General features: G+C 43.9%; 79 protein-coding genes (1 of these 79 only partly in view). 36 read left to right on the forward strand and 43 right to left on the reverse strand.

Annotated features, from left to right (window positions below; all coding sequences use genetic code 11):
* Positions 1–286: hypothetical protein (locus MHM93_RS14270; protein ID WP_239449525.1), on the forward strand; the 286-nt coding region annotated here is incomplete at its 5' end.
* Entirely contained in the window at positions 276–608 is a 333-nt protein-coding gene (locus MHM93_RS14275) for a hypothetical protein (protein ID WP_138590498.1), read from the forward strand. The genes MHM93_RS14270 and MHM93_RS14275, both read left to right, overlap by 11 nt.
* A gap of 49 nt (positions 609–657) precedes the next feature.
* Here the strand turns inward: MHM93_RS14275 and MHM93_RS14280 are convergent, their stop codons facing one another.
* From MHM93_RS14280 to MHM93_RS14325, 10 genes are all read right to left on the reverse strand, one after another.
* On the reverse strand, positions 658–1,446 hold the full coding sequence (locus MHM93_RS14280) for a 3'-5' exonuclease (RefSeq protein ID WP_239449624.1): 789 nt from the start codon (positions 1,444–1,446) through the stop codon (positions 658–660).
* Between the two features lie 2 nt (positions 1,447–1,448).
* On the reverse strand, positions 1,449–1,877 hold the full coding sequence (locus tag MHM93_RS14285; protein ID WP_239449526.1) for a hypothetical protein: 429 nt from the start codon (positions 1,875–1,877) through the stop codon (positions 1,449–1,451).
* 4 nt (positions 1,878–1,881) lie between these two features.
* Positions 1,882–2,874, reverse strand: a complete 993-nt coding sequence (locus MHM93_RS14290; protein WP_138590504.1) for a tyrosine-type recombinase/integrase — start codon at positions 2,872–2,874, stop codon at positions 1,882–1,884.
* 241 nt (positions 2,875–3,115) lie between these two features.
* Positions 3,116–3,436, reverse strand: a complete 321-nt coding sequence (locus MHM93_RS14295; RefSeq protein ID WP_239449527.1) for a hypothetical protein — start codon at positions 3,434–3,436, stop codon at positions 3,116–3,118.
* On the reverse strand, positions 3,433–3,759 hold the full coding sequence (locus MHM93_RS14300) for a hypothetical protein (protein WP_138590508.1): 327 nt from the start codon (positions 3,757–3,759) through the stop codon (positions 3,433–3,435). Before MHM93_RS14300 ends, MHM93_RS14295 begins: the two co-directional genes overlap by 4 nt.
* Position 3,760: 1 nt before the next feature.
* Positions 3,761–4,108, reverse strand: a complete 348-nt coding sequence (locus MHM93_RS14305; protein WP_239449528.1) for a hypothetical protein — start codon at positions 4,106–4,108, stop codon at positions 3,761–3,763.
* Positions 4,105–4,548, reverse strand: coding sequence for a hypothetical protein (locus MHM93_RS14310; protein WP_239449529.1), 444 nt, complete (start codon positions 4,546–4,548; stop codon positions 4,105–4,107). The genes MHM93_RS14305 and MHM93_RS14310 overlap by 4 nt, the downstream gene beginning before the upstream one ends.
* Positions 4,545–5,096, reverse strand: a complete 552-nt coding sequence (locus tag MHM93_RS14315) for a hypothetical protein (protein ID WP_239449530.1) — start codon at positions 5,094–5,096, stop codon at positions 4,545–4,547. The genes MHM93_RS14310 and MHM93_RS14315 overlap by 4 nt, the downstream gene beginning before the upstream one ends.
* A gap of 1 nt (position 5,097) precedes the next feature.
* Entirely contained in the window at positions 5,098–5,748 is a 651-nt protein-coding gene (locus tag MHM93_RS14320; protein ID WP_239449531.1) for a hypothetical protein, read from the reverse strand.
* Positions 5,749–5,776: 28 nt separating this feature from the next.
* Complete coding sequence (locus MHM93_RS14325; protein ID WP_138590518.1) at positions 5,777–6,190, reverse strand: hypothetical protein; 414 nt, start codon at positions 6,188–6,190, stop codon at positions 5,777–5,779.
* Between the two features lie 376 nt (positions 6,191–6,566).
* Here MHM93_RS14325 and MHM93_RS14330 point away from each other — a divergent pair, with 376 nt between their 5' ends.
* From MHM93_RS14330 to MHM93_RS14340, 3 genes are all read left to right on the forward strand, one after another.
* Positions 6,567–6,773 (forward strand): hypothetical protein, encoded by a 207-nt coding sequence (locus MHM93_RS14330; protein WP_239449532.1) that lies wholly within the window; start codon positions 6,567–6,569, stop codon positions 6,771–6,773.
* A 94-nt stretch (positions 6,774–6,867) separates the two neighbouring features.
* The gene (locus tag MHM93_RS14335) at positions 6,868–7,578 is read left to right on the forward strand and encodes a hypothetical protein (RefSeq protein WP_239449533.1); all 711 of its coding nucleotides are present in this window, start codon (positions 6,868–6,870) and stop codon (positions 7,576–7,578) included.
* Positions 7,579–7,676: 98 nt separating this feature from the next.
* Positions 7,677–7,922 (forward strand): hypothetical protein, encoded by a 246-nt coding sequence (locus tag MHM93_RS14340; protein WP_138590524.1) that lies wholly within the window; start codon positions 7,677–7,679, stop codon positions 7,920–7,922.
* 57 nt (positions 7,923–7,979) lie between these two features.
* Here MHM93_RS14340 and MHM93_RS14345 read toward each other — a convergent pair whose 3' ends face one another.
* On the reverse strand, positions 7,980–8,474 hold the full coding sequence (locus MHM93_RS14345; protein ID WP_239449534.1) for a helix-turn-helix domain-containing protein: 495 nt from the start codon (positions 8,472–8,474) through the stop codon (positions 7,980–7,982).
* A 276-nt stretch (positions 8,475–8,750) separates the two neighbouring features.
* Between MHM93_RS14345 and MHM93_RS14350 the strand changes: the two genes are divergently transcribed.
* The 3 genes from MHM93_RS14350 (at position 8,751) to MHM93_RS14360 (ending at position 10,331) form a co-directional block, all read left to right on the forward strand.
* Positions 8,751–8,972: a hypothetical protein gene (locus tag MHM93_RS14350; RefSeq protein WP_239449535.1), complete on the forward strand. Its 222-nt coding sequence runs from the start codon at positions 8,751–8,753 to the stop codon at positions 8,970–8,972.
* A complete protein-coding gene (locus tag MHM93_RS14355) occupies positions 8,959–9,285 on the forward strand; it encodes a hypothetical protein (RefSeq protein ID WP_239449536.1) in 327 nt (108 codons plus the stop codon). Before MHM93_RS14350 ends, MHM93_RS14355 begins: the two co-directional genes overlap by 14 nt.
* A 296-nt stretch (positions 9,286–9,581) precedes the next feature.
* A complete protein-coding gene (locus tag MHM93_RS14360; protein ID WP_239449537.1) occupies positions 9,582–10,331 on the forward strand; it encodes a hypothetical protein in 750 nt (249 codons plus the stop codon).
* Between the two features lie 34 nt (positions 10,332–10,365).
* Here the strand turns inward: MHM93_RS14360 and MHM93_RS14365 are convergent, their stop codons facing one another.
* Positions 10,366–11,898, reverse strand: a complete 1,533-nt coding sequence (locus tag MHM93_RS14365) for a terminase (protein ID WP_239449538.1) — start codon at positions 11,896–11,898, stop codon at positions 10,366–10,368.
* Complete coding sequence (locus MHM93_RS14370; RefSeq protein WP_239449539.1) at positions 11,898–12,569, reverse strand: hypothetical protein; 672 nt, start codon at positions 12,567–12,569, stop codon at positions 11,898–11,900. Before MHM93_RS14370 ends, MHM93_RS14365 begins: the two co-directional genes overlap by 1 nt.
* Before the next feature lie 581 nt (positions 12,570–13,150).
* Between MHM93_RS14370 and MHM93_RS14375 the strand changes: the two genes are divergently transcribed.
* Positions 13,151–13,381, forward strand: coding sequence for a hypothetical protein (locus tag MHM93_RS14375; protein ID WP_239449540.1), 231 nt, complete (start codon positions 13,151–13,153; stop codon positions 13,379–13,381).
* Here MHM93_RS14375 and MHM93_RS14380 read toward each other — a convergent pair.
* From MHM93_RS14380 to MHM93_RS14465, 18 genes are all read right to left on the reverse strand, one after another.
* A complete protein-coding gene (locus MHM93_RS14380; protein WP_239449541.1) occupies positions 13,371–13,922 on the reverse strand; it encodes a hypothetical protein in 552 nt (183 codons plus the stop codon). The genes MHM93_RS14375 and MHM93_RS14380 overlap by 11 nt on opposite strands.
* 181 nt (positions 13,923–14,103) lie before the next feature.
* Positions 14,104–14,520, reverse strand: coding sequence for a hypothetical protein (locus MHM93_RS14385; protein ID WP_239449542.1), 417 nt, complete (start codon positions 14,518–14,520; stop codon positions 14,104–14,106).
* A 105-nt stretch (positions 14,521–14,625) separates the two neighbouring features.
* A complete protein-coding gene (locus MHM93_RS14390; protein ID WP_239449543.1) occupies positions 14,626–14,988 on the reverse strand; it encodes a hypothetical protein in 363 nt (120 codons plus the stop codon).
* Positions 14,989–15,158: 170 nt separating this feature from the next.
* Positions 15,159–15,344, reverse strand: coding sequence for a hypothetical protein (locus MHM93_RS14395; RefSeq protein WP_239449544.1), 186 nt, complete (start codon positions 15,342–15,344; stop codon positions 15,159–15,161).
* A gap of 2 nt (positions 15,345–15,346) precedes the next feature.
* The gene (locus MHM93_RS14400; protein WP_239449545.1) at positions 15,347–15,754 is read right to left on the reverse strand and encodes a hypothetical protein; all 408 of its coding nucleotides are present in this window, start codon (positions 15,752–15,754) and stop codon (positions 15,347–15,349) included.
* A 45-nt stretch (positions 15,755–15,799) separates the two neighbouring features.
* Positions 15,800–16,060, reverse strand: coding sequence for a hypothetical protein (locus tag MHM93_RS14405; protein WP_239449546.1), 261 nt, complete (start codon positions 16,058–16,060; stop codon positions 15,800–15,802).
* Between the two features lie 233 nt (positions 16,061–16,293).
* On the reverse strand, positions 16,294–16,554 hold the full coding sequence (locus tag MHM93_RS14410; RefSeq protein ID WP_239449547.1) for a hypothetical protein: 261 nt from the start codon (positions 16,552–16,554) through the stop codon (positions 16,294–16,296).
* Between the two features lie 235 nt (positions 16,555–16,789).
* Positions 16,790–17,122: a hypothetical protein gene (locus MHM93_RS14415; protein ID WP_239449548.1), complete on the reverse strand. Its 333-nt coding sequence runs from the start codon at positions 17,120–17,122 to the stop codon at positions 16,790–16,792.
* Entirely contained in the window at positions 17,119–17,496 is a 378-nt protein-coding gene (locus MHM93_RS14420; RefSeq protein ID WP_239449549.1) for a hypothetical protein, read from the reverse strand. The genes MHM93_RS14415 and MHM93_RS14420 overlap by 4 nt, the downstream gene beginning before the upstream one ends.
* A gap of 378 nt (positions 17,497–17,874) precedes the next feature.
* Positions 17,875–18,480: a VRR-NUC domain-containing protein gene (locus MHM93_RS14425; RefSeq protein WP_138590559.1), complete on the reverse strand. Its 606-nt coding sequence runs from the start codon at positions 18,478–18,480 to the stop codon at positions 17,875–17,877.
* Positions 18,461–19,372, reverse strand: coding sequence for a recombination-associated protein RdgC (locus tag MHM93_RS14430; RefSeq protein ID WP_239449550.1), 912 nt, complete (start codon positions 19,370–19,372; stop codon positions 18,461–18,463). The genes MHM93_RS14425 and MHM93_RS14430 overlap by 20 nt, the downstream gene beginning before the upstream one ends.
* 16 nt (positions 19,373–19,388) lie before the next feature.
* Positions 19,389–19,616: a hypothetical protein gene (locus MHM93_RS14435; RefSeq protein WP_138590563.1), complete on the reverse strand. Its 228-nt coding sequence runs from the start codon at positions 19,614–19,616 to the stop codon at positions 19,389–19,391.
* Positions 19,617–19,801: 185 nt separating this feature from the next.
* On the reverse strand, positions 19,802–20,212 hold the full coding sequence (locus MHM93_RS14440) for a hypothetical protein (RefSeq protein ID WP_239449551.1): 411 nt from the start codon (positions 20,210–20,212) through the stop codon (positions 19,802–19,804).
* The gene (locus MHM93_RS14445; protein ID WP_138590567.1) at positions 20,181–20,474 is read right to left on the reverse strand and encodes a hypothetical protein; all 294 of its coding nucleotides are present in this window, start codon (positions 20,472–20,474) and stop codon (positions 20,181–20,183) included. Before MHM93_RS14445 ends, MHM93_RS14440 begins: the two co-directional genes overlap by 32 nt.
* Entirely contained in the window at positions 20,467–20,781 is a 315-nt protein-coding gene (locus MHM93_RS14450) for a hypothetical protein (RefSeq protein WP_138590569.1), read from the reverse strand. Before MHM93_RS14450 ends, MHM93_RS14445 begins: the two co-directional genes overlap by 8 nt.
* Positions 20,778–22,124 (reverse strand): hypothetical protein, encoded by a 1,347-nt coding sequence (locus MHM93_RS14455; protein WP_239449552.1) that lies wholly within the window; start codon positions 22,122–22,124, stop codon positions 20,778–20,780. The genes MHM93_RS14450 and MHM93_RS14455 overlap by 4 nt, the downstream gene beginning before the upstream one ends.
* A 20-nt stretch (positions 22,125–22,144) precedes the next feature.
* The gene (locus MHM93_RS14460; RefSeq protein ID WP_138590573.1) at positions 22,145–22,834 is read right to left on the reverse strand and encodes a DNA N-6-adenine-methyltransferase; all 690 of its coding nucleotides are present in this window, start codon (positions 22,832–22,834) and stop codon (positions 22,145–22,147) included.
* Positions 22,834–23,235, reverse strand: a complete 402-nt coding sequence (locus MHM93_RS14465) for a hypothetical protein (RefSeq protein ID WP_239449553.1) — start codon at positions 23,233–23,235, stop codon at positions 22,834–22,836. Before MHM93_RS14465 ends, MHM93_RS14460 begins: the two co-directional genes overlap by 1 nt.
* 866 nt (positions 23,236–24,101) lie before the next feature.
* Here MHM93_RS14465 and MHM93_RS14470 point away from each other — a divergent pair.
* Together MHM93_RS14470 and MHM93_RS14475 are read left to right on the forward strand one after the other, a co-directional pair.
* Positions 24,102–24,938, forward strand: a complete 837-nt coding sequence (locus MHM93_RS14470) for a helix-turn-helix domain-containing protein (protein ID WP_275444267.1) — start codon at positions 24,102–24,104, stop codon at positions 24,936–24,938.
* Positions 24,939–24,994: 56 nt separating this feature from the next.
* Positions 24,995–25,597, forward strand: a complete 603-nt coding sequence (locus MHM93_RS14475) for a hypothetical protein (protein WP_239449555.1) — start codon at positions 24,995–24,997, stop codon at positions 25,595–25,597.
* A gap of 111 nt (positions 25,598–25,708) precedes the next feature.
* Here MHM93_RS14475 and MHM93_RS14480 read toward each other — a convergent pair whose 3' ends face one another.
* Both MHM93_RS14480 and MHM93_RS14485 read right to left on the reverse strand, forming a co-directional pair.
* Complete coding sequence (locus MHM93_RS14480; protein WP_239449556.1) at positions 25,709–26,719, reverse strand: hypothetical protein; 1,011 nt, start codon at positions 26,717–26,719, stop codon at positions 25,709–25,711.
* 2 nt (positions 26,720–26,721) lie between these two features.
* A complete protein-coding gene (locus MHM93_RS14485; RefSeq protein WP_239449557.1) occupies positions 26,722–28,374 on the reverse strand; it encodes a portal protein in 1,653 nt (550 codons plus the stop codon).
* A 67-nt stretch (positions 28,375–28,441) separates the two neighbouring features.
* Between MHM93_RS14485 and MHM93_RS14490 the strand changes: the two genes are divergently transcribed.
* Positions 28,442–35,125, forward strand: a complete 6,684-nt coding sequence (locus MHM93_RS14490; RefSeq protein WP_239449558.1) for an SNF2-related protein — start codon at positions 28,442–28,444, stop codon at positions 35,123–35,125.
* Between the two features lie 6 nt (positions 35,126–35,131).
* Positions 35,132–35,560 (forward strand): hypothetical protein, encoded by a 429-nt coding sequence (locus MHM93_RS14495; RefSeq protein WP_138590587.1) that lies wholly within the window; start codon positions 35,132–35,134, stop codon positions 35,558–35,560.
* A gap of 55 nt (positions 35,561–35,615) precedes the next feature.
* Here MHM93_RS14495 and MHM93_RS14500 read toward each other — a convergent pair whose 3' ends face one another.
* The 3 genes from MHM93_RS14500 to MHM93_RS14510 form a co-directional block, all read right to left on the reverse strand.
* Positions 35,616–35,990: a hypothetical protein gene (locus MHM93_RS14500; RefSeq protein ID WP_138590589.1), complete on the reverse strand. Its 375-nt coding sequence runs from the start codon at positions 35,988–35,990 to the stop codon at positions 35,616–35,618.
* 256 nt (positions 35,991–36,246) lie between these two features.
* Positions 36,247–36,546, reverse strand: coding sequence for a hypothetical protein (locus tag MHM93_RS14505; protein WP_239449559.1), 300 nt, complete (start codon positions 36,544–36,546; stop codon positions 36,247–36,249).
* 87 nt (positions 36,547–36,633) lie between these two features.
* On the reverse strand, positions 36,634–37,185 hold the full coding sequence (locus MHM93_RS14510; RefSeq protein WP_239449560.1) for a pesticin C-terminus-like muramidase: 552 nt from the start codon (positions 37,183–37,185) through the stop codon (positions 36,634–36,636).
* 169 nt (positions 37,186–37,354) lie between these two features.
* On the opposite strand from MHM93_RS14510, the gene MHM93_RS14515 reads away from it, so the two are divergent.
* The 3 genes from MHM93_RS14515 to MHM93_RS14525 are packed head-to-tail and all read left to right on the forward strand — an operon-like array spanning position 37,355 to position 38,580.
* Positions 37,355–37,579, forward strand: coding sequence for a hypothetical protein (locus tag MHM93_RS14515; protein ID WP_239449561.1), 225 nt, complete (start codon positions 37,355–37,357; stop codon positions 37,577–37,579).
* Between the two features lie 10 nt (positions 37,580–37,589).
* Positions 37,590–38,054, forward strand: a complete 465-nt coding sequence (locus tag MHM93_RS14520) for a DGQHR domain-containing protein (protein ID WP_239449562.1) — start codon at positions 37,590–37,592, stop codon at positions 38,052–38,054.
* Complete coding sequence (locus tag MHM93_RS14525) at positions 38,029–38,580, forward strand: DNA sulfur modification protein DndB (RefSeq protein ID WP_239449563.1); 552 nt, start codon at positions 38,029–38,031, stop codon at positions 38,578–38,580. The genes MHM93_RS14520 and MHM93_RS14525 overlap by 26 nt, the downstream gene beginning before the upstream one ends.
* Before the next feature lie 146 nt (positions 38,581–38,726).
* On the opposite strand, the gene MHM93_RS14530 is transcribed toward MHM93_RS14525, so the two are convergent.
* The gene (locus tag MHM93_RS14530) at positions 38,727–38,957 is read right to left on the reverse strand and encodes a helix-turn-helix domain-containing protein (RefSeq protein WP_239449564.1); all 231 of its coding nucleotides are present in this window, start codon (positions 38,955–38,957) and stop codon (positions 38,727–38,729) included.
* 140 nt (positions 38,958–39,097) lie between these two features.
* On the opposite strand from MHM93_RS14530, the gene MHM93_RS14535 reads away from it, so the two are divergent.
* A complete protein-coding gene (locus MHM93_RS14535) occupies positions 39,098–39,253 on the forward strand; it encodes a hypothetical protein (RefSeq protein ID WP_171038906.1) in 156 nt (51 codons plus the stop codon).
* A 142-nt stretch (positions 39,254–39,395) separates the two neighbouring features.
* Positions 39,396–39,608 (forward strand): DUF4236 domain-containing protein, encoded by a 213-nt coding sequence (locus MHM93_RS14540; protein WP_138590598.1) that lies wholly within the window; start codon positions 39,396–39,398, stop codon positions 39,606–39,608.
* A gap of 9 nt (positions 39,609–39,617) precedes the next feature.
* Here the strand turns inward: MHM93_RS14540 and MHM93_RS14545 are convergent, their stop codons facing one another.
* Together MHM93_RS14545 and MHM93_RS14550 are read right to left on the reverse strand one after the other, a co-directional pair.
* Positions 39,618–40,571 (reverse strand): ParB N-terminal domain-containing protein, encoded by a 954-nt coding sequence (locus tag MHM93_RS14545; protein ID WP_239449565.1) that lies wholly within the window; start codon positions 40,569–40,571, stop codon positions 39,618–39,620.
* A gap of 11 nt (positions 40,572–40,582) precedes the next feature.
* Positions 40,583–41,833 carry a ParA family protein gene (locus MHM93_RS14550; protein ID WP_239449566.1) on the reverse strand — a complete coding sequence of 417 codons (1,251 nt, stop codon included), beginning with the start codon at positions 41,831–41,833 and terminating at the stop codon, positions 40,583–40,585.
* 332 nt (positions 41,834–42,165) lie between these two features.
* On the opposite strand from MHM93_RS14550, the gene MHM93_RS14555 reads away from it, so the two are divergent.
* From MHM93_RS14555 to MHM93_RS14640, 18 genes are all read left to right on the forward strand, one after another.
* On the forward strand, positions 42,166–42,375 hold the full coding sequence (locus MHM93_RS14555; RefSeq protein ID WP_239449567.1) for a hypothetical protein: 210 nt from the start codon (positions 42,166–42,168) through the stop codon (positions 42,373–42,375).
* 100 nt (positions 42,376–42,475) lie between these two features.
* A complete protein-coding gene (locus MHM93_RS14560; RefSeq protein WP_239449568.1) occupies positions 42,476–42,718 on the forward strand; it encodes a hypothetical protein in 243 nt (80 codons plus the stop codon).
* 51 nt (positions 42,719–42,769) lie between these two features.
* Complete coding sequence (locus tag MHM93_RS14565) at positions 42,770–43,135, forward strand: hypothetical protein (RefSeq protein ID WP_239449569.1); 366 nt, start codon at positions 42,770–42,772, stop codon at positions 43,133–43,135.
* Between the two features lie 24 nt (positions 43,136–43,159).
* Positions 43,160–43,369, forward strand: coding sequence for a hypothetical protein (locus MHM93_RS14570; RefSeq protein WP_239449570.1), 210 nt, complete (start codon positions 43,160–43,162; stop codon positions 43,367–43,369).
* 84 nt (positions 43,370–43,453) lie between these two features.
* Entirely contained in the window at positions 43,454–43,699 is a 246-nt protein-coding gene (locus MHM93_RS14575; protein WP_239449571.1) for a hypothetical protein, read from the forward strand.
* 14 nt (positions 43,700–43,713) lie between these two features.
* Positions 43,714–44,019, forward strand: coding sequence for a hypothetical protein (locus MHM93_RS14580; protein WP_175079263.1), 306 nt, complete (start codon positions 43,714–43,716; stop codon positions 44,017–44,019).
* Positions 44,020–44,041: 22 nt separating this feature from the next.
* On the forward strand, positions 44,042–44,230 hold the full coding sequence (locus MHM93_RS14585; RefSeq protein WP_239449572.1) for a hypothetical protein: 189 nt from the start codon (positions 44,042–44,044) through the stop codon (positions 44,228–44,230).
* A 26-nt stretch (positions 44,231–44,256) separates the two neighbouring features.
* The gene (locus tag MHM93_RS14590; protein WP_239449573.1) at positions 44,257–44,529 is read left to right on the forward strand and encodes a hypothetical protein; all 273 of its coding nucleotides are present in this window, start codon (positions 44,257–44,259) and stop codon (positions 44,527–44,529) included.
* 11 nt (positions 44,530–44,540) lie between these two features.
* Positions 44,541–44,711, forward strand: coding sequence for a hypothetical protein (locus tag MHM93_RS14595; RefSeq protein WP_239449574.1), 171 nt, complete (start codon positions 44,541–44,543; stop codon positions 44,709–44,711).
* 13 nt (positions 44,712–44,724) lie between these two features.
* Complete coding sequence (locus tag MHM93_RS14600; RefSeq protein ID WP_239449575.1) at positions 44,725–45,009, forward strand: hypothetical protein; 285 nt, start codon at positions 44,725–44,727, stop codon at positions 45,007–45,009.
* Between the two features lie 43 nt (positions 45,010–45,052).
* The gene (locus MHM93_RS14605; RefSeq protein ID WP_239449576.1) at positions 45,053–45,232 is read left to right on the forward strand and encodes a hypothetical protein; all 180 of its coding nucleotides are present in this window, start codon (positions 45,053–45,055) and stop codon (positions 45,230–45,232) included.
* A gap of 11 nt (positions 45,233–45,243) precedes the next feature.
* Positions 45,244–45,546 carry a hypothetical protein gene (locus tag MHM93_RS14610; RefSeq protein ID WP_239449577.1) on the forward strand — a complete coding sequence of 101 codons (303 nt, stop codon included), beginning with the start codon at positions 45,244–45,246 and terminating at the stop codon, positions 45,544–45,546.
* A gap of 22 nt (positions 45,547–45,568) precedes the next feature.
* Complete coding sequence (locus MHM93_RS14615; protein ID WP_239449578.1) at positions 45,569–45,838, forward strand: hypothetical protein; 270 nt, start codon at positions 45,569–45,571, stop codon at positions 45,836–45,838.
* A gap of 32 nt (positions 45,839–45,870) precedes the next feature.
* A complete protein-coding gene (locus MHM93_RS14620) occupies positions 45,871–46,233 on the forward strand; it encodes a hypothetical protein (RefSeq protein WP_239449579.1) in 363 nt (120 codons plus the stop codon).
* Positions 46,234–46,255: 22 nt separating this feature from the next.
* The gene (locus MHM93_RS14625) at positions 46,256–46,480 is read left to right on the forward strand and encodes a hypothetical protein (RefSeq protein WP_239449580.1); all 225 of its coding nucleotides are present in this window, start codon (positions 46,256–46,258) and stop codon (positions 46,478–46,480) included.
* A gap of 17 nt (positions 46,481–46,497) precedes the next feature.
* Positions 46,498–46,704 (forward strand): hypothetical protein, encoded by a 207-nt coding sequence (locus tag MHM93_RS14630; RefSeq protein ID WP_239449581.1) that lies wholly within the window; start codon positions 46,498–46,500, stop codon positions 46,702–46,704.
* A gap of 57 nt (positions 46,705–46,761) precedes the next feature.
* On the forward strand, positions 46,762–47,091 hold the full coding sequence (locus tag MHM93_RS14635; protein ID WP_239449582.1) for a hypothetical protein: 330 nt from the start codon (positions 46,762–46,764) through the stop codon (positions 47,089–47,091).
* A gap of 311 nt (positions 47,092–47,402) precedes the next feature.
* Positions 47,403–47,576, forward strand: a complete 174-nt coding sequence (locus MHM93_RS14640; RefSeq protein WP_239449583.1) for a hypothetical protein — start codon at positions 47,403–47,405, stop codon at positions 47,574–47,576.
* Positions 47,577–47,615: 39 nt separating this feature from the next.
* On the opposite strand, the gene MHM93_RS14645 is transcribed toward MHM93_RS14640, so the two are convergent.
* The 4 genes in view from MHM93_RS14645 to MHM93_RS14660 are tightly spaced (each overlapping or abutting the next) and all read right to left on the reverse strand, a layout consistent with a single transcriptional unit that may run on beyond the window.
* On the reverse strand, positions 47,616–47,897 hold the full coding sequence (locus MHM93_RS14645; RefSeq protein WP_239449584.1) for a hypothetical protein: 282 nt from the start codon (positions 47,895–47,897) through the stop codon (positions 47,616–47,618).
* Positions 47,890–49,044, reverse strand: coding sequence for a hypothetical protein (locus MHM93_RS14650; RefSeq protein ID WP_239449585.1), 1,155 nt, complete (start codon positions 49,042–49,044; stop codon positions 47,890–47,892). The genes MHM93_RS14645 and MHM93_RS14650 overlap by 8 nt, the downstream gene beginning before the upstream one ends.
* A complete protein-coding gene (locus tag MHM93_RS14655; RefSeq protein WP_239449586.1) occupies positions 49,037–49,885 on the reverse strand; it encodes a hypothetical protein in 849 nt (282 codons plus the stop codon). The genes MHM93_RS14650 and MHM93_RS14655 overlap by 8 nt, the downstream gene beginning before the upstream one ends.
* On the reverse strand, positions 49,885–52,239 hold the 3' portion of the coding sequence (locus MHM93_RS14660) for a hypothetical protein (RefSeq protein ID WP_239449587.1). It continues 861 nt past the right edge of the window; only the last 2,355 of its 3,216 coding nucleotides appear in the window; the start codon falls outside the window, past its right edge; the stop codon is at positions 49,885–49,887. The genes MHM93_RS14655 and MHM93_RS14660 overlap by 1 nt, the downstream gene beginning before the upstream one ends.

Genomic DNA, 52,239 nt, shown 5'->3' on the forward strand with positions numbered 1-52,239 from the left:
TCAGCTTTACAGTGCAACTCAATCACCCGAGCCAAGTATTACAAACGACTATATAGAGCTGCGCCGCGAGTTTCTTGCCACAGTTGAAAGCTCAGGCATCGTGAAAAGGGATATTGGCAATTTTTATTATGAGCTTGGTGCGATTGACACACCGTACAAGCATTTCATTACATTTGTTCCCAACAGCAAGCCTGACACCTATTTCGGCATTGGAACAAATAGCAATTCGAGCGTATTCATCAAATTAATGTTTAATAAAAAAGGAGACAAGGCTGATGGCCAGTAAGTACACGGATGTAAGCAACGATGAGGTTAAGCGCATTATAGAAGGTTTTTTCGGTAAGCCTTATGCTATGCGAGTAAACGTTAATGACAAGGTTATAGAGCTTGTATGGGAAATGGTTAGCAAGTCAGAAGAGTGCAGTGATGCGATGGATCTTGTGCCTAGGCCTCACGGTATCGTGGCTGGCCCTAAGTATGTCGCACAACAGCTGCGTGGCATAGCGCGGCGCTTACTAAAAGGGGACGTTCGCATTTACCACATTTGCAAGCGAGCAGCTTCACTCCAATACCGTACACGTATAGATTTGGCTAGTAGAGGCCTTTAAGCACCTGTTGGGGCCAATGGCCCCTTTACTTAATCACTTGTTTTAATGCTCATAGTAACTCGGTCTTTCTCGGGGCGAATAAATAACCCTTCCCACCGAATGTATTGGAGCAGGTACCTATAAACTCGTAGTCATTGAGCTCTGATATTTTGAGTTCACTCATCGTTTTGGCCCCGTCCGGCCTCATCATCCCGTACTCGGGGAAGTCCCGATAGTTTTCCGGCACTAAGGTCATTTTCTTTTGCTTTCGCTTTTCACTAGCTTGGCGGCGCGCTTTATTTGCCTCCCGCCTACGGTTCTCTTCTTCGAAATGCTCATCCACGGCAATATCAAGCTGGCGCGTGAGCTCAGCATCATACTGTGCAGAGTGAGCGTTCCTTTCATCCAACGCTATTTGCTCATAGCTGCATGCGTCCACCAGCTTTACCCACTGGCCACCAGTAAAAGTGTTGGCATAGCGGTGCATAACACAAACAATCGGCGGGAGTTCTTCAACCGGCACGCTTAAACCATATCTAGCGGCAGTCTGTTTGAGTAAGCGCATATCGAAACCTGAGTTGTATATCTTAATAGCCTTGGCGCCGAGTAGAATGCTCACCACTTGATCATGCACCTCCGGCCAAGTAGGGCAATCAACCAAGTCGCTTTTGCTAATACCGTGAATGTCCTGTACTTCAAGCGGTATGTCACCTTGACATTGAATGCGGGTATCGAACAGTACAGTACCGGCCTTATTGATAATGGCCAGCTCTATGATCTCAGCGTGCTCATGTAAATCGGTTGTCTCAGTATCGAGGTAAAGCACCTCTTTTTCGCTGGTGGCTGGGTTAGGGATCATGATCACGCTATTTCCCCTCGTTCCAATTGCGCTAACTCTTCTTTAAGCTCATCAATACATGCCTTTGACTGTTTAATGCTCCGGTGATGCTTCTTAATGCTCTCTTTCTTAAGCTCGATACGCGCTTGAATGAGCTCTTTGAGTGATAACGGGTATCGATGGCGCTTACTCCAACTGACCTTGCTTTTCGCTCGGCCCTCAGCATTTTCATGCTCATAATCACAAACCATATAATGCTCTGTACAGTGCAAGCCTAAACCATCAGCATTGAGCTCTAGCTGCTTAAATTCGGGCGAAATACAGAAAGGGCAATACCATGGGGCATTAAGATCTATTTCTTTAATCTCACCCTCAAACGGCTCGAAGTGCTTAATGCCGCTCACGCGATCACGCATTAGCTGGCGCTCTCTTTCTTGTTGCTCTGGTGTCATGCGCTTACCCCTTCCTGCTTTTGATTAGCTTAGCAATACCGGCGTGCTTCATTTGTGCCTGACGCGAGTAACGCGCAACCATTTTCGGGTCATTCCAGCCGCCGGACATTTGTATTTCGAACCCATCTAAACCTGCCTCTGCCATCGACACCACAGCACCCACACGAAAGCTGTGTGTTGAATATTGGCTGGCATCCATTCCACACCGGATAAGAACGTTGCGCATAGCATTTAAATAGGTCTGATATTGAATGTGCGTATCGAGCACAGCAGAGCCTTTATTCATGGACCGAAAGACATAGCCGACACTCTTGCCGCTTTCTTTTTTCCACTGCCGGTAGAGCTCCAAGCACTCATCAGAAAGATAGCTATAGCCACCTTCACCGTCTTGGTCATTTTTACGCTGAGGAATAAACAACGTGTTATCTCGCTCACTAATGTGTTTGTGCTCGATACTGCACAGTTCCTCGGCGCGAAGTAGGGCGCTGAACGCAATGTTTATAGCTAGCAGGTCACGCAAGTCTTTAAGGCTCGCCACTTCGAAATGCTCGTTTATGTACTCCATATCCTCGATGCGCAAGGGGGAAGCCTGACGTTGCGCCTTTGGTTTATCTCGCAAACAGAGCTTTGTATGATCAGCTACGTACTTAGATACTTTAACTGGGTTCGGTAGCTCACATATCTGCATTAAAACCGACAACGTGGCCAGACGGCGCTCGATGGTAGCCCGAGTTAGATGCGAAGCCACCAGCTCATCTACGTATTTCATGTATGACTGTTTAGCCAACTCAAAATCTGTTGTGATGTAGTCATAGCCGAAACGCTTGCAAAACTCTTGGTAGTCGGCCATATCGGACATATATGCACGCCGAGTATTAGCAGGGTACTTAGCAAAAAGCTCATCCCATTTGGCTAAGTTATTAGCAGCGCGGCGCATCTTATACGCATCATCATTATTTAACTGCTCTTTTTTTATTAGCTGCTGGTGGAGTGTCATTGTTCATCCTATTATAGAAACCGATATAATCACTTTCAGCCCAGTGCGGAATAATAAATTAATCAGTTTAATTTTGCCTTAGCAAGCGCCGTCACTGGGCGCTTTTGCTGCAAGCAACCTTTCAATTATTGCAATAATTCAATTCTTAGGTATCATTCGCCACTTATCAAATTCCACTGTAGTTGGGGAGTTTGGTATTACTTGCAAATACTAAGGCGGCGTAAGCACCCGCCTTATTTCCTTAAGACTTCGTTTTTACTTGAAACTTTGCACCGCAACTCAAACAAACCATGCGTTTAGCGCCTGAGCGGGTCTGTTTAAGCTGACCATTACACTCTGTGCAACTTTTTCCATTCAAGTAGTTAGCCATCATTTTGTTGATACCCTCAACGTTAGACTTGCGCTGAGGTTCTACAGGATAGCCAAGCGCCTTTGCAACTCGGCGGTACTCTTTTGCAATCCACTTACCGTCCGGCTCATGGTGAAGGCCATCGCCCATCATATCGCCTAGGCGCACCAGCTGGCGATGAAGGCGCTCTTTATTTTCGCTCTGGCCACTCATTGCTGATCGCCTTCTGGCAAGAACTCCGCCACCAATGGCACACAAAGAACAACAGCGCCTTGCATGTGGTAGGAAGTAGGTGCTTGAGAAATTCGATTAATCAGCCAAATCCAAGCCTGCATTAATTTAGAGTGCTCGCTATTTTCTTCAAATTCCTCTTTAAATGACTGGTACCGTTCCTGTGAATGCTTAAATAGCTCCGTCCTTTCACAAAGGCGAGCTAAGTCTTTAAATTGATGCGCTAGCGCTATGATGTCGGCCTCGGTAGCCTCATCAGGCAACGTATCAAAGATAGCTATCATTTTCTCTCTAATTATACCCATATCACCCCCTGAGGCTTAAAAGGCTGGCCGAGTGTGATAGGCTCGTCACTTCCGATTCAAGCCTGACTAACTCTTCCCAGCGCTTTTCATCTTTTCCGTTTGTCATATCACCAATGCGCTTAATAATGGCTTTTTGACGCTTCGTGGCACCGTCTAACCACCGCAAAAACTCTGGCGATGTTCGCTCACCAAGCGTTTTATATTCATCCAGCTTTTTCTTGGACTCTAACTGCAAATCAATAAGCTCTTGCGCTGGGTTGCTGTTACACAGCGCCTTTAGCTTGTCTCTCTGCTTGGTAAGGCGTGCGATTTCCTTATTAATGGCATTAATGGCTGGCTGGTGGTTCATTCTGCACTCCCTAACGCAGCAGCCTCGCTCAATAGCTTGGCTAGGCTGTCTTCTAAATCTGAGTATTCAATATCGCAGTTTTCAGACAGCACCACGTTGCCGTGAACCCACTTTTTAGCCTCTTTGCGATGGCTTTGATGTGCACCACCATGAACGATATTAAATAGCTGAGGGATGGTTAAAAGCTTATCTCCGGTTACTGGAAATATTAGCTTCATAAAGCCTTCCGGTTCCCAACCATAAAAAGGTGCCTCATGCTTGTCTTCACTTGGCTCTTTAAACCCTTTATGCCATGGCCAGACGTTACAACCGGCTTTGATGTATAGGCCAGCCACTATGTAATAGTCGGCCAATGTTTCACAGCGCACCGCCGTTTCAAACAGCTTGTTTTTAAGATCTTTCTGCCTTCTCATTATCGTTAGGTTTTGCTGTTCACTCATGCCGGTACCTTTTCTAATTTGTTTTCTTTAATGCCATGATCAAAACCCATAGCTTGGTTATCGATTAAGCTAATCGGTGCGCATTTAGTAACCCGGTCATCAAAATATAACTTGGGCCACATAACCAAACCAGAACCATCAGCCGCAATGCTTAACGCTTGATGCAGGGTGTATGCCTGAGCCTTGCTGTAGTTGTCTGTGTAAAGCTGGCCATCATTTGCCGCATCTTCGCTTATGTAATGAATGTAATTGCCGTTATACATATTCGCTCGCTGAATAATGTACTCATCACCGGCGTAACTAACCGACTCAGCTTTACTGATATGCTGAACATCGATGGCTGGGTAACTAATTGCCTCGGCACAACTCAAAAGGATAGGGATGTCAGTCCTGCGACTATCATGTATGGCCTGCGCTTCTTCCAAGGTAAAGCGGCGCGCTTTATCTATATGCGAGTTGTAGCCGCTACCTTGCGACCAGAACATTGCGTTGTAACCTAAGTCTGAACGAGTATCACGCATGATGAATAGGGGAGTCTCTGCGCTCATGCTATTTCTCCGCCTCAGCCAACTGCCTCACAAAGCTCTTTAGGTATGCAGCTGACGTGTTAACTAGAATCGTTTTATCCACGGTCACACCGTCATCGCATAGCGTTGCAAGGCTAAAGTTACTATGGCCATCAATAAGTATCGCATGGAAAATACCACTATCTTCCTTTAGGTCATCCATAACATCGCACAGGTGTGTGAGCTCTTCTGAGCGCACAAATGACGCATCGTTAACTCGAATATAGCCCTCGGCCAATGCCTCATCTGAGGTGGTCATAAAAGCAGTAAAACCGCCATCTTGGCTTGGCTCTTCGGTGTTGCTCATAATGGCATTCGCCCTTAGCAGCTCGCTAAGGCTGTAAGTCTTGAACTTGTCAAAAAGCTCCGGCTTCAACTCTTCTATGCCATTGATGGCAAACATCACGTTCATAGCAGCTGCGTGGATCTCTTTAGCCCATTCAATGGTCATAGTGGCTGTAGAGAGGGATAGGGCGCTTACTGACACATAACCGGCCTTATCGGTTATATAAGCAGCGGGTTCGCCGCCTGCGTCAGTTGATAGCGATTTGATGGTATGGCCGAAGCTTGTAGGTTGGCCACCAACAATGCTGTGATAGTTGACCTTATCACCGACGTAAAGAGAATTGCTCATAGTGAGCCCCGAAGTGAATACCGACATGCTAAATACCTCCTGCCAAGTCATACTGGGCAAGCTCACGCTCAAGCGCTATACGTTCTCTTTCTTCATCAATGCGCTTTAGTATTCGGGCTCTTTTTCTCTCTGAATCAGAGAGCTCATGTGGTTTTGATGGTGGGGCACCTTCCTTGCGAATAACAATAGGTTTGCCTTGGTGGGGCTTTTTCTTAACTGGCTGCTTGGCTTTTTTAGTAACGGATGGTTGGTGCTTCTTGTATTCTTTTCGCACGCAACCGCAGCCGGTGACAACGCCCAAGTTTGGTGCGCCAACGCTTTTCTTTAAACCGCAAACGCACTGGCATTTATACTGGCGAACTCCACGATTGTTAGTTCCTAGATCTTCTAAAACAGTCCAGTTTTTATATCTTTCACCTATTTTTATATCTGCAACTTTCATGACTCATAATCTCCAAATTACAAAAGCAAGTCCCATTTAACATATACACATCATGTTAGGATGTCGTGTTAGGATGAAACTATAGATCATGGAATCTGAAATAGCTATAGATAATTCCACTTATCTATAGCTATTTATGAAAATGAGCACTTGTATCAATCTCGAACAATTATTTTTATGCGGTGCTGTCGAAATAACCAGTATGTTAAATCTTTGCTAATAGTGTAATAATTACCCGATATAGGACAAAACTATTACCCTGTCAAAAAGCAAAGTGGCACAAACGTTGAATAAGAATACTCCGTCAAAATTAATCGAGTTATGGATAAGCGCTAGCCTGCGCCCCTCTACTCTGTTTACAAAAAGGAGCTACCTTATGAAAACACTTAAATTGGCCGCTTTGGCTATGACTTGTCTATCGGTTAGCGCAATGGCCGCAACCCCCGCTGTAGAGAAAGAAACTGACGTTTCGTGCTTTGCGGAAAGCTCGGCTCAACGTGGTGGCGGCATGCTCCCGCCCGACCTAGATGTTAAGCGTGGCGGCGGCATGCTCCCACCAGACGGTAAAAAGAAAGAAAACTAAAACCTCTCAAAATGTAGAAAAAGTTTCGTTTTTACTGCGAATATGCAGGTTTTATTGATAGAATCCCCTTAACGTTTGTGAGGGGATTTTTTTTATGGATGAGTTGTTAAGCGATATAGCGCTGCTTTTTTCAACTACAGAAACAAGTTTGGGGTGGGATCACTCAATCGCTAGCTACCTCTCAGATCACGGCTTTACCCTGTCCCTAGGTCTGTTCCTTGTCTACACTATCTTCTGCTCTACACTCGAAGTGAAACACTCAAACAACAGTGGCGAGCGCTCAATAAGTGGATACCTGTCATCATTAAGCTCCGACTCATGCTCGACAGTAATTTCAGCAACGATACTCTTTCTGAGCTATTTATTTTCCACGTTAAACTATCGAATTTTCACTTTCCTCCAAGGCAATATAGACAGCGAGAAGACTTGGGGTTCTGATGTTTACCTTTCCTATGTTCTGACAGACTCGCTTACTCTATTTGTAATTATCGGGCTGCATGCAGCATTTAGGGTTAAGTTCTCATTTATATCTCGCCGCATCGCACACATGATGATGTACTGCTCAGCGGCAAACATAGTATTCTATTTAGCCTTATACCTTTATGGCGAGCTAGAGATCATATCGTACTCATTCTACCTGCTCATAGCAGGTGTATACGTTATAGTAATCAACGCCTCTACGTGGGGAACCTTAGCTATAATCGTAAAACCTCAATTAGCACAAAGGCTGTGGTCAAAAGTTAAAGAGGTATTCACAACCAAGCTATTGCCAGCAGTAACGAAACAATCTGCGAGAGTAGGATAATGTCAGCACTCATACTATTTTCATTTCTTTATCTTTTCACGGTGCTAGCTTACATTAAGCGCGACTCACTTATTGTGGGTGTCAAAGCAAAGAGCTCAGTGAGTGAATTGTTAAGTGTGGCCGAAGCGGCCAAGGCCACAAATGATCCAGAAGAGAAGTTCGCGCTACTAAAACGGTATGATGAACTTAGCGCGAAATTAGCAGAAGAGCTCGCCTCTGATCAAACTAAAGCCAAGGTTGACGAAACTGTCTTCCACCAGCCATTTGATGAAATAGATGAAGTTGAAGAACCACCCAATAACGTAACATCTATATCGAGCTTTGCATCCAAGAAAAGAGCGTAACAAAAAGGCCAGCGTCATGCTGGCCTTTACTTATTCTACGGTAGGTAGCTAGATAGCCTAAACGGCTCGCTTATGCTCTTCCTCGCCTTCGCTATCTACTTGCTCACCGACATCGATGTTAAGCTCGCTCTTTATTTCTTCTAAGAATCTGCGTAGTGCCGTTTCCATACCTGCAGCTGATGAGTATAGGTCAAAGCGGTTGCCCTCAAAAATGGCATGCCTTAACTTGCTGGCCATGGTATCCCAGTCTGCCTCGCTAACCCTTAGCTTTGGCTTCTCACCAAATATCAAATAATCCAGCGCCGCCCCTGTGTCTAGGTGGCATTTTACAGCCGGATAAAACGGCAACTTAGGTCTGCTAGACCAGCCATCAATTGTCGATACCTTACCACTCATTCCTAGCTTATCAGCTAAGTCTTGATTCCGTTCGATACCGTATGACTCGCGAATACGCTTCAATACAGCCTTAACCCACTCCCTGCGTTCCTCTTCGGGCAAGCTCTTAAACAGACGCTCATCCGGCAGCATAACTTCTACTGTGTTATCTTCCATTTTAAATAGCCTATCACTTGCAAATTACATACATAATATATCAAAAATTAGACATTATGAATAACAACCTTTCAATTTTTGAGAATATGTAAGACATATCTCACAACGCAAAGGTCTCCATCCTACATACAAACCTGCAAACCTGTTATTTTGCATTGCTGAGTTTATGAAACCCTGCAAAATGCACTTTTTTTCGTGCCATTCAGCCGCACTTCATGATAGATTGTTTCCTGACAATGCAACACAGTTTGCTAAATCGACTTTTGGACAACCGATATGCTGGCAGTACCACAAACACTAGAGATAAATAAAATGAACGCACCACTCTCCGTTCAATACCAGTTTGAGCACCTAATTGCTCAAAGCCAAGAGTTAACAGGTGAAATCTGTATAGACACAATACGTGCGGAACTATCCGCCCAGCACAAGCACATGAGCACCATTGAGCTAAATGAAGTCATGCAGGCAGTAGAGGAATACGTCAGTGAATATATCTAACAGAAACGAATTAGAATCGCTGGTGGCAGGCGCATTAATGAGCCTAGGCGTTATACTTGGCGGCGTGGGCCTTGGGTACCCTCCCCTTATTTTAGCAAACGCTATCCTTTTCATCGTGGCCAGCTACATAATCATCAGCACCACCAGCAAACTAAATAAAGTGTTCTGCTTCTTGCTGGGCAGCTTACCAACCGGCACATGCTTTTACTTCCTCCATGAATTTGCAGGTGACACATATTTGAAAATATCAGCTGTAGTCGTGGCCGGTGCATTGACTTACTTTATCGCTGATCGCCTCGCCAAAATGAGCTAGCCGAACCAATAAGAACACCAACCAACTAACCGGCTCTAGGGCCGGTTTTCATCCTAAAGAGATAATAAAAAGCTAATCCAGCCATACCTTTCAGCAATCAACGCAAAAACTTTTCCTTATCAAACATCGCAATTTATGAAAAAATCCCCAGTTGAAGACGCAAAATTTGTGCGTTATTAACTGGTTAAGGTACAGCGTGCGTTAATTGGCAGATAAGAACGGTATTGACATTTATTACAATAAAACCGTTACTTAGTAACCATGCACTGCCTAACAAATACTTTAGTTGGAAGTTTATGGAAACCCTAAAACTGTACGAGCAATTTAAAGAGCTTAAAAAAGACATCGAAGAGAAAGCACTCGAGCAAGCCGCCTACTATGAGAAAAGGGAAGACACCAAATGCCGGCCTTTGGTCGTTATTAAAGACGATGCCGAATTTGAGGTATGGAAAAACGCCATTGAACGGTTTAAAGAGCTAGCTAAAGCGCTGTGTGAAGGTGATCCAGTTAGATTTAAACCAAACGCCAAGATATTCAATCCTGCCCCGCTACTCTTAGACAACGTGTATAGATGCGAGATTAGAGAGTCCGATGCCATCAGCCAACGCAAAATCAAAAAGGAACTGATGGTGAAGAGAATGAAAAACCTCCTAGAGGCAGAAAAGTTCAAGTCCCACTCTTCCGGTGATCACTCTAAGATAGCCCTAATCCAAGAGCAGCTGGAACAAATGGAAAATGATGATGATGAGTTTTACCTTGTTAGAGCTGGTGGCTATAAAGACATTCGACTATTGATTCACTACAGCGAGAAGTATGAGGAACCGGAAAAATACAACCTTTCTTATACTGGCGCTTTCATTCGCCCCCAAAAGGGCAGAGAAAACAGCGTCCTCTCGCTCCCTCAAGAGTCCAGAATGCTAAATGGTCGAACGCCTAAGCTAGACTGGGCCGGTGTCAAAAGAATCGAGCACAGCATCGTTCAGCGGGGCATTGTATATAGCTACAACAGCTATGAGAACATGAAAAGAAGAGCCACAAAAAAGTAACTGGCCCTAATGGCCACCAGCCGGTGGCCACCCCCTACTCTTTATTCAATATATCCAGTTCTTCTTGCATAACATCCCCCATCATTTCGTCAGCCCATGAGCCGACCTTCCGGCGCTCTGCCTTCACGGATGCACTGATCTCTGTATTATGAGGAATATAGCGGACAAGATGCGCGAAACAGTAAGTATCCCACCTATCAGGTGAAGGAATGCCCATCTTTTCTCGCATGATCTCTTTGCTGTATATCTGGTACTGGCCCTTTTCATTGATTTTGTAAGGTATCTTACTAGCCTGCTCCTTGGTCTTGTCGCTTGGGTCAACCTTCATACGCCCATCTTTGACTGCCCTGTGCGCCATAACCGTAGCGTAGGCCCGTTCGTTGATATAGGTGATCTTATCCATATCACTGAACATAGTATCGCCCCAGTTAATACGCTGGACACGCAAACCCGCCTCTTCCATTATCTTAGCCGAGTCGCTGCCCACACCGCCGTTATCCACTCCCACCACGATATTAGGGTAGTTACTACTGTTTATGTATGCGGACACCTCGCGACCAAAGTCTATGGGGTCTATATCGCCGCCAAACTCCTTTATCGAGGTCGGCTTAAACTTTCGCTCCAAGCCATCACCGACAACCTTACCTATCAGCATAACTGACTTGTCTCGCCCATTACCAACGTCACACAGGGCCACCCAGCCCCAATTATCACCCAACTCTGGATTCGCGCTGGTGGCCTTTTCTATTTGCGTCATAGACGTTAAGAAACCGGCAAGCGTTTTAGGGAACTCCCCCCGCACTTTAATCATGTATTGCGGGGAATTTCGGCCTCCAAACTTATACGCCGCATCGAGCAGGTACTTAACCGTTACCCATGGGGAAAACTCTGAGTTAAATACAAGGGATGTCCACTTGCCTTTAGGGTTCTTCTGCTTACACAGGCGATGATGTGAGTCAAAGAAGCGGCCTACGTTGCGTGTAGGCTGTGACAGCATCAAAAACCGGTTATCTGTCTCTGTGCACGCCCCATCCATGATGTCGATTGCTTTATCAGATAGACCACTGGCCTCATCGACAATATAGAGCATGTGCTTGGCGTGCTCACCGGCAAGCGCTTCTTCATTACCTAAGCGATAACCTTTCGTTAATACACACCATACGCCCTTGCCATTTATTTCATGGAACTCTGTTTCTGTTAGGACAAAGTAAGGGCGAAGCCAAGGGAAGCGTTTGCACACTTCCTTCCAGTTCATTTTGACGTATTTAAATACTGCAGCCCGAACCTGAGCTATTTTGTTCGCAACGAGAATGACACGCGCATTAGGGTGAAAGAACATAAACAGCATCGTGATAATGCTAGACATATCCGACTTACCAGTACCGTGACCTGATGACACGGAAGTAAAAGAGCCTGTTTTCTGCACCTCTTTTAAAAGCTTCTGCTGCTGGCGTGAAGGCATCTTACCGAACAGCTCGACACTCGCCCTTACCCAATTCTTTCTGTAGCGCTTACAAAAGTCTAAATAGCGCGGGTCTTGGTTAATACTTGGTTGTGCAAAGGGCATTATTCAATGACCTCAACAACGTCTTCACCTTCCTGATTATCAAGCTGAGCAATGGCCGCTTGGCGCTCTTCCATGAATGAGGTATCCCATTCCTCATTTTTAGTTTCAAATTCGTCCATCAGCGCATCCAGCTCTTCGGCTGTAATTTCAGGTAAGTCCGGCTTCTCTGGCTCACGCATTGCAATTTCTTTATTTGCCTCGGCCATAACTATGCTGGGTACCGGCAAACCTTGACGCTCAAAAAGATACGCCGCTTCAACGCCACTGAGTTCTTTCTCATCTTTGAATGCGATGAGCTGCTCGGTGAGCTCCATTTGTTCAACTTTTGTGAGCGGGTGAGCCTCGCGCTGCATGTAATAAAGGCGCTCTTCTTCAATCGCTATTTGCTGCTGCTTTTGCTGGAATTTCGCTAAAGCAGACTCTACTTTAGTCATGGGTTCAGAAGCCCCAAAGATGATGCGCGACTTTGCCTGAGATATAGGCATGACATTACCTAGGTCATCTTTCCAAGGCTGCTCATTGGCGTAGTCTTCTTCTAGCTTTTCTAATGCCTGCTGTTGGGTGCGATACATTTGCAGATAGCGAGCTGACATTAATTGCACTATCCCGCCAGTTTCGTTTAACAGGCCTGCCGCTTCTCGTATGTCTTCATCGACTTTGGCCAAGTCCATGTAGCCGCCATGTGTAGCGCCACTAAAGTTCAAACCTCCCACATTGCGCGCAGGCAAGCCCATCGTTTCACGCGAAGGGTAAGAGAGGCCATTTTTGTGATCGGGCTCTTCACTATTTTTTTTCTTTTTGCGACTTGCGCCAGTGAGGGGGTTTGTTTTTTCGCCCCCTCTACTCTTACCCCGCGCCGCTACTGGCCTGTCTGATTTGTTAGGCTTGCGTGATCGATCAGCCTTCTTAGGTGATCGATCACTTTTGGAGTGATCACCCTCGCGCTCTTTTTTAATTTTGTTTAAAGAGCGTCTAGCGCTGTTAACGTTCAAATTTTTGGCGCGTGCGAACTCAGCCATGCTAAGACTGGTGCTGTCTTTACAGGCTTCTACGTACTCATCATAAAGCGCATTCCAATCATTTTTGGACAAAACGACTTCCAATTACATCCTAACAAAACGTTTATATGCTACCGGTAAGAGATAACTCGATCACCAACTTTCAAGTGATCGATCACTAAATGACTTAACAAGCCCTTATAAAACAATTATATTGGGCATCATCAAAGGTGATTTTGTTGTCCTAACAAGAAATGAAAAAAGAGAGTAAAGCGGCTAAATTTAAGCGACTCAGAAGAGAGCAAGGTTTTAAATATCGCGGATACTGGTTATCAAAGGGTGCAATCGATGCGCTGAACCATACGCACAATAATCTGGTTGAAGAGGCGGCTAACTTGGATGGAACAGTCGATACCGCCATTCAGATTGTGGGAAGCTTAAGTAAAGAAGAGTTTGAACACCTTGTTAAGCGCGTTACTCGCTAAATGAGCGGCGCAGCACCTCCGATATTTCATCGTGCCATTGGTTGGGTGTTAAATCACTGTAAGCGGTCACTTTGACACCCCCAAGGCTAACATCGATGTAAGGTGACTCTAAATAAGTGCCGTCTAAGCGCTCTACACTAAATAGCTTAGCTGCCGAATCAAAATTAACCTTGCACCCAAACCGAGCTGCAATTTTAGCTAATTCGGCCTCAGTAACTCGCTCAGCGAGTTTTAACAATAGCGCCTGCCGATTGCTCGAGTTTTCTTTTAACACCGCTGACGGGCAATACAAGGTCGCATTATCTGTGTGCGAACCGGCCTCTTCCACAACGCCTAAGCCTAAAAACTTTTCTAGGTCTGATGGGCGGATTTGAGCAACAGGCTTTTCATCGCCAGTTGGCCACAAGTCCACTATCCAAACACCCTCAATTGCACTCTTGGAGCCTTTGGGACGAATCATGATATAACGATTGCTGGTACCCAATTCAGTCAGCTTGATTGCGAGGCCTTTCTGTCTTGGTGTTAACTTGTGAATATCCACTTATTTCTACCCTATTACTTAAGCTGTATATTTAAACAGTATCGAGCACTTTATAGCGAGTGCCAAACATTAATAGCTACACGCTGCTATGGTTCGCTAATTCTATCGATTATCTGTAGGCTTTTGAACTCCATAGCAACCATCACTTCCACATATAGACCGACACCATAAGAACACCCACTCACCGCTTATCACCTTCAAGCAGTTCAGATAAGAAATTAATACGCATACTACCAGCAAGCCGTAGCTCAGCTGTTTCATGCAAAAAGAACTCGTTGGCCAACTCATCATCTGTAAGCTCACCAGAAGGAAGCGTAGCGCGAATGTGGCATACTTTACTGATTAGCTCATGACTTCCTTCATATTTGCGCAAAACAGCCTGAGAGAGCCACCTGAGGCGCTCTTTAGCAGCGGTATAAACGCCAATACTCATTAGCTCACTTGGCAGCGTTTGCTTAAGTAACTCAGCCAATTCCTTATCACGCCAATGACCACCAGCAAGAGTATCTCTACTTTTTGAATAATCACCGCCGTATGGCTGCTCAAGCCCAGCTTGTTGCCATCGGTTAAAAGGTGTCGGTTTGACTTGTTCACTCATTTTCAGCAACCCACGTAAGAAAAATAAAAAGCCCCACAAAGGCAAGCAAATACAGGCCATCTGCCATACCTTCAACAATTATCAATATTGAATAAGCGCCTTTCATTACCGCTGCAACGCCTTTCGGCACTCGTTTAGATGCTCTTCATCCGCTTCTGACCATGAGCAAGGGTGCGTGGTTCTGTACCACTCCAAACCATTTATTGAGCGTTCTAGCAGCTCCACCAGCTTTGGTTGGTTATTCCAGCGCTTTTCCATTTCATGACCAAGCTTTTTCTTCTGCTCAAACGGTAGAGAGTTATTATTAATATCTGCAATAGCAATGTTTGGCCCAGCATCCCCATTGGCCCTCAGGCACAAATCTACTGCGGCATAATGCGGCTTGCTAGGAACGCAAACAAACTCTGTCTCATCCATATCTATAGAGCCGTTAAATACAGCCCCGCTAAAAATTAATTCATTAGTCATTATTTTTCCTTCGCTGTATTTACTGCCTCATCATAGCGCTGAGCTAATACAGCGATAACAGCTAATGCAATAAGTGATTTTTTGTATCTCATCTAAGCCCTACCCCTTTACTGCTTCTTCAAAGCTACGGTCTGTTTTGGCTATCAATCTATCTATTAGATCCTTCTCGCTCACTTGGCTTCTTCCTTTTCAATGCGGTAAGTGGCTGTTGAAGCTTTTACAGAGTGCTGAATGACAAATTGCTCGCTGCACTTATCACAACTGCGCATAGCCTTGCTGAACGTGTCAAAGGCCTCTTCTATTTTTGATGTGTTTTCTGCCCCGCACTCAGGGCATTTGTAGGTGGTTTCTATCACTTCTAACCCTCCAGTAAGGGTAAGCTGTCTATGTATTTGAGAAGCTTGTGTCTAAAGTCTTGCTCATCGGTGCCGTGAATCTCTATCTCCCATTCGCCAGCCTCGCCATTCTCAAAGTAAACATCGCCGGTACCATCAGGCTTTAAGTGGATAAATGCGTAACCTGCGGGAGTTTCCCACTCTTCTTCTTTGCAGCCGCAATGCTCATCAAAGCTTGATTTAAGTAACCGGCAATCATCAAATCCCGATGGTATGCGTTCAACCTTATGCACGACACAGTACCGGTCTTTATCAAAGTTCGCTGCGGCTGCTTTCTCGCCAGCTGCAAACACCTCGCTCGCCTCTGCAGTTGCATGAAACGCTTGCCACGTTATTCTGAACTTCCCGAACTGGCCGGTGCACTCAGTCATTAAATGGCCCCTTTCACAGGTGCTTTGCTGCGCTTGCTATACCATTTAGCCATTACTTGTTGTTACCTCTTGGCCGTTTTCATCCACATTTATGACGGGAACATCTGACCACTCAGTAACATAGCTACCATCATCGTCTTGGTGCTTTACCTGTCGCGCTGTTTGAAGCTTTATATAGCCATCAGGGTAGCTAACCACTCTCAAGTCAACGATTGGCGGCAGCACCTCTACATACTCCAACTTTGCATTGAACGTCTTACCGTCAAGTTTTCCTAAAATTACTTCTAAGTTATCTTTGTCACTCACTGGTTCTGACTCCTACAAACTCATAATTCCATGGTCGAGATTCGCATTGCCTTAAAAGACCACCAGCAAGCGCCCTTTCTATTAATCTAAAAGCTTGGTTATAGCTAAACCTTAAGAGGCGTTGAATGCGAGAAACACCAAAGACACCATTTAGCTGGCCATCTTCATGCAACTTCTTAAGCTGCTCTAATTCCGTATCTTCTAGTCGTTTATCTAGGGCGCTACTGTGTAAATCACTCATCACTTGTTTTGCTCGCTTTGATTGGCACAAGTATGCGCTTGCAGCTCTCTACTTTATTTGCCTTTTCGCAAGCTGACTTTTGTTGATAATCACCCCACATTGCAAAACCTAAAACAGCCGCAACAGCCAAATTGATTACACCGTTAGTTAACCGACTAAATAACTTATACTTGCGAGTTTCAGTCAAAATACGAACTGCTTGTTCGCAAGCCTCGCAACTCTCATTGGTTTTTGTTTTGTTTTCGTTAGTCATTATTTACCTCATGTGTTGTAAGCCACTTGAAGATAAGCCTTACCTCTTGGGAATGCCTTTCTTACCTTGCGGTCTAAGTGGTGAGTTTTTAAAAGCCTGTGCAATTGATTGTGTCTAATTGCTTCTAGTTGAGCGCGTAGCGTTATGCCTTTGCGCTTTTTGAATAAGTGAGCTTGATGATTGAACTTGGAGCGTATGGCCATCCAATGCTTATCGCACTTATCTAAAGACTCCACTACAAAGAGCCCTTTATTGGTGCTTTACCGCTATCTACCAGCTCTTTAACTTCATGAGCAAGAGGGTGTTCTTTTAGCGGTGTAGGCTCATTGTTTTTATTCTCTAGCGTCAAATAACCCTCTTCGGGGTATTCAGTGACGCAAATAGCCATCCCTTCATAAACGTGACTGTCATCCATTTGGACGCGCACGTTTTCGTGAAGCGTGTACTCAGTGTTTAAAAAGTCTTCCAGTTCAAGTCCTGAAAAGGTCTTGTCTTCATCTACAACTATGCCAGCCATAGAGCACATAGAAAGCAATTGCTTGGTGTCAAAGGTGATTGATTTACTCATCGTAAACATCCTTCCAAAATTGGGTTTAAATTGCCTACCGCTTTACTCGCCTCATCTACGAATGCGATTAACGGCTTCTTACGCTCTACCGGTCTAAAGCAAGGCTCAGATATTGGTTCAGGGTGAGTATCGAAGTTAACGCCGTGCTCTCTTAGTGCCTTAACCCATTGCTCTATTACTGCCGGTGAGCAGTGAGCGATAGCATCAGACCAAGTAGGGTTCCGCTCATGTTCTAACTTAAAGCGAACCTGATAAAACATAGAATCTCGGTTGTGTGGCTGATCACTGTCATGCTTAACCCCGCACTGCTGGCATTTATCCGCTGGTGGCGGTAATAGGTTCGCTGTAGTGAATTTCTTAGTTTCTACGTTCATTTGCTCTATCCTGACAATGCTTCAATACTTTTTCTAAGCTATGGCGAGCTTCATCTACCGCTATCGTTGCTTGAGTTAGCTGGTGGCTGTTGTAAGCCTCCAAATCGCGCTTATCGTCTTCACTGGTACGGGGCTTGCCCCAAACGTCCCATGGAAAAACAAGCAAGGATTTTAGTGGCCACACAGTCGCTCGGTAGCAGCCAACGACTGCCACCCTTGAAAGCTCAATGATCAAGCAAAGCAGATTTAAACTGATGGTAATAACAAGTATTAAAGGTGAGCATAAGACGCATAGAAAGCGGCGAACACAATCATTCTTGATGTAACCTATGTACATTGGCGTTAGCGCTGTGCCGGTGCCTGTCTTTCTTAATTTAATCATTGATTGTTTTCCCCTAGACCTAGCCACTTTTCATCTAGCTTGCTTTGACTTAACTCTTGGCCAGCTTCTAGATTCCAGTAAGCAACAATTGCCTTTACCATTTCCTCGGCACCTTTTATGGCTGTGCAGTAGTAACCCTGATCACTCAACAGCTTGAGTATTTTTTTCTGTGTATCCTGTAGCGTGCCGGTTTCCGTTTTTAGCTCGAAGCGAGCGCCGTGATAAACCCCCTTTGGCGCATCTAAAATGATGTCGGGGTATCCCTTTTTTTGGCCCTCAGCTTGCATCTTGGAAGCAGTCTTTTTAGAGCGCATTCCACCAGCCGGATATGAAGATAGGTAAGGGTAAATTTCAGGGTGAAAGTCATGAATACGATCAAACACTTCTACTTGCAAATAATGCTCTTCTTCACCACTGCGAAGGCTTGGGTCTTTCGCTAACCGAATCAGCGCTGCTCGATGCACCGAAATAGCACCGGCCTTTACAGCCTGGGCTATCTTACTCACCCCCTTCCGCTTTTTTCCGCATAGGCTGCTACTGGATGAGAAGCCCTTACCAGCGCTGTAGTTGGCAAATTGCTGTTCAGTCATTCTGAGGGACATTAGGATCACCCAACTCAGTAAATAAGCTTTGGACTAAGATAGACACCTCGCTAGCCCCTAAATAGAAATCAGCGTCTAGCTTTGCGGCCATATCTTCCTTGGGGATGTCGGCGTTCTCTTCCTTAAGGACATCGGAAAACGTGATACGCTTTATCATGCCATCAGCACTTAACTTGAAGTCTATTCGCTCATCGAAGCTGAGCGACAGCTGATCTACCTCACACCCTTCATCAAATAGCGTTGTAAGGTGCTCTGAATCAGGCTGATAGCCTTTCGATTTAACAACCCCATCATCTACTGGTGATGAAAGGTGAATCTCGCTGCCGAACACAAACTTTTCAGGGGCTTTATCCATGGCCCAATTGCGCATGTACATGGACAAATCATAATTAGAAAAGGCAGGTACCACAGGAAGAGTGCCTAGCGACTTGCGTAGAAGAGCAAGCGCGTTTTCTGCTCTGCTGAATGATGTGGTGTTTACCGCTAAGTATCCTTGTTTTAAATCGATAAATAGGTACGTTAGAGTGCTTTTAGTGAATGCCTGCTGCACCAATTGATGCAGTGTACTTTCTTTAATATCATCGCGTTCCTTTCTGCTAACTCGGCGCGCTTCTTTTTGTTCTACTTCCTCGACCTTTGATTGAACAATCTCGTTTACTGCCGCAGCCGGTAATATTTTTTCTTCGGCTTTTGCACAAAGCAAGATGAAACCATTGGAGAAATGGGAAAGGGTTTGACCATGCTTACCTAGCGCATTTGCCCAGCCGAATGTACGAAAGTCTTGTGGTGCGCACTTTCTAAATAAGTCCTGAGTTAATGCTTCCTCCATTTCCTCTTGTTGATAATCAACGCTTTCTTTGAAGTTATATAAAGCTATGTTATTGAAAAACATTGTATTTCCTTAATCCTCAACTGTTGAGGTTTTTGTTTTCATCAGTAAAAGCGCGGCGAATTAGGTATACAACGAACACGCAACTACATGCCGCGAACGAAATGGCCGCAAAGTTCCCTGCATAGGCATTAATCACAACCAGTGAGGGGAATGCTAGATTTAAGAAAAAGCCGAGCACCACAATCACAACAACACTCTCTTTGAGAGACTTAAGCCGTGACTTGGCTTTAGTTCGAGATTTCATACAGGTTCCCCCTCTTAATGATTAAACCTTTAGACATACCGTGATTAATGATGCGCTTTGCCTGCGACTCTGTAGCTTCCGCCTCGGTAGATGACAGAATCCATTGAACTCTTGCTAGCCCGAATGGGGCGCTTGGTAGTGAGGTCAATAGCTTTTTCAAAGTCTCATCCAAGTAGCACATAGTATTAGCGCCTTGTTGGGATGCGTTTTTTTGGCCGAGCAATACTCAACTCTTTGCATTTTTCTCGAAGGGTTTTTGCGCCAAACTCCATTCGCGTGGCAATTTGCTCTATTGATAAGCCCTCTCCTATTAGGGTTCGCAACAGCTGATCATGAACTTCCGGCTTCCAACGCGCAGCTACGCTACTGGGGTGAGGCGAGCTTTCCTGACGCTCACGGCTTTTTCTGAGTCGGGTCGCATACTTATAAATAGTTCCATCCGGTCTATCCAATTTAATGGCCATCTGTCGGCAACTCATTGAGTCCAAGTTATCCCTGATATACTTTTTCTCTTGCTCGGTTAAGCCTCTGTGCGCCGCTGGCGCGATACCTAATGCCATCATTTCAATCATTGTTACTTGCCTGTTTGTTTTCATAGAAGGCCTGCGTTGAGCGCGGTAAGCCGGTTTCTTGTTTGATCACTTCTCGAGTGAACCCGACTGAGCGAAGCTCCAAAGCAAGCTTGATATTGGCTTTCGAGTGAGTTTCTTTTTTTAGCGAAATATTGTTTTTTGCGCAGTAACGTCTAATCTGGCTGGCGGACTGCCCCCGCTCTAACCTCTTGGCTATTTCTTCTGACGTTAATACGCCGACAAAGCTTTTTATTAGCGCTATTTCGCTTTCAAAGAACTCAGGCACGTTTTAGTCTCTCTCTTTTACCCTTGGCTAATCGTTTACGCTTTTCATGCACACCCCTAAAGCCCTGCGGTATCGATTTGTATTCGATGCCCTGACTTTCGAAATAACGAATTAACCGATACAGCGAACGCTTGCTTAAACCAATGCTTTCGCTAAAGCTATCTAATGAACTCCGAAGGCAAGCATCCATATAGATAAAATCTAATGTCTGCTCTGCCTGAGAGGCGTTAATTGGCGCGCTTTTTTTGACGCTATTAAGCACTTCTAGTGCGCTAACAATTAGTTTCTCTCTGCTTTTTAATGTCATTTTCCACTTTTCATAGACTTTGCCCTTTTTGCTTTTTTTCCTTTGTTCAGTAGTGTGCGCAGTGGGGACTCAAGCGCTTTTAAACGCTTATGTATTTGCTGGATGTTTGTGACCGTAGCGATGATTTTTTCATCTTCGCTAACACCCAGCTTTTTCTCTAAAAAGTCAGCGCGTGCGAATGCGTTACACATAGAGCGTTTGAACTCTTTTGGAGAAAAATTCTTGATGTGATCAATTATTTGGTCGTAAAGGTGCTCTGGTGGGCATACGCGCCCTTCGAGCTCTCGAATTATACGGTCTACATTTTGGTCTTTTTCTCGCTCATCATGCTCAAAAGCAGGCATAACTATTAACCGGTCATTACCAGAGTGGCCAGCGTCACTTAAAGCTACCATGCAACCAAAACCGCATGGTGAGAACCAATAAAACAGCGCCGTATCTTCTTGAATGGGCTCTTTACCTTTACTATTTACGATATTCTTTTGGTCAATCATGCACACTCGAAGTTCACCATGCTCCGTGGCCAACATTGGTGCGGTAGAGTGCGCGTTAACATAAAGAGATAAAATGCGATTTTTTTCATCTAAAGCCTCGATGACATCGACAGCTTGTTTAGAGTCAACACGCATTGATTCGACTGTTTCTAGGGCGTCTTTAACCTGCCCATTCATATCCTTAAGCAGAGCGTTTTTACTTTCAACGTCCGCCTTGTAGGCACTAATCACTCTCTTGGATTCGGCAAGATCTTTTTCTAGCTTGTTTTGCCTGCCCAAGTTTCCAGTTGTAGAACGCTGTGCATTTTCCAATTGTGCGGTTAAGTTCTTGGTCTTCTCTCTGGCCACTCGCAACTGAGCGCTCAACGAGTCGCAATCAACTTTGTATTTACCGATTACCTCTTTAGCAGAATCAAGCTCATGACTTACAGCCACCAGCTTAGAAGCTTCTTGTGTCAAACTATCCACTCGGCGCTTACACTCACTCAGCTCTTTTGTGAGCTCAGTATTTAACGCCTCTAATGACTCAAGCTCAGCCAAGCGAGGTTTTAACTCGGTTAACTCACTGCGTGCTGACGCCACTGAAAGCTTAAGAGTCGTCTGGTCTTGTAGCTCGGCCCGAACCTCACTAATCTCGGGATTTTTATCAACCACCAGCGACTTATAAATTCTCAACTCGCTAGCTAGCTCATTTTTTGTATGCTCAGCCTTGTTAAGTTCTTCTAGGTAGTAAACAGCTGTTTTCTCACACAGAGTTTCCCAGTCTATATGACCTTCATTGAATAGTTTGGCGATGTGTGATGGTGCTTTTAAAACACTATCGGTATTAATTTGCTCTGCTGCTGACATTGTACTTGTCCTACTTCTTGTTACTTAGCGCGTTGTTTGCGTTGCTTGCTTTCCGCTAACACGAACTTTCTCCGTGCCGAGTCTGCTTGCCTATATTCTTCGATTAGGTTGCGAGGTTGGTGTAAAACCCCCTCAGTTCTAAGTCGCATTACTGAAAAATCTATATACATGGTTGGGTGCGTATTATTGGGTTCAATGACAATAAACGCGCTGCCAAAATTAACTTGGTTGAGTATTGTTTTGCCGTCCGGCAGGTAATAGCTATAGCGCCTGTCAGGTATAAATACCTTTGATGCAATACCGTGAATCATGGTTTGCCACCAAATTGTCTGCCGCTCGTAAGGAAGCATCATGACTACTGGTATTTTTGAACTCATAACGGTGTCGTAAGATTTCTGGATGAACTCAAACTTGTTATCAAATGGGGGGTTACACCATATAGCTTCTGAGCGGACACTTTGGCCATATCCATTATTCATCCATGAGGCTTGGCGCTTCTTAATATCACGGACACGCCTGCCCCAATCAATAACCAACGCATTCTCTTGCGGCCCGATGAAGTTTTCACACTTCGTTGTCTCAGGCTCGGCGGCAGCGTCTAGAATAAAGTGATAACCTGTGAGCTTTTTAACGTCCGAGAATGCTTCCCATAACGTAGCAAAGCGATTCTTATCTTTTTCGTGGGTAGAGCTCTTAACTAGAATTGCCATTAGTCTAACTTTCCTTTTGGTTCAAGCCCTCGCACTGTTAGTCCTTCCAAGGTCATGTGGTTGTCATCAGCTAACTTCACCAATTTTTGATAGCGCTTGAACTCCCCTTGCAAAGCCGAATAAGCCTTTCTTGCTTTATTCAAGCGTGCTGCTTGGTGTGCGATCACTTGATATGGGTCGGTGCAATCAAAGCCGCTCCCTAGGCAAGCTTTACACTCCTGCGGGAATACCTGCCCAAACACTCCGGTGCCGTCACAGCTCAAACATTTGGCAGGCTCTTGGCTGTTAATTTCGGGGCCGGTCTTCTCATTTGAACCAAAGAGCGCTGTTCGCTGGGCTCTCTTGAACTCATGATTTTGGGCCTTTTTGCTTTGGCTTCTATGGTCTTTACGCTTATTCATAACTAGCCGTATGTGCGAACTTCTAGCAAATCGACTGCATGTGCTTCGAGCATTGTTTTTCTGAGTGCTACTTGGTCAAGTGACAGGTACGTTCTCAGCATGGCTGCGTACCATGGCTTTAAAGAATTGTTAGGGTTATTAGTCACTCCATACCAAGTGCTCATGGTCATACCAAAGCACTTTATGAAAGGTTTTATTGTTCCCCTACCACTTCCAAAAACACATGTTTTGAACTCTATTAAGTCCCGATTTGTAAGCTCTGATTTTCCCATTTAGACCTCCAAGCAACCATTTCATAAAATGCAAAATGCAGAACTGCAAAAGCTAAATCATGCAAAATGTGAGTAAATTCTAAATGCAAAAATACATCCTAACAAGTTTTATTTTTTAATTTTTGTGAATTACACCGCTGTTTTTTTTGATTGTTGCATAGTCCGCAAGCCTATAAACAAATGAAAAATATGATTTTTGGCCAAACCACTGTTCATCCTAACAGGATTGATCGACTTTAATGGATGGTGTTTAATGCTCAACAATGCAGATGGAGGTGATCAGTTATATCGAAGGATCATACTGGATCATTTACATTATTCGATCTATGATGCGTAGAAATAAGAAAAGCCAGCAAGGGTTGCTGGCTATAAGAAATTAAAAAGGTTGTCGATTTGACATAAATTTTAGACATAAAAAAACCGCAAACTTTTGGTCGAGGGCGCGGTTTCTTTACAAACTTAGATTTATATATTGCTTAGTTGCCTAAACAACTGACCGGCTTTTTTGTGCGCCAACACAAAATGCTGAGTCGTGTTTGATTTTAGCAGCAACTCGAGCCGTGTCAACTCGACTCTAAAAAAAGAGTCTAAAAAATGTGCGCTAATATCAGACATCACAACCAGCTTATACATCGTATTAGCTTGTTGATAGAATCGAGACTTATCAAAAAGAACGAAGGGGCCGTGCTATTGGCTCTAGCTTCACACTCAAACCCCAAGGGGTTATGCTTTCCCTCTCAAAGCAGATTAGCTCAAATTACTGGCTATAAACGTGAAACAGTCAATCGCTTGATAAAGCGGCTGGAGAGCAGGTTCATATCAAAAAATTCCAACCGAAAGCCTTTATCTGTAAATGGCAAAACTTATTACCCGAGAACTATCTATAAAATTTTTACCGGCACGATCACTAAAATGGTTAAGTCTGCGCTCGATAAGCTTTCGAACAGTGGCAAAAGTGATCACTCAGCTCCCCTTGAAAATGATCACACAAACAAACCTTCGGTTACTCAAGAAAACACTGTGAAACTATCGCCGAAGGGCTCTGTTCACAAGTTTGATTTAAAATTGATTGTAAAGAACGCCATAGAGCACCAGCGACAGCATATAAGCACGCTTAGACAAAGAAGCGCTAGAGCTTTAGGTTTGAAGCGCTGGCAGATAAAAATGGGGCTTAGAAAGCCTGACCATATTATTGAACGAGAAGAAAAGCGCCGGAAAAAGGTGCGCAAAGCTCACGAAGAGCAAGCCCATGCAAGAGCGCTATTTGATAAGCTTCAAACTAAACTAATAGCCTATCGCATTGAACCCTCAGCATTTACTTTAGATGACTTTAATGTGCTCGAGAGCCTGTTGATGAATAAAGCTTTGAACGCTAATTTAAACGCTTTGGCCCAACACAACTTAGACCTGTTCAAAGCAAAAAATAGTTAATCAAAATTAAGCATAGCGCTAGCCTTTTCTTCACCATTGTAACCTAGGAGAAGAAGATGGGATTTATTCAAATGTTTAAAGCGAATGCCATGCTCATCGTTGTTTTGGGGATTAGTCTCTTCATTGGCTATCAGCAATACAACATTAATTCACTTGAATCTGAATTGGTGACAGCCAACTCTAATCAGGAGATACTAAAGTCCGATGTCGAAACATTGGAGTCAAATACAACTACTTTAGAAACGGCCCTGACAAATGAGTCACTCGAGCGAGAAAATCTAAAAGCCGATTTTGAGCAGAGCAAGAAACAATTTGCTGACTTTCTTGTTAAGCAAAGTGAGCTTGAAGAAAACACATCAGAAGCGAAAAGAACCATTACTGAGGTAGCCAAAGAGTCTAATGAAACAGATTGTATTAATACTGATATGCCTAGCCGCATTATTCGGTTGTTCGACAACACCAACACACCAACCAAAACAAAAGATCATAGTGCAAACAAAATGGAAGTATTTGGAACTGGATTCATGGATGGTGAAAATAACTTCGCACCCAACACTGAACGGTTCAAAGTGGCGGGATTTGAGCGACCTAACAGTCGATTATGTGCAAGCCTTAAACCAGTGCAACTTACAAGTGAAGGCCATACAATCAAAGTATGAAAAAAAATCCTCAACCGTTGAGGATACAGTAAGTAATTGAAATAAGGCCGCTTTATGCGGCCTTATATGTTCTTGCTTTCTATTTGAAGCAAATCCTCAACCGTTGAGGATTTAGTTTTGCTTGAATGGATTTCCCGAGTCATTGAAGTTTATATAGTCATTGTTGTGGGTATGCTCACGGGTACTTTTGCCCTCAGTATTCACCATTAAATGGCCACCATCGTCACTTCCTAACGGTAGCGTTCTGGCTGCGTCAGTGAGAGACTCAAACATCAATTTTACTTCTGCTAGGTCTTCTTCTGACTCAAGTTTAGCGGCTTTTCTTTGCTGGTCACTCATCAGAACTGGTAAGCTTTCAATCGCTTCCATCATCAATTTAGAGCGCTCCTCTAAAGCCTCCTCTAAACGCTCATTTTCCGCTTTAAGTTCGCCCACCTCTTGCGTGTGTAATTGCGTGCGTTCTTCAAGCATTGATTCAAGCATGAGCGCTGTAAAGTGTGATTCTACCACTTCTGGTGATTCGGCTGGCTTACCGTTCCAGCTCTCTAATAGTAGCTGCGAGCTCTGCTCATCAATACCCGCTTTGTGTAAATTATCAAGCATCAGGCTATCAATTGACTCTGCTCCCACAGATTCCATCATAAGCGCCTGCTTTTCTTTTGATAGGTATGAAGGCACTTTGACGTAATCAAAACCACCAAAGCCAGTGATATTATTAGGGCTCCCCTGCGTAGCCCACGACCAACCACCGGCACCGGACGCTTCCATTGCATCAACAACGCGGCCCGGCTCAGTACCTATTAGCTGCTCACTGTGCGTTACATTACCTTCATCATCTACCGATAGCGCCACACAGTAACAAGCAGGCACTTGTTCAAGCACCACCGTCTTGCCGTTGATGGTAGCCACTTCTACCTCTTCGGGATTAAGTTTATTGGATAGTGCACGCTTGCCATGGCCGTAGTAGCCGAAGAGCTCACCATTTTTGAGTGCTTCTTGCGTCCTTGGGTGATCAATAATGCGCTTCACCGCTTTTAAAAGATAGGGCCGGTTATTATGCGTAGTCCGGCCATGCTCAAAGATATTAAATGTACTGGTTATAATGCGTAATTTCTTAGCCATGGTTAATCCTCTAGTTCATCACCTAGCATTAATTTATTGATTTCTTTCTTAGCGGCGCTTTGCGCTAACTCTTCTAAACGCACAGCGCTTTCAAACATGGCGTTATCCTGAGCTGCACCCGATTTGAGCTCGGCAAATATCTTAGCCGTGACCTCCTCGTCTAGCTGTAGCGCATCGGTATAGACCATCTTCTTGAATGTTTCTGATTTGGACATTGCACCGCCTTCAATCAAATCCATCACACCAGCGATAGACGTTGCATAATCCGAACGGCGCAACATTGCATCAGCTTGTTCCTGCTCAATGGCTGTATTAAGGGAGTGAAAGCTCACTTTGTACGGTCTATCTTTGCCTACGAAAGCTTTGCCGTATTTGTACACCAAATGAATATCCACCAGCCGGTGAATGCAGTTAACCATCCCTTGCCGGACGAGGTTCGCTCGAGTGGCCGCTTGAATTGAAGAGCGGAAAAATCCCCCATCCCCAAGTCCGCCTGACATTAAATCACCCCACCCTAATAGGCTGGCATCAATACCCAAAGATGAGCAACCTCGCTTAAGATGGAACATAATATCTTCGATATGCTGAATATCTGGGGAGCTTTGTTGCGTATCTGTGGTTATGCCATTTTTACCTCCCGCTGCAGGAATAAGTGTGTTGTAAATGGTGCTGATGACACCGCTTTTCTGTTTATTCCTCTCTGCTTTTTTTATGTCACCTTTTAGCTGCTTGCCTACCAGCTGTAGCTGCTGAGCTGCGGCAATCGGTGTTAACCCTTCCATCCCTACTGTAAGTAGCCTATGGATGATGCTGGCGTTGTGGCGGCTTGCTCTTAAGCTTCTGAGTCCATCCCGCATATCTAACCAAGGTTCAAATGCTCCGTGTAAAAGGCTGGTACCGTAGTTTTGTGTCTCTACCGGAAAGTTAAAGTGATGCTCATCGAAAAGGCTGTATGCTTTGCCCGTTAAGTTAACAGGCTCTTTGTGCATATTGGGACGCCAAAGTGGAATCTTAACCGGTGCTAAAACCCACGGTTTAGCTAGTTTTACCTGTGTCACTTCATTTTCGCGGAAGTTTTCATTTGTGAACCCAGCCAATTGCCCTCGGCGCTCATACTCACGAACGAACTTGGCGAGAGTGTAATAGCTGGACTCGATATTAACGATGCCTTTCCCTCGCTCACAGTAAGGGCGCAAGTAATGTGCTCCAAAGATGGAAGCCACTTTCATCCAGCTGGCCGCTTGCTCATTAAAAACAGCCCCTAACTCAGCGTTCAATTCAGCAACGATACCTTCGTTACTTTTATCAGTGGCCACCAAATTAATCGCTTTCTCTGTTCGGCTATCAACGCTAAGGGCGTGACTGAGGTGCATATCAATAGCTGAATCAAAGATAGGTTCTTCTGCCATCTCTTGATAGTAATCGAGCCTCTCTGCATGAGTGAGCTTGTTTAAGCTGACACGGTTATCAACAATAAAGCTGCTACCGATGCTCGTGCCTTCATCTTCTTTATTTTGAGAATTAAACGCCGAGCCACCCATACCACTATGCGGACTAACATCTAAAGGTATGTCATGACGCTCTGAATCACCTTGATCATATCCGACAAAGAGCTTCTTGAATTGGCTAGCTAAACCTTTTTCCTGTTCGCTCACAATTTATTTAACCGCTTTTCGACACATCGCTAGCATGATAGCGCTTGTCTAAAAGTGGAGTAATTTAATGACTCAATTAAACAGAGTGTTTAGCGCTGTTGCTAACGCTATGAGTGCAATAGAACTAGCAGATGTGCTAGGTGAGGCTGTTGAGCACAAGAATAATGTGTCCTTTGGTGTTGTCAATGCGACCAAGAAAAAGCGAAAAGAGGCTAACGCCGAAGCAATAACCATACTTGAGCGCGTTGGTACCGACCACACTCGCTTAACCGAAGAAGACAAGGATGTACTGCGTAAATATTCAGGCCTTGGCGGCATAGGCGGCTCAGTACACGAATACTACACACCGCAATTCATTGCTGAGGGCGTTTGGGACTTGTTGAAAGTCAACGGCCTAGAGAGCGGTAATGTGTGCGAACCAAGTGCCGGTGCAGGGGTTTTCAATGGCACAAAACCAAAGGGAGTGATCATCACTGGGAGTGAAATGGATGCCACCAGCAGCCAAATAAATCAACTTTTACACCCCGAAGATAAAATTTTTAACAAGACTTTTGAGCAACTATGTCAAAATGCCGAAGATCATAGTTTTGACGGTTTTACCGGCAACGTCCCTTTTAGCAAATCTCGCTCTACCGCTCATGACGATCCTGAGTATCAAAACATCAAACAAGCAGAGCGCTATTTCATCACTCGCATGATCGATAAAGTGAAGTATGGCGGTCTAATTTCCTGCGTGATACCAACTCAAATTATTGACCGTAAATCATGGGATAAGTGGCGAAAAGAGATTAGTTTAAAAGCCGAGTTTCTTGGCGCTCACCGACTGCCAGCAGGTGTTTTCAAAGACAATGGTACCGATGTTAGCACTGACGTTATTGTGCTACGCAAACACAGCGAAGAGCTTACAGAAACCATTGCCGGATTAGATGAGCAGGTGCTACTTGATGCCAATGTGATTTATACACCGTTTGTTGAAGGCCGCTATTTCAAAACCACTGAGGGGAAACGCTTTGTCCATGGCACAGTTGAGCAAGTCAAAGGGCAGTTTGGTTCGCTACAAGACGTAGTTAAAAAGGACAGCTCGTTTAGCCAACAAGGCATAAAAGAAAAGCTCTCACGTAAGTTTGATAGCCGTATCGACTATGAATCCTTGGCCATTGCTGAGCCTGTTATTCATAACTACATTGAAGGCGATGAGAAGAAAATCAACGGGCGTTGGCATAACTTTAAAGATGGCGAGTGGCAAGTAAAGGCATACCAGTCTGAGAGCGATACGGTAGACATCGAAAAGTACGGCGCATCGAGCGTTCAAGAAATTGGTGCGTTACTGCGTGGAGACACCACAGCCCTGCTCGATTACTCTTATGATCAAGTGCAGGCCATGATTGAAGACTATGAGTATTTGATTGGCGTTGATGACTCTCGCCGGATTTTAGACTTGTTCCAATTCGCCAACTCTAAAGAGCCTCAGTATCGTGAGCGCGTGCTGCGCGGTTCAATTATCGGTGATAGCATCATAGACCTTCAAAACCAAGCTACGCAAATGCGCCGTGTACCAACTGCACTGGCCGCGCAGCTGCGTGAGCGAGTATCAGAAGAAATTGAACGCTATGGGATCACTGCTGCAGACAAGAAAATAGCTAACTTTGCCGGTACTAACTCAAACCCATGGAATGCGTTTGCCAATGCAACAGACACCACCGGCGATTTATCAGACTTACTAAAAGGCTCACTGGATGTGGGAGAAACGCTGGCATTTGATACAAATGATGCGAGCCAAGTAATCACGCACCTTCACAATCAATTTGACCTGAATCCCGTTCCTTTTGATGAGTTTGAAAAGCTTTATACTGGCCCTGACAAGCCTAAGTCCCTCTCTGATGTTGCTATGCTTGATGGTGTAGCCATTACAGCTGATGGCGATTTAATGCCGTTTGACCGCGCCACCAGCGGCGATATTGTCAAAAAGGTTGCACGTATATCAAAAGCCCTTGGCCAAGAAACCGACCAAGCAATTAAAGACAACTACGAGCGCCAACTAGCAGCGATTGAAGGTAAGAGAAAACGCAACAATGATAAAGAGATTGAATTTTCTCTTAACGCTAAATGGATTCCGCGAAAATACGTTACTGAATTTTTAGAAGACGCTGGTTACACCGACTTTAGTTACACCAAAGCCGTCGAAAATGCTGAGGGTGAAATTGAGATTGTTGAAGCCTACGAAGGCGAAGACGGTGTTTTTGTTGGTTATACGCAGCATAAAAATGGTAAGAAGCGTGCAAACAACGCGAACATAGCGTTTGAGCGCCAGTTAGAGAAACACTTAAATGGTCTACCAGTGCAGAGCAAAGATAGCTCAGCAGCCGCACGTTACAAAGACCGCATTAAAGTAATCGACCAACAATTTGCCGACTGGCTGCGCCAGCACACTGATATTGATGAAGTGACCGATAAATATAACGATGTATTTAACGGGCATATCCCATTTGAGCACAGCAATACAGACTTAGGCCTAACGGGTGTCTCTGAGAACGTGCAGCTGATGGACTATCAAAACTCAGGTATCCGCCGCATATCAGAAGACGGGCGCGGTATTCTTGCCGATGATACCGGCTTAGGTAAGACATTCTCAGCGCTTGGGCTAGTGGCCTATAATCGACAGCTAGGACGTTCCAAGCGTACTTGCATCGTGGTACCCAAAGCAGTACTCGAGAACTGGTACCATGAGATTGTGGCTTTTTATGGCCATAAGAATATGGGCTCTATCATCGTGCCTGCTATCCAAGCGGTCAAGGATAAGGGCGGCAACATCGAACAAGAACTTATCTTGGATGAAAACGGCAAGCCGAAGCTAAATCAGCACACCCAAAAAGAGCAGTACCGCGACAAAATCAAAGTGGTCACAAATGCGAAGGTGATCAAAGAAAAGCTTAGTAAAATCCCGCAATCTAATTTTGATGTGGTGGTGCTAACTAAAGAGCAATATGCAAAGTTGCCTATTCGCCCTGAATCAATTGCTGAGCACGTAAGCGAGCGTGTAAGCGCCGGTGCATTAAAAGGCAAAAAGTATGTGGCCAATGCGAAAACCTACCGCGAAGCACAAAAGAACGAATCATTTAAAGCCAAATACAATGATGTTGGTACCGCGAAATATGATGACGTTCCTTACTACGAAGATATGGGGTTTGATACTGTCATCGTTGATGAGGGCCACAATTACCGCAACAGCTACGCAGCCGGTTACAAGGCCTCTCGCTTAGCCTACTTACCAACTGCGCCAAGCTCAGACGTTGCCATTGATATGGCGCTTAAATCTGAATATTTGCGCCGCAAAAATGGTGGCCGTGGCACGGTATTACTTACAGCTACACCTACTGTTAATAGTCCGACTGACATTTACAACATGCTCTCTCTGGTATTGAGCCCCGATGAATGGTCGCAAATGGGTATTGTTGATGTTGATGATTTCATTGAGCTGTACGGCGAAGTGGAAAATGAAACCATTACTAAACTATCCGGCGCAGCGGAAGAGGTAGAGGCACTTGTAGGCTTCAAGAACTTAACCGGCCTGCGCAACTTATTTCACCGTTGGGTACTTAAGCGTAAAGCTAAAGACGTATCAGCTACGGTAAAAGTACCTGACTTGGTTGAAAGTAAAGTCGCTGTAGACCTGACAGAAGAGCAACAGCGTATCTATGAAGAACTGCGTGAGCGTGCAGACCAGCTTAACGAAAAGACGGTTGAAACGGATGTTACATTACCTAATGGTGAAGTAGTTAAAGCAGAGGTGCCAAACGGAGACACTATTTTTGGCATTATCCGCGATATGGATCGCGTTGCGACAGACATTGACCTCTACAATAAGACAATGACCTTTGTGCTACCTAAAGCCAAGGAAAAGGCCATCAATGAAGCCATAGCCAACCTACCAGAAACTCTCACTCTTGATGGCCGTATGGCCGATAAAGAAGGTGAGGATGCAGACGTTGAGAAATTCACTGTTGCGCACAATGCCGAAGTGAGCCACTCGGGTAATAGCATCGTGCTGGTGGTTCATGAAGCGTTTGAAGATGAAGTGATTGCGGCATTAACGAAGGCTGGTGTAAAAGAAAACACTATTTCTCACCCAGTCGCACCTAAGTATGCGCGTCTTATTGAGCTTATGCGTGAAGGCCTCAAGGACGGTAAACAGATTGTCTTTACCGAAGAGAAGACGCAACACAACAAGCTTAAACGCATGATAAGCCACCAGCTAGGTATTGATGCTAAGGAAGTTGGTATTATCAACGCTGACACTGTTGCCGGTAAAAAGAAAAAGGCGAGTGCTGATGACCAAGAAGCAGGCTTAGAGAAAATCGCTAATGCGTTTAATACCGGCGTACATCGAGTTCTAATCGCAAATAAAAAAGCCGAAGTGGGCGTAAATCTTCACCATGGCACGAGCGATCTATACCACTTAACACTACCTTGGACACCGGCAAGTATTGATCAGCGCAATGGCCGTGGAGCGCGTGTTGGTTCCAAGCGTGCAAATTTACGAGTGCACTATATGCTGGGCAAAGGGTCATTTGATGAGTACCGCTTATCTACCCTGATGCGCAAAAAGCAGTGGATGCACGAATTATTCACCTCTAACGATGAGAAGATGAAAAACGCTGATGCTGTGGCCGACAGTGAAGAAATGGGCTTGTTGCTTGCGCGTGATCCTGCTGAGCGTGCAGCGCGTGCAGAAGTGGCTAAAAAAGAGCGCGAAGCGAATATTAAGCGTGAGAAAAAACGTTTAGCCTTAGTTGATGTGGCCAACTACATCAAAGCAAGTCACGCGGTTAACACACCTATCAATGAACTAGAAAGCCAGCTCAAGAGTGCCCAAGAGAAACTCTCTACCATCAAAGGACGGATTGAACACTTAGAGATAAGCTTGCGCGAAAGCTCATCAGGGTTTTGGGATGATGACTGGCGAACTGAAATTAAAAATTTAAAACCGCAGGTTAAACCGCTTGAGCGCGATGTGCGCAAGCTCTCTCAGGCCATGAAAGCGCATGAAAAAGCAGGCAGCAAAAAACGCCAGCTCAAACCGCAAGTTGAAAAAGCTATTGCTGATGGTTTGATTGATGAAAAAGACATTATTGCTGATGCGCATAACTGCCTGTTCATAGATAACCGTATTTTGCGTGTGGGTGAGAAATATAACAATACCAAGTTGGCCGGTACCGTGCGAAACCCTCGTAAGGTAAAACGCATTGTGCAAATCACCTCTGTTGATGTCACTGTCAATACAGTGGAAGCCAAGGTGTTATTTACAACCGAAGAATATGGAAGCGAGAAAATAGGTGACACCGTTTCTCTAGACGCACAACTAATTGGGACAAAGACATCAGTTTCTAAAGATGAGCTTAGAATCAAAGCTGAGCTGCGTAGCCAGCAATCGATTAGTGGTGCTATGGGTTTGCTCGATGAGTCCCAGTTCAAGCATTACCTGAAAACTAAAGAGCTAGAGCTTAAATATGGTGAAACACACATAATTGCTCGAGGTAGCGAAGGCTTCGCGGTTAAATTCTACAAGGAACTGGAAGAAGGTTTCGAACCGGTATACCTTAGCCGTAGCAATGAAAGCCTAAAGAAAGAAATTGCTCAGTGGTTACTTGCTGACAATCAAAAGGCATTGAATAGCGAAGGCTACAACGCTAAAGAAAGCCTGATCTACCTCTTTGGTAATGACTACGTTGAAGCAGTACAAGCCTATGGTAACCAAGCAAGCGATGCGCAAATTCACGCGCTCATAGAGAAGTTCGAAAGCAGCTTAAGCGATGAGCAAGTACAGGGCATCAAAGATCAATATGTAAGCCGTAACTATAACGAGTTTTCAGCTCACTTCGAAGCAGAAAGAATCTATCGCAAGGGCTTTGAGGTGCCGCCTGAGTACGACAACATTAAACGTATTGAAGAACTACTCGAAAAGCGCTCAAAGGACAAAGCGAATGCCCTGATTGCTATTATTGACGCAGAGCGTGAGCGCAAGAACGAATTATTGCGCGCTAAAGTGGCCTCTGAATTTGGTAAGTCAATTGATGCAGTGAAAGAACGGATTGATTTCTTAGTTAGCTCTGAGCTGTTCAGTGGCTCTAGTGGTTTACGCGACAAGATTGAAAATGGGTTTACAGTCGAGGGGCAGAGTGCCTATCACTCTATGAGTGAAGATGATCGTTACTGTGCTTTGTATGCGGATATGAAGCGAATCGGCTTAACAAGTAGCTTGCGCGACAATATAAAAAATAGCGTCATCCAAACACTAACCAGTACCTATAGTTTCTCTGCTGGTGAGCGTGCGCGAGCTAAAGAGCGCTGGATTGATATGCTAATGGATGAGCCAAGCGAAGCGGATAAGGTGCATGCTGAGAAAGCTAGCGAAGTGGTTGAAAAGGCCGGAAGTTCAGACGGTGAAGCAGGCGGCGTTAAAATCATCGTAAACGCGAAAGAGATTAAAACCGAATCGCGCAAAGTGAAAATGCGTGGACGTTGGCGAACCCAGCGCGGCGCTCATCATGAGGCTGGCTCTGTTTACTGCTTACATGATCCTAAAGGCAAGGATGGCATGTTATTTAAGCGCAAGAATGAGCTCAAGGAATTGGCAGGGAAGGGCAATTATAGCTTTGCTACCGACTTAACGGATGACTATCCTGAAAGCTGGTGGTTTGTTAATGTCGATGCCGTTAAACTGGAAGACCTTAAGGCCTTGTTTGAGGAATAACTGAGAATGAAAGAAGCAATTAAATACAGCGCCGAAGACTTGGCCAGCACACTAGAGCAGGCGCATGAACAAGCCGGTGATAATGACTTTGTGAGTGAATACCTATCCGGTGTCACTCGCACGTTAATCGAAAGTCCTAGCCAATACCGAAGCTTTGGCGCGTACTGGTGGCCACTTAAAGAGCTTTTACTTGATAAAGGCATTTCGGTATTTGGTGATAATGTCGAAGCTGGAACACTTAGTCATTTTCGCTTAGAAACACCTGAGCTTGTTTGTTGCGCGGCATACGCCCACCAGCAAACCAAGCTGGCAGCAAACCAGCTTAAAAGTAGCGTTCATTTACTTGAGTTGGAAGGCGGTGAAACTGTGGAATATCTCTTACATGATGAGTACATGGAAGCGCTAGCACTACACAAAAGCATGAAGAAAAACTAAATCCTCAACAGTTGAGGATTTTAAAAATTTTAACTCTAGAGAGGGGGTTCCCTCTCTATTTCACACCCAAACTATGTTTCTGCATGCTCCATTTGCTCCCGTCCATTTCAGACATAAACATTTCATGCACCACCGCACACGCCTCAGGTTCGCCACTTAAAGCCATGGTTGCTGAACCACAATCATCGCAGGTTCCACTAAAAGCCAAATCTACGCCATCGACATCCTGGGTTGGTAAGATGGTATATGTTGATTTTGGTACTCGCCCACCGCACTCATTACATTTTATCTGCTCTGGTAATAGTTTGTTTAGGTTCTCAGCGTAAGCCTGTTTTGTCGCCCTATTACTTTCACACTGAGCCTTGGCAGCTTTCTTCTTCTCAGCTTTTTTCTTTGCAGCTCGCTTTTGTTGCTTTGTTAGTTTTGCCACTACATACCTCCTTTTACTTGGCTGACTCTATTTCTTTGACTTCAAAATGTCGGTTACATGGGGCTTGCGTTTTATTATATTGGCCAGTGCAATAAAACACCGTCTTATCTAACTGGACAACAAGAGGGGGGCTTGAACAGTCCACATGAGAGCAACGAATAGAATTTCCCTCTTCTGAATCTGAGAAAGTTTTACTTGCAAGCCTCTCGCTATACTCCATTTCTGTTACTGAATATTCCATTACATCTCTCTCATGTTAGGTGCGAGGATCATGGACTTGAGCGTGGAACTCTGCATCCATATCTTCATCGGCTGGGTCAGGTCTAGAGCCGTCCCACTCATTTTCACTATCAAAAATGTTTGTAGGGATGTCGGTGATCAGCTGGCCAACTTCCCAACCTTTTTCTTCGAGAACTTCTTGAGGTGTGCTTTGGGGAACGTAGAAATATAGGGAGTAAGGCATTTCCCCTGTAGAGCCTGTATTCTCATGGAATTCAACATCCATTTCGTTAACTTGCTCTTCCGTTAAATTAAAATAATCTGCCAGCGCTTTCATAAATCACCTATTTTGTACTTGTCGTCCCTTTAGAACGTACCAGTTTTAATAAGTGTTGTCACCGCTGGCAGCACCCATAGAATTGGGCTATTTACTTTCCTTTATGGCCGAAGCTAGCAAGTCTGCTTCTTTGTGGCGGCGCGTGCTATATCTGTCTCCAAAGTTTAGTAAATTCATGAGAGCCCCTTCCCAGTCACCAGTTGTTATTTGTCGCCAAAAGTTAGGTGTTCGAGTTGCTAAGGTGCCGTATTGAAATGCCACGCTTGCGATCACAGTTTGCTTTTTTGGGCAGAGTATAGCGAAAGAGCTACCGGTAGCTTCTAACCATTCGCTCTGTAGTTTCCTCAGGGCGTGGTATTTGGCGTATTGGTTTATGTGCCTTACTTGCACCTCTGAAACCTCAAGAGGCTCTTTAGAGAGCGCTTTCAGTGCCTTCTCGCCTTTTAGTCCACAGTAGGGGATGAGTTTTTCAGCCAAGCTCACTGGGAAATGCTTTTTGATGTTAGCTTCGCTTCGCTGCCCAAGATCAAAACCACATCCGATAGTTACACCCGACTTGCTATTTTCTGCATCGGGGACGTAGCCCTTTAGTGAATTGCCTTCTAGTTCTTCAATGAAATCAAAATCAACTGCGCTCATAGACGTTACCTTTTTTAGAAATATGAAGGCATTTTGTGGCTTATCTAAATATGGATTGAGGGCCAAGGATAAAAAAAAAAGCGGTTGCGCTTAACGCAACTTTAGGGTAGATTGAGTTATAACAAGTTATAACTACCAGCTAAACAACGCTTTACGGAGCAAAAAAGTAATGAAAAATTTTAATAACCCAGAATATGACTTCGAACAGCTAATGGAGCTAATTGCCAAAGAGTCGCCAACATTTGCCAGCATTCTTGAAGGTTTAGTGAAGGACACTGATGCCGAATACCCAACCAATGAAACATGGCTAGGGACACTCAAAAAAGACGGTAAACCACTTCAAGTGAAGCTAGCTATCACTCAAGAACAGCGTAATTTTATTGATGAGAATTAAGGGAACTGCAATGACATCGAATACTAATCAACAGAAAGTAAATGATATTGTTAAAGGTTTACTTGATGCACCTGAGAAAACCGCTTTTATCGCTATCAAAGGGAAGCAGGGAAAACATGATGTGTTTACCTTAATGATGCCACTAAGCGTTCTTGCTGAGCTTTTTGAAGCTGATGTGGGCGCTGCTTTCGAGCGTAGTCAGCGGCCAGTTAACAAAAAACGAGCGCTTGGCGTTACAAATTACATTAGAGAAAATTGTTCCAACTATGTACTCCCATCTTTGACTGCTTCAATAGAGGATTTCACACCAAGTCCAGCTCTAAACTTCGGCAGTATTTATAACGATGATGATTTTAAAACAGACACTTGCAGATTGGATGTTGATGGCTTTGATAGCGCTAATGTCGTGGCTTTGAATGTGCCAAAAACCTCTCGCTGGTGGTTCATCGATGGCCAGCATAGAGCGAGCAGGTAGGGCCATTAGTGGCTCCATTGACCGCTATTTCAGAATAAGTGACATCGAGTTTGATAAATCAAGTTGCTCAGGAAAAAGCCCCAAACGGTTTGCTTACAAACATTTGATCGATGCGTCATTGACGATGCTAAATTGTAAAATGGACGATGACGCTAGCGAAAAGGATATAAAGCGGCTGCGTGGCATGTGGGCTTTATTCACAAGTCTTTCGGTGTGGAGTGAAAATGACCTCAAAACGAGCCAGCAATTGCGAGAGAGTACGATAGTACCTCATGCCGTCTTTATCTCGGCTTTCGCTCTGGCGAGTAAGAGAATACGAGAAGACGGCGTGGAATTTGAATCTCTAGTAGAGGTCTTTGATAACGCCCTTGATTACTCCCGAGAGGCTGATTGCTGGGAAGGTCTTTGCATCATCGATGGTAAACTCACAAAGAACTCGAAAACAGTGTCCGCCACTGCTGAATATATCTATTCACAAATCAGCGATAGCAAAGAGTACCAAAAATTATTAGGTGGAAAGGCGTAAAGATAGAAGGAGCTGACATTTGGGTTGCCTGCAAGCCCTTAAAGTACGGAGAAGCCAAGACGGTTAATGTTCTAAAGCTACTCCCATTAATTAGATTGCAACCACAGTTAAATCAAACAGCTAGTAACGTTCTTATCAGGGCGTTATTAGCTGTCCATTAGCTCTTTTACTTTGGCCTTTTTGTCTTCCAACTCTGCGTTAAGCAGCTCATCCAAGTCGAACCCAACACTTACCAATTTAGCCGTCATTTCAGGCGTTAAGCTGCCGCCGTTAAACAGTCTTGTTATCGTACTTTTATCGACACCTGCGTCTGCGGCCAAGCTCGATCTTGAACGATTCAAGCGCTTTAATTCGGCTTCAAGGTACTTAGTTAACATACATACTCCAAATTGGGTGAACAGAAGGGATGATATTTCAATTTTACGTGTTGCACAACACGCAACTTTAAGTTATCTTTGTCTTGTGGTTGCGAGTTGCGCAACCAGCAAAAGGCAATTAACACTAATTAGGAGTCATTATGAAAACGACAGTAACCAATATTTGCAATCAAGAAACCAAGAAGAGCGGCATCAAGGGCTTCGTAAGCCATGGTAAAGGATTTGATGGTTTTGATGAGTACATTGCAAAACTAAAGGCGCAAGGGGTTGCTGCTCAGCAAGCTAAGCAGCAGTAAAGTAAAACGGCATACGTTTATACTTTGGCGTGGAAACCTAAGTTTGAATGTATGCCTTTATCATTTCAAGTTTTTATTTTTGTTACTTTAAATTGAGCACAGGAATTGGGAAGATGGAAGGTCAGGCTACTAAAGGTGAAGAATGAGCATAAGATTTCAAAAACGAGTCAAAGTATTACCTTTCCTTTGGCTCAACTTCTCAAAAACAAACTTCTCAGTAACTATAGGTGGTAAATTTCTAAAGCTAAACATTGGCCGTAAAGGGATCTGGTTTACCGGCTCTCTAGCTGGTAGTGGCATTTCATACCGAAAGAAGTTAAACAAAAAGCAGACACAAAAAAGCCCTAACGAGTAGGGCTGCTGTTTATTGGTTTAGTAGCTTGTAAATCTTTTCAGCTATTTTCGCATCGAGCTTGGATTCGTCTATCTCTATCTGAACTTTACCATTGCGCTTAACTGTTGTTTTTACACCTTCTGGCGCTTTAACTTTGCTCCATCGGGTTACTGGTGAAGTTGGCTTTTTCTTTGGCGGTTCCACCAGCTCAATAATGCTTTTTTCTAGGTCTTTACATTTAGCTTTGAGTGAATTTTTGTCATCTTCACCCGAAACCGAGACACGAAGCCCTGAGCTTATCGCTTGCTCAATACCTTTTCTAAACTGCTGAGGCGAGGCCTTGTGAGCTTTATTTGCTTTTCTTAGGAAAGAGTAAGAGATCATATCAAGGCTTGGGAAAAGGCTATACAGCTCGCTTGGGAGTGATGCAAAGCTAATGGCCTCTGACACCTTTCCTGTTGACACCTCAAAGATGGCGGCTAATTCATCATGCGTCACCTTCTCACCGGCACTTTTAGCCGCTGCTTGCTCTTCAATTAGCGTAAAACCAAGGTCTATCGTGGTGGGTTCTTGGTATGTATCCGAGGTTAAAGCAAAGCGGCGTTTCTCTTCATCCGTTAGCTTCTTATCTGTGGTGAGTATAACCAGCTCGCCATCATCAAGAAGAGACACTGCCTTTCTACGGCGCATACCAGCTAGAATTTCAACCTTGTCACCATCTGTCTGGCCTAGTACGGGTTGAGTGTTTCGGCCATCTTTTTGAATGCTAGGTAAAATATCAAGGACAGCACCCATGGAAAGGTGCATGCCGCTACGGCGGTTAAAGCGACACTTATATGTTTTTGTATTAACTTCCGAACTTGGCACCGTCACAATACGAAAAGTAATAGGCTCGCCTGTAACCGGTGAAGGAATCTCAATGGCCTCTTTACCCTTTAATGGCGGCAGCTTGTTTTTACCTCTTTTCGTTGTGTACATATCCATAGGTGTACTCATTACTTATACTCTCCCAAAAATAGATCTAACTCTCGGCTCACATCCTTAAGGCTCGCAACCGCTTTTTCTAGCTGCTTAGGTGGACATAGAGCGTCAGACTTGCGTATATCCAATACCGTCATTTTTTCTCTGGCTGCGCTCTCAAAAGCTGTCGAACGTTTGATTTGGTTATTTAGAAGCACTGAGCCCAATTCGTTATTCATAAGCCCTAGAGTAAAATCATCACGGCGGTGTTCATCATCGTAATTTGCCCCGACCACTTTAAACCACTCTAAGTTTTCGCCGCCTGATGGCAACTGTTGAAGCATATCTTTAAGCATCTTGAGCAAGCTTCGGGTTGCCTTCCAGTCCAACGTGTGAGGTGTGCAGGGGATTAGCAAGCCGTTACTCGCTTCCTGTGCTGACCAGACGAGCGGGTTCAGCTGAGGGGCCGTATCGATAATTATAAAGTCATAATCATCCCGAATAACATCAATAACACACTCTTTTAGCCGAGAAATATGCTTAATGACTCTCTCGCCGGTGCTTTTGTAATCCTCTGCATAAGCCATCCAAGCAGCGCTATTAAAGCGCTCATCAGTCGGGAACGCTGGCAGCACATCAAGGTTTGGTAAGTGGGTTTCAACCATTGCATTGCGAACAATGTCCTCATGGCTATAACCAGCGTTTATATACTCAGAGTAGAGTGACTCTGGTTCATCTTGGCCAAGCATCAAGTCTACAGCTGTCAAAATGTTATCGTCTTCTTCGGGGTTTATATTAGAGAACTGACTTTGCGAGCCTTGAGGGTCTAGATCGATAATAAGAACGCGCTTGCGCTCTCTTAAATCAAGGGCCAGCGCAGCGCTCAGGTTTATACCTGCCGTACTCTTGCCAGTTCCCCCTTTCAGGTTTTGATTGACGATTATTTGCGTTTTGCTATGAATATCTTTGTAGGCTGGGATGTTTAAATCATCCATGATCGCGTGGATATGGCGCAAAGTGTATCGATACTGATTTGATGTCTTTAGTACGCCATCGATAACACCGCGCTTTTCAGCATCTAGTATGTAATCTTTAAATGCAACGCGATTCATCCCAACAAGCTCTGCCGCCTTGGTAGCTGATAAAGAGTGATTCAGTATCAGCCGATCAATATCTTTGGCGCTTGTGATTGCAGCATTACTCTCAGTTTTGTTCTTTTTCGCATCCTCTTCATCTGTTCTAGTAATGCGCTCTACAACCATATCTAGTTGGTCAAAAATACTCATAACAATCCTTACTTGCAAATAGTGTTGTTATTTACAGCTTTTTTTGATTTTTCATAATAAGCTGTAATTTTCAGTAAGAATACACGCAAGCAGACTGGATCGCAAACTGCGTTTAGTTTCGAATATTTCAAGTGGTATCTGCTAGTAACGTTATAGGCGTGGCGATTCCAATACTGTGAGATTTCAAAAGCCTTTGAGCGCACTCATACAAATTTGTACTCTTATTCATGTTGCAAATAATAAATAGACAAATAAGTAACCACTTCCCAATCTCTCAAATTGAGACTATTATGAGTGCCACGTAAAATAAACAATCCAGCGATACAAAGTAAATGACAGCAGACGAATTTAAAGCATGGGCTAGAAAGCATGGTTTAAGCATCGAAGAAGCTGGCGCGGTGCTTGGTACATCGAGAGCGAACGCTTTTAAGTTTGCTAACGGATCGAGGCCAGTTAGCAAATCAGCTTATTACAATGCAGAAGCAATAGATTTATTGGACAAAGAAAAAAGTATCAAATTGATACAAAAAAGACTTGCCTAGTCTCAAAATGAGACTATAATAAAACTCAAGTTAAGAAATTAACTATTTTTTACTACCACGCAGGTAGCTTGTTAATTAAACATTATTTTAAGGAAATAAAATGGAAATTTCACAAGCAATAAATGAGGCTCAATCTTTAGAACAAGTTGTAGCTATTGTAAATGATGGTGGTACTTCACGTTTTGATCAAAACGAAATCGCAGCTCAGTACGCTTATGATGCTGCTGATGACGCTGGCTTTGGTCTTTCAAAGGCTAACATTGAGGCGCATCTAGATGTTTTGGTTGAAGCTGGCGCAGAGTTTGATTATTTGAAAGCGGTAGAACTGGCTACTGCGTCATAATAGTTAATTAACGGGGCTTTAAGCCCCTATTGGAATGACAGGAGCTTTTGTATGTCTACAGAGACAGAAATCAAAATTTATAAAGAAGCTCAGCAACTAGCTGTAACTCTAGCTGAGCAAGATGGGTGGGATGCGCAGGCTAGTTCATTCAATTCTCAGCACAAGAGTGTTCGCGTAAGAAGTTACTTTGCAAAAGCTTGTGAAATTTTACAGCATCTAAACGGGCATGAAATGTCCGACATTGTGGATGAGGTTGAAAGCCATATTGCTGAACAAGTTGAAAATTCAAAACAGCTTCTATCTCTACAGCAATTTTTAAACAGCGTTACCCTGCCAAATGATGAATGGCTATCACCAACTCAGGCTAAGCATCTAGCTAAAGAGCTTGTTGCCAACGGCTTTTGTTTAGAGAATTAACCATTGGAATACGAGGGAAGATCGATGGCTGCAACTAAAAAGCAGATAATAGATTTAGAGCGTTGCAACATTAATCTGGCCGCGCTCGGCAATATTCGGGAGCAGCTTGAAAAAGTCAGCCCCTCTGATGATGTCTTTTCAGAACATATTGTCAAAATTCATTCGATGATAGACGAAATGAGTGCAGATGAAATTTCATTGCGCGATGCGTATGTCGAAGAATTAACTAATTAACCAGCATTGGAATAGCAGATGCAGACAGCAAATCTATCAAAACTCAACGACTATGGATTTACATCCGATGATCTACCTGCTCGCATGGTCAAACTAATCAGTCATGAGGCGAACGAGCATGGCCGTGATGTTATACGTGAAGGTGACTACGAATTACTCATTAGTGACTCGGTTGAAATGCGCGAAGTTGGGCATGGCTGGATGGACACGAAAATGACGTTGAAGAACGTCAAATCTGGCGAGTCAATAGAGTTAACATTGACGTATGACCTATGGCCTGATGGGTGTATGGATGAGCCACGAATTTCAACAATTAATAGAAAACATTAAATTGGAAACAGAGCATGGCGATTAATCAGTCTCATATCATTGACTTGATACCTCAATTGATGAAAGACGAATACTTTCATCAATTACTAGCGCTGAGAACGCTTGCTGGTGTTGGTTGGGGCGTCAACTCCAAATTGTATCTATTAGTAGATGGCATTATAGAAATGCACAACGATTGTGAAGAGAGTGAATTTGTCATATTTGACGCAAAGAATATGACATACCAAAAGGCTACTCGATGCGACAATGGTTTTTTGAAAACAGCCTATAAAAATAAGCAAGGTGAGATAGTTTTAGAGTTTAATAATCGCGGTTACTAAATATTGGAAAACGAGGCTCATTGTGGCGATTGAAAACAAAATCAAATTATCGAAGGCGTCTCAAAATTGGTTGAATAGAAAGCGTGATAATGCGGATGCTGACTACTTTGTGCCAATCGAAAGCGGTGTCTTTTATGAGAGCGATGTAGTGTCAAAAATTGCTGAGCTAGAGGGCGAAATAAAACGGCTGAAAAAGCTCAATAAAGTTTAGTTGGAATAAAGCGGAGTAAAGAAATTATGGCAAATATTAAAAGAATGCACTTCGCAAATGGCTGCTACGCTATCGATATCGGCCAAGTGCCTTTTAAATTAAAAGTGGAAGCCATCAAAAGAGCAGAGCACGGCGATTGGAAAACTCAATTAGTTCATGAAGAATTTATGGGAATGGAAGAGGGGCAATCAGGAGACGTGATAAAGGTGTTTGAAAACTTTGAAGGTATTTGGTGCCGAGTGAAACACCACAGAAGAACTAGCGACATATCTCCTTCTGATCTAATCGTGTTGGAATAAGGGGGCGAGTCATGGCAAAAGTAACTATAGATATTAACCTGCCAGCTGGTGTCACTAAAGAAGAGTTAGAACACTTTCTTAACTACAAGCTTTTAGGTCATGGCGGTACAGATGAAGTGCTTTCTAAATTTAAGTATGAAGAGCTAGACGTTAATTACTTTGATATTGAAATTAACGATTAGCAAAGGAAGAATCATGAGTAAGTCAGCAAACAAACACCTAACCCCCGTCATTGAAAAGGGAATACCTATACCGCCACCACCAAAGCCAAGAGCAAAGGATTCAGCCACAAGAATTAACTGGCCTTTCTCTGATATGGAGCATGGGGATAGCTTTTTAATACCCGCAATTCATGGCTCTAAAAAAGCCCATGCAGCGCTAGGCGCAATGAAAAGACGCAATCAGATAGAAGATGATTGCTCTTTGATTACACGCCTTGAGGGTGAATCTTATAGGGTGTGGTTTATTAAGAAAGTTTAGAAAAAGAAAAGTAACTCATTGGAATGTCAAAAACGAGGGATTTATGGCTACAGAATATGATGTTTGGTCAGATAATGACGGGCGTTTAAAAAGTGAGGTTGCTAGGAAATTATTTGTTGACGATATGGATGCTCCTTATCCTTTTCAAAAACATGAAATCCGAGTAACAGCGAAAAATGGAAATGATGCGATCAAGCAGTTCCGAAAAGCAAAAAATCAATAATTGGAATGACGATGGCTACAGAGGAATTCAACAATCTACCACCTGAACTGGAAAATGAACTAAACAAGGAAGTACAGGAGGTAGGATATAGCCGCTTCTGTGAATTCGCATTTGATGGTGATGCAACCGAAAAACTGAAAAGTGTGCTTTACGCAGAAGCTAAATACCCAGAGAAACTGTTGATCTCTGTATATGAATTTGAAGGCAACCTCATCGAGGTTGTAACTTCATTTGAAACTGACAACGAAACGGCAGAGTCATTCGCTACCCAAATGTGTACCGCAGAAGATCTCGCCAGATATAAATGCGATTAATAGTGGAATAAAGGAGCTTGTCATGGCTAGCAACAAAGAACAGAACATTAATTTTGAAATTAAAGATGAACAATTGGTTGTATCAATTGGTATCGAATCATTAAAGCGCTCGATAGAGCACGATGCTCCAGAAATAATTGTTACCGATAGCGGTCAAGCGGCAGTTGCCATTAAGCGTATAATTTCTAGTGAAGAGCAGGACGGTAGAACACCATTTCATAGCATGATTGCAGAGGCAGCTTATCGAGCGCTTGAGGATGGTGAGCTGGGCTTAGATGAAATCAATTATTAAGTGTTGGAAAAACAGGGGCGAAGGTATTAAGTATGTTGAGGTTAAGTACCAACGAGCTTTTATTTAAGCATGGAAACGCGGAAACTATGTCAGATTTTATGGAAGAAAATGACCTTTGGCCGGACACTCAAGGCAATGTGCTTCTATCTGATTACGTTTTAATTGCTTTATATAAAAAGTACTTACTTCCAAAAATTGAGTGTGAAATTAAATACGTTGTTATGAACCCTCCACACCATAACCCAATTCGAATAACGCATGTAGATGGAATCGAGATTGATTTGGATGCCGATTTTCATGACGGCATTGAATTGTCACCTGATTATGTGGAAATACCTAATGATGTAGTGATGGAAGAGTACGAAATTCAGCGTGAAGTAATAGCAAATATTTAGCAACGGAAAATGGAGTGCAGTCATGCCACAGGTTTACATAACTCAAAAAGAAGTTGAGGCGCTAGAGTTCTTGGTGGGTGTTGCGCATGGAGCTTCTGAGTCGGCAACTGATGAGGTTTTTTGCCGTGAGTATGATTCGGCAAGCGAGGCATATTCTTCATTAGAAAAAAAGATCAGTAAAGCTAAAGCAAAACAAAAAGGCCAAACTCAAATCAAACGCGTGCTGCGTCAAATTGGGTCTGAATAATAGTTGGAATACGAGAAATGACTAAACAAAAGGAACAACAGATTGTTGATAAATTTGAAAAAGATAGCTGGTATTGGTTGGAGAGTGAGTCAGGCGGCTACATCCCAGTTTACTTCAATGAGGAAAGTCAGTTCAGAATAGAGCGTGGTGTTTTCTTAAGTATTGATGACTTTAATTCGACTTTTAAAAATCTGAAAATAACCAAAGCGGTTATGCCGACTTAACAATCTAATAGCAATTTGAAAAATAACGGGAATTCACACCAAAAAAGGATAAACACTTTGAAATCAAGCAAACTGATAGAAAGACTAAAAAGCTTACCCCAAGAGAAACAAGTACAAATCGAAGATGTTGCCAGCGAAGACAACTCAATATTATATGTGGGTAAAGTGTACCATGAACCACCGCTAACTTTTTTGCAAGGCGCTTCAAGCTCTGGAAAATACTCAACTATTCAACAGCTTTTGAATAGGTTACAGGAAATAGACGCAACCGTTCCTTTTGACGCAGATATAGCGTCAGGTGACGACTGGAATTATCAATCCATCGAAGAGATCACACAAACAGAAGAAGCAGTTTTGCTAAAATTATCAGAGCCAGCTTTTGGTTAAACGCCCAAAAAGAGAAGATTGCGGTACGGTTTAGGGTATTGATGGCCTCACTGAACTAATGAAATCAACGTCAAACAGATGATGGAGTGACTAATTTATGACTAGAGAGCGCTACCCTGTGCAAGTAAAATGTGGCGAATGCAAGCAAGAAGGTACTCTAACAATCTCAGAGAATGATTATCCATTTATGAGAAATCTAGATAGAGCTGTTAGGGTTAAGTGCGGGGAATTTGAAGCACACATGATCAATGATGATGACGCTCAAGTAACTTGTCTTTCGTGTGGAAATAAATTCACTTGGTAACATTGGAATGCAGCATGGCCAAATTCGAAAAAGAAAATCTACTGCTGAAAAAAAACAAGATGAAATCGCAGTAAATATGTCTGGTACTAGCTACTTCATTGTCGATGTGGACTCACTGGTGAAAAGCACTGTAGTGAAAGAGCAGGTGAGGAAAGCTAAAGAAATTGTCAAGAACACCTGATAGCGCTGAAAGCCACCAGCTGGTGGCTTTGTCTTGAAATCAATCAACCTTCCCGTTTGGGTTTATCGGTTTAGATGGCGCATTCTCAAGCCCCGAAACGGAATAACCATGGTTTCTAAGAAGGGTGGCTATACCTCCGGCTGAGGCTACGTCATTGGTCATAAGCCTTCCGTTTATGTCTGGATAGGCATTAATTAAATCAGTCACTATCGATTCATACTTTGCAGGCTTAATAGAATAATTCCCTTGCAGTTCAACGCTTGCGGCATTTACATTGATAGAAAATGAATCGTAATCGCTGCTAACACTCAATTTAATCATTGTGGAGTCCTCTTAGAATAAGCATTACAGTCTTTGCATGCTCAGGATCATTCTTTAAGAAATGTCCGGCAGACACAGGGGAGCTCAACCATTCTAAACCGGTGCTGATAATTTCAGTGTAAGGTGTATTCTCGGGTGTACCATCGAGCTTACCTGCGTAGTATGTGAAAAAGCTGTCATCTATACATTCAGCCTGTTGGTAGTTAAAGCCTGTAAGGTCAGTCAGGCTTTGAATGCCTCCACCGTTCTTACCAGTCGTCTTGGACTCTTTTAGCCTTTTAGCAAGAAGCGCCTTTGTCATTTGCATGGCTTTAGGGTTTCGTTCTTCAATCACATGGCCCAAGTTGTGCCATGTAGTAGAGCGATTAATGCTCATTCCTGTTTCAAGGGTGTGTCCTTCATCACCTTTATTTTCAACGAATGAACGAATTTGACTTCCCTTGTGAGTGATAGAGCCAATCTTTAACCGGCCATTAGCTAGCTTAAATAATTCAAGACAGTCTTCTTTGAATTTTTCTTCACTGTAGCCGTTAGAGTGTTTGAATATACTCTTAGCCTTTTTGTCTATATCGATACTTTCGTACATAGCCAAGGCCTGCTCATTAGAAAAGCTCGAAGACTCTACAATTTCAGATAGTAGGTTCGTTAGCTCAGTTCCCAGTCTTAAGCGCTCTTCACCTTCTTTCTTGAAAAGGTAGGCATAAATGGGCATAGGGAAATCACCCATTTTGGGTATTTCATCGCTTTGCTCAAGTTTGGCTCTAAAGTGATTGTACTTAGTCTCAGCAAGTGACCTAATGCTGGCATCGGGCGTCATGTGATGATTGGCCTTAGATTTTTCCGAAAGTTCCTCATATTCAGCTCTGGCCAAAGGTAGCATCAACTCTTCCATTACCTTGGCTTCTTTCTTCATGGCTCGCCGTGCGCTGGCCAATAGCATTTCGTCATCGTTAAGCTGATTCGATTGGCTTATTAGGCCGTCTATATTGGCGGCTAGATCTTTATCTAAATCAAAGCTAGAAAAGCCGATGACATTAAAGAGTTCTTTGGCGTTTTGACACTCATTAACCGCGCCTACAAGTGAGGGGAGCATAATCTCCCCTTTTTCTTGTAGTTGAGCGCGAAGTTGCTCAACTGGTTTAGACACTGGCGCTTACCTCGAATAGCTTTTGGTTAGATAAAATATAGGCTGTTACTACAGCTTTATTTTCTTCTAGAGACAGGCCTTCTTCATCGGCTTGTAGGATCAGCCCTTTGAACGCATCAGGCTTTAGGTCGTTGAATTTGCCGCCTTGGTATTCATCTAGAAACGTGGCTTCTGTGTCACTAATCGCGCCTACTGGCTGTGTTCGCTTACCACCAGAAACCCATTTTTTAAATTTCTCTAGCGGCATTGCCGTTATATCCCCCAAGCCAGCCCAGCCATCTTCGTAATTGGCTAGGTAGGCCTTTTTGGCATCGGCCATACTGTCAAAGCCAAACATGACTTTGTGTTCATCAAACTGGCCGCGCAAATCAACTTGGTCGATGATGAAGACTTTTTCAGGGTCGGGGGTGTCACCTAGAAAAACGTCTATCGGGTCATCATCAGCGCCCTTAGAGCCCTTCACATCGCCATAGTGGTGTTTCATGGTAATAGACCACTTGTTACCGTCTTTATCTTTACCAGAGCGCGTAGAGCCCTTAGGGTTCTCTATGCGGAAGTTAATACCAGACAGGGTTATGTCACCCTTCTTATAGTTGCCCGCTTGCTTCTGGTTATCAGTCGGTTCAGGCAAGTCATTGTCACCGGTGGCGGCTTGATTGGCCGCCTCGGTAATATCGTTGCCATTATCATCGATGCGGCCACTTAGGCGCTTGATGATAAATGACCAGCGCTTTTGCTTCTCAATTTTATCGCCAATCGAAAGCTCACCAGAATTAAGCGACTTCTTTATTTCACTCGCTTCCTTTTGAAGGGCAATTTTATCTTTTAAAGATAAGGACATTATGCGGCCTCCAATAGCTCAGTCACTCGGTTGCTGGCGTCTTCAAGCATAGGTTCGTACTCTGCCATCTGATCGTCTTCCTCTAGTGCAGTGATAGCACTTTCAATTAACGCGATTAGCTTGTCCGCATCTTGCTCTTGGTTGATAGCATCGCGTAGTTTAGAAATAATTTCAGGCTCGTTAGAGCTCTTAGCGCTGCTCATAGACTCATCGATTGATTGATTTTTTATGGCGCTTTTGTTGAGAAGAAGTATATGTTCTACCCCTTTATCTCGATGCTCTTTACGGGTTGGTGCGAATACGCCTTTGAAAACGATTCCATCATGGCCCTTGATGCTTGCATACTGGCGAATTGCCTGAGTAACACCTTCCGATATAAGAATACTGAACTGCTTTTCAGGGTTATCAACAAAGCGCTTCATCTGTCTAATTAAGCGTTCAACTGACTCTGTTTCTGTCATATCCACTTCCGCTAGCGCAAGCTTAAAGGCATTTTCATCCTCCAACACAAACCCTTTCTCCCCGCCGACTACCAATGGATTCTTTAACCGATAATCAACATCAAATACTTTTCCATCGTTTTTAGTAAGCTCTTTTTTCGCTTCGTTGTAAGTTATGTCCATTGCCTTGGCATAAGCTGACGCACGGCCTACTAAGTCTCTATTTTCACCAACATCCTTAGATGAATAGTCTACGGCATCATCCTTGGAGTTCGTTAAGTAGATCCCCGCACCGAATAAAGATGTGTCAGTGTTTTGGGGCTCAAGCTGCTCAAAGTCAGCTAGGGTGCCATGATAAGCTTTGCCAACTATTGCATAGTTTGAGTCTTCATCCGGCTCTGGCTCTGGCTCCGGCTCTGGCTCCGGCTCTGGTTCTGGCTCCGGCTCTGGCTCCGGCTCTGGTTCTGGCTCTGGCTCTGGCTCTGGCTCTGGCATGGCATCGTTAATAACCTCAGGGATAAAGCGCATAGAGGTTGAATCATCCATGCTTGAGCCGGTTATTTTGTTATAACTCGACAATAGCTGCTCGATGGCTGCTATTACCTCTTTGGCATCATTTTCACCGGTCATCTTCTTGATAGTGACAGTGAGCTTGTCTGTGTGTGTAGACTTACCTTTTTTTACAGTTGCTTTGGTGCCATGGATTTTTGATGTGGTATCTTTGGCACTATCAGCAAGCGCTTTACGCACTGCTTTGGCAATATCGCTAATGCTTGCATCAGGATTGAAGTGCTCACCGATTTTATCAGTGTTATCGCCTTGTTCTGGTTCATGCGGCTGGGCTTCGCCTTCTGCCGGTTGCTCATGCTTTTCTTTGTACGCTTCAAGCTCTACCAGTTTACGGTCTGATTCTAGGCCGCTAGCAAAGTCTGCACCGTAAAAGTAAAAGCGCTTACTAACACCATAGTCTGCACCCATATCTTGAGGATCACCGTAAGTCTTTTGATATGAATTAACCGTTGCATCAATTAGCTTGAGTAGGGCAGTTGCGTCAGCGCTGTACTGGCCTTGGTGGTTTGAATCATAGCCACCGCGCAACTCTAGCGGTGCGTCATTAGCAAGCGATTTTAGATATTTATCAGAAAATAGTTGAATGCTATCAGGTAGCTTTCGAACTGTGACGCCAATATCGCCCTTAACAGTAACCGTAATACCCTTGGGTAGATTGCTGTTTGCAATAGCTTCTTTAATCGCAACGCGAAGCTCTTTGTTTAGTTCGCTGCCGTAGCCGCCTTTATCTGAGTTGGAGCCGTACTCTGGCAGGTTAGCTAAATCGACTAACTCTGAGCCGTACTTTTTGTAATAGCGGTCTACAGCTTCAAGCAGCTTATCGAGCTCTTCTTTAGTGGCAACACCTTCTGGCGAAGCAATGCGATGAATTAACTCTTGCTCTTCCGCATCGGTTGCAAGGTCTAATTCAAAGCCTTCATCTTTGCTGCGCTCAAAAACATTGATGCGCAAGCTGTGTACGGCCATTTGAATTGATACAGAAGGGTGGCGAAGGTCTTTGTACAGCTTAATCATTTTAGAGTTGTATTTGGCCACCAGCGCATCATGTACTTGCTGCATTAGCTTGTTGTTTGGCTGCTCTAGTAGTTTTTGCTCATGTTCAGCTTTTAGCTGCTCACGCACTTGGTTATAGAGCACTTCCGCATCGTGAGGGGTTGTTTTTATATGTTCTTTTGCCCAGTCGGTGAAATCGGCCAGCGTCATGCTTCGCACAGCTGCCGTGACTTCATCACCTTTTTCAGCTGCCAGATTATCGCTAAGAGTTTTTAATTCATCCTTGGCCTGCTTGTGTAAAGCAGCGGCTTCTTTTTCAGGTAAGCCTAATGTTTTTGTGGCCCAAGTGGT

Source organism: Pseudoalteromonas sp. MM17-2, assembly GCF_022347945.1.
In the GTDB taxonomy this organism is placed as follows: Bacteria; Pseudomonadota; Gammaproteobacteria; order Enterobacterales; family Alteromonadaceae; genus Pseudoalteromonas; species Pseudoalteromonas ruthenica.

Bases quoted from the DNA above. Each gene is read 5' to 3' on its own strand.
- MHM93_RS14420 (WP_239449549.1), bottom strand. From the start codon at position 17,496: ATGAACGTAGAAACTAAGAAATTCACTACAGCGAACCTATTACCGCCA.
- MHM93_RS14640 (WP_239449583.1), top strand. From the start codon at position 47,403: ATGCAGCATGGCCAAATTCGAAAAAGAAAATCTACTGCTGAAAAAAAA.
- MHM93_RS14515 (WP_239449561.1), top strand. From the start codon at position 37,355: ATGAAAAATTTTAATAACCCAGAATATGACTTCGAACAGCTAATGGAG.
- MHM93_RS14325 (WP_138590518.1), bottom strand. From the start codon at position 6,190: ATGAAAGTTGCAGATATAAAAATAGGTGAAAGATATAAAAACTGGACT.
- MHM93_RS14370 (WP_239449539.1), bottom strand. From the start codon at position 12,569: ATGGACTTGGCCAAAGTCGATGAAGACATACGAGAAGCGGCAGGCCTG.
- MHM93_RS14360 (WP_239449537.1), top strand. From the start codon at position 9,582: ATGGAAACCCTAAAACTGTACGAGCAATTTAAAGAGCTTAAAAAAGAC.
- MHM93_RS14295 (WP_239449527.1), bottom strand. From the start codon at position 3,436: ATGAGTGGCCAGAGCGAAAATAAAGAGCGCCTTCATCGCCAGCTGGTG.
- MHM93_RS14350 (WP_239449535.1), top strand. From the start codon at position 8,751: ATGCTGGCAGTACCACAAACACTAGAGATAAATAAAATGAACGCACCA.
- MHM93_RS14275 (WP_138590498.1), top strand. From the start codon at position 276: ATGGCCAGTAAGTACACGGATGTAAGCAACGATGAGGTTAAGCGCATT.
- MHM93_RS14415 (WP_239449548.1), bottom strand. From the start codon at position 17,122: ATGAGTAAATCAATCACCTTTGACACCAAGCAATTGCTTTCTATGTGC.
- MHM93_RS14375 (WP_239449540.1), top strand. From the start codon at position 13,151: ATGAAAAAAGAGAGTAAAGCGGCTAAATTTAAGCGACTCAGAAGAGAG.
- MHM93_RS14590 (WP_239449573.1), top strand. From the start codon at position 44,257: ATGGCAAATATTAAAAGAATGCACTTCGCAAATGGCTGCTACGCTATC.
- MHM93_RS14465 (WP_239449553.1), bottom strand. From the start codon at position 23,235: ATGAATAAGCGTAAAGACCATAGAAGCCAAAGCAAAAAGGCCCAAAAT.
- MHM93_RS14475 (WP_239449555.1), top strand. From the start codon at position 24,995: ATGGGATTTATTCAAATGTTTAAAGCGAATGCCATGCTCATCGTTGTT.
- MHM93_RS14560 (WP_239449568.1), top strand. From the start codon at position 42,476: ATGGAAATTTCACAAGCAATAAATGAGGCTCAATCTTTAGAACAAGTT.
- MHM93_RS14385 (WP_239449542.1), bottom strand. From the start codon at position 14,520: ATGAGTGAACAAGTCAAACCGACACCTTTTAACCGATGGCAACAAGCT.
- MHM93_RS14330 (WP_239449532.1), top strand. From the start codon at position 6,567: ATGAAAACACTTAAATTGGCCGCTTTGGCTATGACTTGTCTATCGGTT.
- MHM93_RS14615 (WP_239449578.1), top strand. From the start codon at position 45,569: ATGGCTAGCAACAAAGAACAGAACATTAATTTTGAAATTAAAGATGAA.
- MHM93_RS14280 (WP_239449624.1), bottom strand. From the start codon at position 1,446: ATGATCCCTAACCCAGCCACCAGCGAAAAAGAGGTGCTTTACCTCGAT.
- MHM93_RS14575 (WP_239449571.1), top strand. From the start codon at position 43,454: ATGGTCAAACTAATCAGTCATGAGGCGAACGAGCATGGCCGTGATGTT.
- MHM93_RS14450 (WP_138590569.1), bottom strand. From the start codon at position 20,781: ATGACATTAAAAAGCAGAGAGAAACTAATTGTTAGCGCACTAGAAGTG.
- MHM93_RS14565 (WP_239449569.1), top strand. From the start codon at position 42,770: ATGTCTACAGAGACAGAAATCAAAATTTATAAAGAAGCTCAGCAACTA.
- MHM93_RS14460 (WP_138590573.1), bottom strand. From the start codon at position 22,834: ATGGCAATTCTAGTTAAGAGCTCTACCCACGAAAAAGATAAGAATCGC.
- MHM93_RS14400 (WP_239449545.1), bottom strand. From the start codon at position 15,754: ATGACTGAGTGCACCGGCCAGTTCGGGAAGTTCAGAATAACGTGGCAA.
- MHM93_RS14285 (WP_239449526.1), bottom strand. From the start codon at position 1,877: ATGACACCAGAGCAACAAGAAAGAGAGCGCCAGCTAATGCGTGATCGC.
- MHM93_RS14305 (WP_239449528.1), bottom strand. From the start codon at position 4,108: ATGAACCACCAGCCAGCCATTAATGCCATTAATAAGGAAATCGCACGC.
- MHM93_RS14625 (WP_239449580.1), top strand. From the start codon at position 46,256: ATGCCACAGGTTTACATAACTCAAAAAGAAGTTGAGGCGCTAGAGTTC.
- MHM93_RS14310 (WP_239449529.1), bottom strand. From the start codon at position 4,548: ATGAGTGAACAGCAAAACCTAACGATAATGAGAAGGCAGAAAGATCTT.
- MHM93_RS14345 (WP_239449534.1), bottom strand. From the start codon at position 8,474: ATGGAAGATAACACAGTAGAAGTTATGCTGCCGGATGAGCGTCTGTTT.
- MHM93_RS14410 (WP_239449547.1), bottom strand. From the start codon at position 16,554: ATGACTAACGAAAACAAAACAAAAACCAATGAGAGTTGCGAGGCTTGC.
- MHM93_RS14530 (WP_239449564.1), bottom strand. From the start codon at position 38,957: ATGTTAACTAAGTACCTTGAAGCCGAATTAAAGCGCTTGAATCGTTCA.
- MHM93_RS14555 (WP_239449567.1), top strand. From the start codon at position 42,166: ATGACAGCAGACGAATTTAAAGCATGGGCTAGAAAGCATGGTTTAAGC.
- MHM93_RS14430 (WP_239449550.1), bottom strand. From the start codon at position 19,372: ATGTTTTTCAATAACATAGCTTTATATAACTTCAAAGAAAGCGTTGAT.
- MHM93_RS14525 (WP_239449563.1), top strand. From the start codon at position 38,029: ATGGCCAGCATAGAGCGAGCAGGTAGGGCCATTAGTGGCTCCATTGAC.
- MHM93_RS14435 (WP_138590563.1), bottom strand. From the start codon at position 19,616: ATGAAATCTCGAACTAAAGCCAAGTCACGGCTTAAGTCTCTCAAAGAG.
- MHM93_RS14365 (WP_239449538.1), bottom strand. From the start codon at position 11,898: ATGCCCTTTGCACAACCAAGTATTAACCAAGACCCGCGCTATTTAGAC.
- MHM93_RS14300 (WP_138590508.1), bottom strand. From the start codon at position 3,759: ATGGGTATAATTAGAGAGAAAATGATAGCTATCTTTGATACGTTGCCT.
- MHM93_RS14610 (WP_239449577.1), top strand. From the start codon at position 45,244: ATGGCTACAGAGGAATTCAACAATCTACCACCTGAACTGGAAAATGAA.
- MHM93_RS14520 (WP_239449562.1), top strand. From the start codon at position 37,590: ATGACATCGAATACTAATCAACAGAAAGTAAATGATATTGTTAAAGGT.
- MHM93_RS14440 (WP_239449551.1), bottom strand. From the start codon at position 20,212: ATGAAAACAAACAGGCAAGTAACAATGATTGAAATGATGGCATTAGGT.
- MHM93_RS14645 (WP_239449584.1), bottom strand. From the start codon at position 47,897: ATGATTAAATTGAGTGTTAGCAGCGATTACGATTCATTTTCTATCAAT.
- MHM93_RS14480 (WP_239449556.1), bottom strand. From the start codon at position 26,719: ATGGCTAAGAAATTACGCATTATAACCAGTACATTTAATATCTTTGAG.
- MHM93_RS14545 (WP_239449565.1), bottom strand. From the start codon at position 40,571: ATGGATATGTACACAACGAAAAGAGGTAAAAACAAGCTGCCGCCATTA.
- MHM93_RS14495 (WP_138590587.1), top strand. From the start codon at position 35,132: ATGAAAGAAGCAATTAAATACAGCGCCGAAGACTTGGCCAGCACACTA.
- MHM93_RS14490 (WP_239449558.1), top strand. From the start codon at position 28,442: ATGACTCAATTAAACAGAGTGTTTAGCGCTGTTGCTAACGCTATGAGT.
- MHM93_RS14540 (WP_138590598.1), top strand. From the start codon at position 39,396: ATGAGCATAAGATTTCAAAAACGAGTCAAAGTATTACCTTTCCTTTGG.
- MHM93_RS14595 (WP_239449574.1), top strand. From the start codon at position 44,541: ATGGCAAAAGTAACTATAGATATTAACCTGCCAGCTGGTGTCACTAAA.
- MHM93_RS14455 (WP_239449552.1), bottom strand. From the start codon at position 22,124: ATGTCAGCAGCAGAGCAAATTAATACCGATAGTGTTTTAAAAGCACCA.
- MHM93_RS14315 (WP_239449530.1), bottom strand. From the start codon at position 5,096: ATGAGCGCAGAGACTCCCCTATTCATCATGCGTGATACTCGTTCAGAC.
- MHM93_RS14570 (WP_239449570.1), top strand. From the start codon at position 43,160: ATGGCTGCAACTAAAAAGCAGATAATAGATTTAGAGCGTTGCAACATT.
- MHM93_RS14605 (WP_239449576.1), top strand. From the start codon at position 45,053: ATGGCTACAGAATATGATGTTTGGTCAGATAATGACGGGCGTTTAAAA.
- MHM93_RS14320 (WP_239449531.1), bottom strand. From the start codon at position 5,748: ATGAGCAATTCTCTTTACGTCGGTGATAAGGTCAACTATCACAGCATT.
- MHM93_RS14390 (WP_239449543.1), bottom strand. From the start codon at position 14,988: ATGACTAATGAATTAATTTTTAGCGGGGCTGTATTTAACGGCTCTATA.
- MHM93_RS14655 (WP_239449586.1), bottom strand. From the start codon at position 49,885: ATGTCCTTATCTTTAAAAGATAAAATTGCCCTTCAAAAGGAAGCGAGT.
- MHM93_RS14505 (WP_239449559.1), bottom strand. From the start codon at position 36,546: ATGAAAGCGCTGGCAGATTATTTTAATTTAACGGAAGAGCAAGTTAAC.
- MHM93_RS14620 (WP_239449579.1), top strand. From the start codon at position 45,871: ATGTTGAGGTTAAGTACCAACGAGCTTTTATTTAAGCATGGAAACGCG.
- MHM93_RS14510 (WP_239449560.1), bottom strand. From the start codon at position 37,185: ATGAGCGCAGTTGATTTTGATTTCATTGAAGAACTAGAAGGCAATTCA.
- MHM93_RS14290 (WP_138590504.1), bottom strand. From the start codon at position 2,874: ATGACACTCCACCAGCAGCTAATAAAAAAAGAGCAGTTAAATAATGAT.
- MHM93_RS14600 (WP_239449575.1), top strand. From the start codon at position 44,725: ATGAGTAAGTCAGCAAACAAACACCTAACCCCCGTCATTGAAAAGGGA.
- MHM93_RS14630 (WP_239449581.1), top strand. From the start codon at position 46,498: ATGACTAAACAAAAGGAACAACAGATTGTTGATAAATTTGAAAAAGAT.
- MHM93_RS14335 (WP_239449533.1), top strand. From the start codon at position 6,868: ATGGATGAGTTGTTAAGCGATATAGCGCTGCTTTTTTCAACTACAGAA.
- MHM93_RS14535 (WP_171038906.1), top strand. From the start codon at position 39,098: ATGAAAACGACAGTAACCAATATTTGCAATCAAGAAACCAAGAAGAGC.
- MHM93_RS14470 (WP_275444267.1), top strand. From the start codon at position 24,102: ATGTGCGCTAATATCAGACATCACAACCAGCTTATACATCGTATTAGC.
- MHM93_RS14425 (WP_138590559.1), bottom strand. From the start codon at position 18,480: ATGTCCCTCAGAATGACTGAACAGCAATTTGCCAACTACAGCGCTGGT.
- MHM93_RS14550 (WP_239449566.1), bottom strand. From the start codon at position 41,833: ATGAGTATTTTTGACCAACTAGATATGGTTGTAGAGCGCATTACTAGA.
- MHM93_RS14580 (WP_175079263.1), top strand. From the start codon at position 43,714: ATGGCGATTAATCAGTCTCATATCATTGACTTGATACCTCAATTGATG.